The organism is Natronogracilivirga saccharolytica, assembly GCF_017921895.1.
Classification (GTDB): Bacteria; Bacteroidota; Rhodothermia; order Balneolales; family Natronogracilivirgulaceae; genus Natronogracilivirga; species Natronogracilivirga saccharolytica.
The window spans coordinates 115,344-173,014 of the sequence record NZ_JAFIDN010000002.1; the positions used below are offsets into that span (position 1 = coordinate 115,344).

Consider the following 57,671-nt stretch of genomic DNA (forward strand, 5'->3'; position numbering starts at 1 on the left):
ACGGCACCTGATTTCACTCTGAAAGATGCCTATGGTGAAGCCCACTCACTGTCTGATTATGAAGGTGAGTACATCGTGCTGGAGTGGCTGAATCATGAGTGTCCTTTCGTCATAAAGCACTATGACTCCGGAAACATGCAGATGCTTCAGGAGTATTATGGCGATAAGGGAGTCGTCTGGTTCTCCATCATTTCATCAGCACCGGGAAAGCAGGGATACCTTGAACCTGATGAAGCTTCAGAGATCACAAAGCAAAAAGAGGCCAGTCCGAAAGGAGTACTTCTGGATCCCGACGGAGTGGTTGGCCGGGCGTATGATGCCAAGGTCACGCCCCACATGTATATTATCAATCCGGAAGGCGAACTGGTCTACATGGGAGCAATAGACGATAACCCAAGTGCAAATCCGGATGATATTGAGGGAGCCAGAAACTTTGTCAGTGAGGCTCTGGACAATCTCCTTGACGGTCAACCCGTTGAAGTTCAATCACATCAGCCATACGGCTGTACTGTAAAATACTGAAAGGGCAGCTTTAATTACGTTGTCATTACCGCTTGATGTAATACAGCACCCTGCATTTGTGCGTTTAAACATTAAATGTTTAAACATTGTTGTTGCAACATGCATTTTCTGTGGTTATATTGCCTGACAAACCAAAAAGACAACGAAGGCTAAACCGTATCAGCTTTGGAAACTCAAACAGTAAATACACGATACCGCAACGAAAGACACAGGGCAGTCGCCAATTTGCTGTTTACCTACAACAATATCGCATCGCGGCTTCAAAAGATACTGCAGCCGCACAATCTCACTCTTCAACAGTTTAATGTCCTGCGTATCCTGGAACGGTTTCATCCTGAGCCTGTCTGCAACTTTGCCATTCGGGAGCAACTGCTGGATTCACGTTCCGATATCACACGTATTGTTGACCGTCTGATAAAGGAAGATCTTGCCATCCGCAAAATATGCGGTGAGGACCGGCGGAAAGTAAGCATAACAATCACCTCAAAAGGCCTTGAATTACTTGATGAATTGAAACCACTCCATCAGGATATGGATGGTATTATGGACATGCTGGATGGCAACGAGCTGGAGGAGCTGAACAGACTCCTGGAAAAGATCCGCAGCCAACTCACTTGATTTGACCATTTCCGTACAACGTTTTTCGGAGAAAACATGAGCAACAGACTGACAGAAGAGGAAATTAAGAAGCAAGAGGACTTCAATGCGGAAATTATGCCGCATATTGATGCTACATACAATTATGCGCTGCGCCTGACGACGGATCCGAACGATGCTGAAGATCTCCTTCAGGACAGTATTGTAAAGGCATTCCGCTTTTTCAACAGTTTCCAAAAAGGCACCAATGCCCGCGCCTGGCTATATCGCATTGTCAAAAATTCCTACATCAACAACTACCGGAAGGCTTCACGTCAGCCGCCGAAGGTTGATTATGACGAAGTTGCCACTTATTACGAGACCATCCGCAGTGAACAGAGTGATACGACCGACCTCCAGGCCAGGTTTTACCGCAGTGAATATGACGATGATTTTAAAAAAGCACTGGACGAGCTTCCGGAAGATTTCAGAACCCCCCTGCTGCTTTGTGATGTAGAAGATTTCACCTACGAAGAAATTGCAAACATGCTTGATGTCCCCATTGGCACAGTGCGGTCCCGACTCCACCGCGGTCGCAGCCTGTTGAAGGAAAAAATCAAGGATATCGCAAAGAAAAGAGGGTACCTCAAGAATTAGGAAGCACTGATCTTGAATGGTGCATTCTGCTGCCACCATTTCTCCGCTTTGAGCAGCAAAGCTATGCTTTTTCCGTCAGTGATATCACCGGCGTGAACCGCATTGACAGCCTGGTAAAAAGGTACACGCACCGGCGCAAGAAATTCATCGGCATCAACGTGATTTGCCGAAAGCTCCAGGTCCCATGCCAGATAGAGATAAATCACTTCATTGGTATAACCGATACAGGGATGAAATGCTCCCAGCGAAACCCATTGCCCTGCAGAAACGCCGGACTCCTCGTGCAGCTCTCTTCTGGCAGTTACAAACGGATCTTCCCCGCTGTCAATCTTTCCGGCCGGTACCTCCAGAAAATCCTGCTTCAAAGGATAACGGTACTGCCGCACCAGCTGCACATCCCCATTTTGAAAAACTGGTAAAATGGCCGCCGCACCGGGATGATCGATCCACTCCCTGCCAGACTGTTTGCCGTCCGGCAGAAGAACCTGATCCTTGTAGACATGCAGCAACGTTCCGGAAAAAATCTTATCTGACTTGATGGTTTTCTCAAAAAGCGAATTGTCACTTTCTTTCGCGTTCATGCTTTAAATTTATATTTTAGGTTCACGGGTATGTTCGGGGTCAATTAAAGTACGACGATACACCCGATTAAGTAAAGTTTTATTAACTATGTCCTCGATGACGGGATATGCAACGAGCACAGTGAGAAATCCGGAGACAGCGTGACTGAGACCAGAAACATTGACGGGAAAATCATCCCGGTAAAAGATGAAGTTTTTACCATAGCCAACGCTATCTCACTGTCGCGGGCGCTGATCGCCATACCCATACTGTTTCTTCACCATGCCTCCGGTAAAGAAGCAAACTGGCTTATCGTGGCGATTATCGCCTATGCCTTCATTTCGGACTATCTGGACGGTTACTTTGCTCGCAAATTCAACCAGGTGACCGAGTTTGGCAAGGTCGCTGATCCTCTTGCTGACAAGATATGCGGCATCATCCTCTTTTTATACGGTGTGATCATCGATATAATCCCTGTTTTTTTTGTTGTCATTCTTCTTCTACGAGACGGGCTCATCCTGGTCGGGTCACTCATGATCAAGCGAAAAAGAGGCAAGTATGCGATGTCGGTGATGTCTGGAAAGGTGGCCGTCAATGTCCTGGCCATATACTGGATTGTAGCCTTCTTTTTTCCTGAAAGAGAAGAAACCATAGCATTTTTAATGTGGCTGAGTGTTATTTTGCTTATCTACTCTCTGGGCTCCTACGTTCATCGATATGTCATGATTCAGAAAAAAGGAGCCGAGTTTAACTGATTACCGAACAGATTCGGTTCTCCTTCATTTTCACAATTATTCTGATTCAAAATTAATTTACTGATTGACTATGGGCCTGTTTGACAAACTGGGTTTTGGAAAAAAAGAAGAAAAGCTTCAGGAAGGACTGGAAAAAACACGCAGTGGATTCCTTGACAAAATCAGCAAAACACTTGTCGGAAAGGACAAGGTGGATGATGAGGTGCTTGATGATCTTGAAGAGGTTCTGATCACATCTGATGTAGGTGTTAAAACAACTCTTGAGGTAATCCGCCGCATCGAAGAAAGAGTTGCAAGAGACAAATATGTAAGCAGTTCGGAACTCCAGAATATCCTTCGGGAAGAAATAACCGACCTTCTGATTGAAAATGAACCCGGCCGCCCGGCTGAATTTGATGCCGATCTTTCCAATAAACCCCACGTAATTATGGTCGTGGGAGTTAACGGGGTCGGAAAAACGACGACCATCGGAAAGTTGTCACACATGTACAAAGAGGCGGGTAAAAACGTCATGCTCGGTGCAGGTGACACCTTCCGTGCAGGTGCAGTTGAGCAACTGAAGATCTGGAGTGAACGCGCCGGAGTTACCTTGATTCAGCAGGGGCAGGGAGCCGATCCGGCCGCAGTTGCCTTTGACACCGTTGCCTCAGCAAAATCGAAAGGAGCCGATGTTGTTTTGGTGGACACTGCCGGGAGACTCCACAACCGCAAGGCGCTTATGTCCGAACTTGGAAAAATAAAGCGGGTTATGGGCAAGGTGGTGGAAGGTGCTCCGCATGAAGTCCTGCTGGTACTGGATGCATCAACCGGACAAAACGCAATGCAGCAGGCAAAAGCATTTACCGAGGTGGTTGATGTTACCGGACTGGCATTGACAAAACTTGACGGCACGGCAAAAGGCGGAATCGTCATCGGCATTTCCCACGAAATGTCTGTGCCCGTCAAGTATATCGGAGTTGGTGAGAAAATTGAAGACTTGCAGGTTTTTGAGCGTGCCGGTTTCGTCAATGCACTCTTTAGCAGGCAGTCTAAAGATAACTGATGAATCAGCGTGACCTCATGGAAGGTATATCCGGCCTTTCATTTTTCATTCTCGGTATGTCACCGTCTTGTGCCATATTCCGCACAAATTCGTAAATAAATCCCGCCCGTTCATTTAACTGCGTCCAGCTGATCCGTTCAGCAGTATCAGACGGTCTGTGATAATGGTCGTGAAGTCCGGAGAAAAAGAACACAAACGGAATCCCTCTTTCACCAAAAGCCCACTGATCACTTCTTCTGTAAAGCATTTTGGGATGTGAAGGATCATTGTAATGTTCATCCAGTTTGATTTGTTGCTGATCTCCTGACTGATTGGTCTCTTCAAGCATTCTTTGAAGTTCCCGGGATACCATTCCCCCGCCTATAACATAGACATAGGGCTCGTCCGGATTGCCGGCATGGCGCTCATCGACAGCTCCAACCATGTCCACATTAATGCTGGTTATGGTATTATCAAGATCATAAATCGGATTTTCGGCATAATAACGGGCTCCGAACAGCCCCCACTCCTCAGCCGCGGCATGAAGAAAGATCAATGTGCGGTCATGCGGATTGCCTGCGTGTGAAGAAGCCGCTAATGTTCTTGCCAGCTCCATGATTACCGCAGTTCCGCTGGCATTGTCATCTGCGCCGCTGTAAACGATATCATTTCGGTCATCAGGCTCCCCAAGACCGAGATGGTCGTAATGTGCTGAAATAATTACGGCATCATCACTCGCATCCTCATCATGCCCAGGCAGTACAGCAATGATATTCTCCTCTTCGATTTCTCTTCTGTTTATTTCAGGATGATTTCTGAAAATGTGTCCGGTCATCTCAGCTTCGGCGGTTGTTTCTGGTTCTTTCCAGTAAGCTCGGAGACTGTCAAGCTGCTGCCTGTTATCCAGACCGAGAATATCTTTTGCCACCCCCGGGTGTACAGAAACAGCCGTGCCGGCCGGACGCTCTGCATGACGAAATCTTTGCTCCGGTTTTCTGATGGCCAGCGGTCTGGGAAGCTGCTGTTTCATGGTTTCATACAAAACTTCCCATTTTTCAATGCTTTTTTCGGATATAAACATGACACCGGCAGCACCATGACGATTTACCATTTTTGAGACCATATCGGAACGGGACATGAACTCATCAGAGTCATTACGTTTAAGGCCTGACCCGGACGGCTCAAACATCAAAACCCATTTATCCCTGAAACCGGCATCTGAATCATCCGCGATACGATAGGAGTGATCACCGGGACCGAATCCTGCAAATACAACCGGTGATTTTACATTCTCAGAGCCGCCATGCAGCGGGAAAAAAAGCCCCGGTTCATTATTCGATGAGACGCTTTCAGCAATTCGCGATTGATACACAGCCGGAGTGTCCGGGTCTTCATTGATATACAGTGAATATTTCACATCCTCCCACATTTTACTTTCAAGAGTAAACGTTTGGCGGTGAAGCTCAAATCCTTCAAGTCCGGAAAACGTGTCCCTGCTATAGAAGTCAACCAGGTACCGGGATGCCAGTCTGGCGCCTTCCTGAGCTGTACCTCTCCCCTTTAGAGAATCCTGGGCCAGCACATTCAGATGATACTTTAATTGTGAAAGCGAGATGCTATCTTCTGACGATGCGGGTTCGTTGCCGTGCTCCTGCAAGGTGGAAAAAGCCGGATTTTGCAAAAAAAGCAAAAGCAGAATGGATAATAATCCGGTACAGAATCTGCTGCCTGCAGCTGGGTTTACATATGGAAGCATAGCCGTTACACGGTGAAATGAAGGTGACAGGTAATTTTTTCTGTAACTATGAGATTTATAAATGCGAAAAGAGTTTATTTCAGAAACAGAGGAAATTCCAATTGTTATGCGGACCTGGCAGGCCCCTGCAGCTCGTCGGGTGAAGGGAGCTCAAGATAAAACTCCGTCAGGGACTCTGTTATATAAAGCTTAAGCTGGCTTTCCTTAAGGAGTTCAAGTATCGCCAGAAAGGTAACAACAACATAAATCCTGGAAGTCATTCCGGCGCAAAGTTGTTTAAAAGACGATTTCCCATGTTTGCGCAGTTGTGAGATCACATAATCAGATTGTGTTTCAATATCGGTCTCGAACCGCTGTACATCATGATAATGCTCTGTGGTTACCGATTTCATGACGTTTTTAAACGCAGCCATGATGTCAATAAGGGAAACATCACGCAGAGCCTCGCCCTTTTGTTCGGCCTCAACATGGTCAGGTTCCGTAAAGCCGCGGTTATATGAGAATCTGGCTTTTTTGTCCAGATCATACATGTCCTCTGCAACTTCCTTGTAGCGCTTGTATTCGAGAAGTGCCTGGACAAGTTCATAACGTGGATCCTCCTCGCCGAATTCGTCTTCCTCTCCCTCCGGTTCGGGAAGCATCATTTTGGCTTTGATAGCCATCAGTGTACTGGCCATGTATATAAACTCACTTGCGACACCAAGGTCCAGCTCATCAAGAAACCTGATGTAGTCCAGAAACTGCTCGGTAATATAGGATATGGGGATGTCGTATATGTCCAGCTCATCCCGCTTTATAAAAAAAAGAAGCAGATCGAGCGGCCCTTCAAAATTTTGCAGCTGCACACGGTACATAGATACAGGTTTAAATCATCTGATTTTACGGAAAAATGTGCGAAAATTATCCAAAACGTGCTGTCATATTGAATATATTCAGGTATTGATGTTTATTGAATCAGCAGCATCAGAATATCATACTATCGGACGGCCTGATGTTTTCGATGGATTTACAAACGCAGCTATCGGTTATAATTTATGGATTACACAAAACTAGTGACAGCAATAAAAAAAGGATCCGGGGACGAGTTCCGGGTGCTTTATACCGATACGTTCAAAATACTCTGCTCCTACCTCCGAAGCACCATGAGGGCAGATCATCAGGATGCCGAAGACTGTGCACAGCATGCCATAATGAATGCCGTTGAACGCATACAAAGTAACGCCATAAGAGAACCTGACAGTATATACTCTTATATGCTGCAGAGTGCAAGAAACCGATACCTGCGGATTCAATATGAAAACAAGCGCAGTAATTACCAGGATAATATGGAACCATATGTGCCAATTGAAGAACAAATAGACTCCCTTGTGGACAAGGAAGAACAAAAAGCATTGAGCGAATGCCTTGAAAATCTTTCTGAAGAGTCACGCAGCTTTATTGATTACTGGCTTTCCTATCCGGATATCCATGCCGGAGACATAGCTGAAGAAATGGGCATCTCAGTCAATAATGTATGGATCCGAAAACACCGCATCGTGAAGAAGCTTGCCGAATGCGTCAAAAAAAAGATTGGAAAAAAAGTGTAAGGATTTACCGGCTGCGTTGTCTACAGGTAAAATGATTAAGAATAAACTATTATGAATAAAATCCCTCCAGGCGATATTGTTAAACAAATCGACGAATATCTGAAAGGACGTCTTGATAAAAAAGAGACGGACGAACTGTGGGAGTACATGCTTGAAAACCCGGAATTTTACAAATATCTCAAAATTCAGGCCGGTTTGCGGAAAAAACAGATGGACGATAAGAATGATCCCGGTAACAAACCCGGAAAAATGGTCAAAGAAGACAAAAAGCCATGGCTTGTCGCACTGGCTGCGGTAATACTGATTACATTGATGTTTAACTTTTTCCGCAGTGGCAATGATGCTGAAATCAATCCCGTTACGGACAGCATCCCGCTTGCCTACCTGATAACTCCGGAAGTCGAACGTTCTTCCGACGAGGCATTATCAGTTCTGGAGAGCCGGTTAATGGATATCTATTTTGATGCCGTTTCCGGATCTGCCGAACATGCAATTGCCCAATATAAAGAATTGTTACCGCAGGCAGACGATACAGAAAAGCAAACTATTTACTACAATCTTGGTGTCCTGAATTTTAACGCGGGCAATTACACCGCTTCAGCCCATGCTCTGGAAAATGTTGGCTGTGAAGCATCTTTTAATAATGTTCGTGCAGACAGGTGTCTTTGGATAAAGATGAACAGTTTCCTGGCTGTTGATGATCGTAATGAAGCAACGGTTTATGCCCAAAAACTGGCTGAAATCAGCAGCTCATATCAGGAAGATGCGATAAATCTTCTGGGGCAGATCAACAGCCAGACAGAAGAATAGGCAAACGGAAAACGATTGTCAGTAATGATTCAGCTTTGAGAGTGTGCTGCGCTTTGTAACCGGGCATTTTCCATAAAAGTATGCTGAACGCCTTGATCCGCTTGCTCTTCCGGGGGTGCGGCCGGTTTATATTCACCGTTCGGTTTTAGCAGCCATCGTTGCCTTTTGTCATCTAAATAGGTCTGCAGCATTCGCCAAAGATAGTTTTTGATTTTTCCATCGGTAACCGGCAGCAAGACCTCGACTCTGGAATCAAGATTTCTTTTCATCCAGTCGGCAGAACCAATATAGTACAGGGCGTCTCCGCCATTGCTGAAATAGTACACTCTTGAATGCTCCAGAAACCGTCCAATCACCGAATGTACTCTGATATTGTTTCCTGTTCCCTTGATTCCGGTTTTCAGCCGGCAAACACCTCTGACTACCAGGTCAATTTTCACACCGTTTTCTGCAGCTGCATACAATTCTTCAATAATACCCGGGTCTTCCAGGCTGTTCATTTTTGCAATAATTTGGGCCTTAAATCCTTTGGCTGCCAAATTTCTTTCATGTCTGATGCGCTTTGTCATTTCCATCCGCAAATAGTGAGGTGCCACCAGCATCGTGCTGTATGTCTGGCCCGGGGAATAGCCTGTCAGAAAATTGAACAGATTGGTCGCATCTTTACCGACCTGATCATCAGCGGTGAAAAGGCCCAGATCTTCATAAAGCTGAGCTGTTTTGGGGTGATAATTACCCGTTCCAACATGCACATATCTGCGGATAACATCCGCCTCCCGTCTGACAATTACTGTCAGCTTTGAGTGTATTTTCAGCCCGGCAAGTCCATAGGCAACATGAGCACCGGCCTTTTCAAGCTTATGTACCCATTCAATGTTTCTCTGTTCATCAAAACTTGCCTTCAACTCAACCAGAACGGCAACCTGCTTGCCGTTTTCTGCAGCACGTATAAGCGCATGCATGTGTGGTGAATCATCGGATGTCCGGTACAGTGTCTGCTTTATCGACAGTACCTCAGAGTCATCTGCCGCTTCATGGACAAACCGCTCCACCGAGGTTGCAAAGCTATGATAGGGGTGATGTACGAGGATGTCTGACTCTCTTATGGAATCAAAAAATGACGAAGTATCGTTTTCCGCTTCACGGCTGAAAGCAGGATGGGTAACCGGTGTCCAGGGTTCATACCTGAGGTGATCAAATCCTTCGATATCAGCAAGTTCCGTAAACTCCGAAAGCCCTACAAGTCCGTCTGCCTCAAAAATATCATCATCCGAAATATTAAGATTATCAGTGAGCAGGTTTTTTATATGATCCGGTGTCTTTCGCTCAACTTCCAGGCGTACGGGTTGTGCAAACCGCCGTTCCCGCAACTCCTCCTCAATCATTTCAAGGAGATCTTCAGCATCTTCCTTGTTTTTTTCAATATCTGAGTTCCGTGTAACTCTGATTACATGCGATGAAATGATTTCAGCTCCTGTAAAAACTTCCTGAAGGCGGCAGCGTATCAGATCTTCCAAAGGCAAAAGCACCGCCTCTCCTTCCCGGTCCTCTGTTTCCCGTCTCATATTGCCAGGTATACGAATCCAGCGGGAAATATTGTCGGGCACCTTTACTCTTGCAAACAATTGTTCATTTGTAGCCGGGTTTTGAAGCTCAACAATCAAAGAACGGCTTTTGCTGGAAATAAACGGAAACGGGTGAGACTCATCAATAGCCAGCGGCGTCAGCACCGGATAGACTTGCCGGTAAAAAAAATCGTCGGCATACTTTTTTTGTCCGTCATCCAGATCATCAAAAGAAACAATGAAAACACCATTGTCCTGCAGTTTGGGGAGCAACTCTTTTTCGAAAGTTTTTCTTATAACCTTATCCAGGCCCTTAACCTGTTTGCTGATCATCTTCAGCTGACTGGCCGGAGTTTTTCCATCCAGGGATCGTTTATAAACCCCTGCCATCACCTGGCGTTTCAGTCCCCCCACACGCTTCTGATAAAATTCATCCAGATTACTGGAAACAATACCTATAAAGCGAACCCTTTCAAGCAGCGGGTTTCTGCTGTCAAGTGCTTCATTCAAGACCCTTTTGTTAAACTGAAGCAAGCTGAATTCGTAATTATGAAAAAGGTCGGGGTCTCTTTTCAGTCTTTTTTTATTCTTGCCCTTGCCATTTTTTTTAATGACAACTGACTGGCTGCTTTCCGGCAAATTCGTGTCTTCGGCCATATTCCTTCAATACATTTCAGTTTCTTAATTGCAAATTACAATATACCAACAGTATACCAATGGGTGTATCTTTTCGTAATACTGCCCGGCAAACTTGCAGACAGACATTAAACGTTAGTCATAAAAACGAATTATGGCAATTGTACCCCTGCGCTAGTTATTTTACGACCGTCAATCAATAACACCGAAAACCGAAAAAGTGTGGCAAACCCCCTTCTGAATGCAAACGACCGGGATTCCGGTTTCGAACAACAGATACGCCCATCCAGGCTTCAGGATTTCATCGGTCAGAAAAAAATCATTTCCAATCTGGAAGTATTCATCAAGGCCGCCCGGAACCGCGGTGACGCCCTTGACCATGTGATCCTTTCCGGTCCCCCGGGACTCGGCAAGACCACCCTGGCTCATATCATAGCAGAAGAAATGGGGGTTCAGATTAAACCCACAACAGGTCCTGTACTTGAAAAACCGGGTGATCTGGCAGGAATGCTGACCAATCTGGAAAAAGGAGATGTCCTTTTTATCGATGAAATCCACAGGCTGAACCCCATAGTTGAGGAGTACCTGTATTCAGCAATGGAAGACTTTAAGCTGGATATTGTAATAGACTCGGGACCAAGTGCCCGCAGCGTTCAAATCGATCTGATGCCTTTTACACTGATTGGCGCCACTACCCGAAAAGGATTGCTGACATCTCCGTTGCGTGCCCGCTTCGGAATCGATTTAAGGCTGGATTACTACGATACAGAACTGCTTCAGCACATTGCCGTACGATCTGCCGGGATTCTCGGTCTGAACATTACAGACGAAGGCGCCTATGAGCTTGCCAAAAGAAGCAGAGGAACTCCCAGAATTGTAAACCGGTTGCTGCGAAGAACCCGGGATTTTGCCGAAGTAGACGGCAAAAGCAAAATTGATGACAAAATTGCCGACAAAGCATTGAACGCTCTTGATGTTGACCCCCGGGGACTGGACGAAATGGACATCCGGATTCTGAACAGTATCATCGAAAACTACAAAGGCGGGCCTGTGGGACTCGGTACCCTTGCTGTAGCCGTCGGTGAGGACAAGGGTACGATAGAAGAAGTATATGAACCATTTTTGATTCAAGAGGGTTTTCTGCAGCGTACACCAAAAGGGCGGATCACCACTCAAAAAGCCTTTGAATACCTCGGTATTTCCCTGCCCGGCAGAAACGATTTATTCCAGTAACAGGGCCGGCTTCATTAAATGGCGCTTTTTAGAATAGCCGCTCTTTTTTGTATCTTTGGCAGCTAATCAACAATAATCAGCAACCACGTACTTTTTCGATAAAAGCCCATGAAAAAACTTTTTACTTCTGAATCGGTATCCGAGGGACACCCGGACAAAGTTTGCGACCAAATTTCCGATGCCATTCTTGATGCCATGCTTGAGCAGGATCCCGATTCACGAGTGGCGGTTGAAACCCTTGTAACAACCGGTTTGGTGGTGGTGTCCGGCGAAGTTACCACAAAAGCATATGTTGATATACAGGAACTGGTCAGGGATGTCATACGTGAAATCGGTTATACAAAACCGGGGTACCGGTTCGATGCGGAATCTTGCGGCGTGATGGTCACCATTCACCAGCAGAGTCCGGATATTGCCATGGGGGTAGATAAACTTGGCGCCGGTGACCAGGGTATGATGTTCGGTTTTGCCACCAAAGAAACTGACACCTTAATGCCCATGTCGCTCCAGTATTCACACAATCTGGTCCGCGAACTGGCAGAAATCCGGAAAAAAACAGATCTGATGCCCTACCTGCGTCCGGACAGCAAAAGCCAGGTAACAGTCGAGTATGACGAAAATAACCATCCGCTTCGCGTGCATACCATTGTCGTCTCCACTCAGCATGATGATGATATCACCCAGGATAAAATTAAGGAAGACATCAGGAAACACCTTATCCCAAGAGCAATCCCGGGTAATCTTGTGGACGATGAAACCATTATTCATGTGAACCCCACCGGAAATTTTGTCATTGGTGGGCCGCATGGTGATACCGGTCTGACCGGCCGCAAAATTATTGTAGACACTTATGGTGGCCATGGAGCACACGGTGGCGGTGCCTTTTCCGGAAAGGATGCTTCCAAAGTGGACAGAAGTGCCGCATATGCCGCCCGTCACATTGCAAAAAATATTGTTGCAGCTGACCTGGCTGATGAGTGCCTTATTCAGCTCGCTTATGCCATTGGAATTGCCGAACCAGTCTCCATTTCTGTAGATACTTTTGGTACAGGAAAAATCAGTGATGTCAAACTGACAAAACTGATCAGAGATAACTTTGACTGCACACCAGAAGGAATCATTAATCGTTTCGGATTAAAGAGACCCATTTTCAAAAAATCGGCTGCCTACGGTCATTTCGGGCGTGACGAGTTTCCATGGGAGAAACTTGATTACGTCGATAAACTGAAGGCACAGGCAGCTTCCTGATCTGAAACCTTTTTTCATAAATGCTGCAGTACATAAAGGGTTATCCGGTTTACGGTGTTCATGATGACAATACCATCCGGCAATTTCTTGATGTGGCAAGCCGGGCTGAGTATGGTGCATTAATGGCCGATGGTCATGTGGGCTATGTGATGCCCATCGGCGGTGTTGCTGCCTACAAAAACAAGGTCTCACCTGTTGGCGTAGGTTTTGATATCGGTTGCGGCAACCTTGCCGTACGGCTGGACTTGCACGTGAACGATCTCAGCCTCGATCCTTTGCTGGATCGCATCGAGAAGCATATTTCTTTTGGTCTTGGTCAAAAAAACCCGGATGCACCGAAAGATCATCCGCTTTTTGACAGCGATGACTGGAAAGCGTACGGACCGGAATCCCGCATTGCCGATCTCAGGAAACTGGCCAGAGAGCAGCTTGGTACGGTCGGTTCCGGGAACCATTATGTTGATATCTTTTCGGATGAGGACGGCAGGGTATGGATCGGCGTACATTTCGGAAGCCGCGGACTGGGTCACAAAACAGCTACGGGATTCATAAACCTGTCCCAGGACCGCCCCTGGGATGTCAGAGCCGTTGAGAAAGAGGTCCTTCTGGATCTTGACAGCGACCTTGGGGATCGTTACTACCGTGCGATGCGTCTTTCAGGGGAGTACGCCAAAGCGGGGCGGGAATGGGTATGTGATGAAGTTGCAAAGCTCGCTGGCGCGAATATCACTGAAAAGGTGCACAACCACCACAATTATGCATGGAAAGAGAAGCATGCAATAGAAGACAAATCTGACCGCGATAGTAAAATTTCGCCTGTCCACGACCCGGAATCTGATAATCGCACAAACGGAAATCCGAAGCAATTCCGGACAAATATTCAAAAACAAAAATATGTGGTCATCCGAAAAGGAGCAACTCCGGCATTTCCGGGCCAGCAAAGCTTTGTAGGTGGAAGTATGGGCGATCCTTCCGTCATTCTGGAAGGAACGGACAGTGATGAGAGCAGGGGTGCATTGTACTCGACTGTTCACGGAGCCGGACGTGTCATGTCGAGGCGGAAGGCCGCCGGAAAGTACAGAGGCCGAGGTAAAAAGCGAAAACAGGTAAAAGCCGGAGAAGTCACTCCTGCCATGATGAAAGAGTGGTTGTCAAAAAAAGGCGTAAAACTGAGGGGCGGCGGACTCGACGAGTCACCGCATGTGTATCGCAGATTGACCGATGTGCTCAATTACCATCAGAATACCATTCAGATCAAACACTGGCTCAAACCACTTGGGGTTGTTATGGCCGGTCCCGATGTTTACGACCCGTTTCGTGACTGATCAATTTTCTCTTGATTAACAGCATTTATTGTTTTACCAATTACCTTCGGGATTCACAGGTCATATTTCACCACCTTAACTACGTAACTGTGTTCAATTACGTATTTGCACAACGTGTTGAAAACGGTGTCAACTCCATCAAAACATGTCCGTTTTAGCCATTGTTGCCGGTACCGCTGCCATTTTATTAAGTGCATACAGGTTTTACGGTGCATTCATATCCCGCAAGCTCGGGATTGACAACAAAAACACCACACCCGCTCACAAACAAAAGGATGGCGTTGACTATGTACCAAGCAACCGTTTTGTGGTACTTGGACATCATTTCGCTTCAATTGCCGGTGCAGGACCCATCGTTGGTCCCGTAATAGCTGTTTCATTCGGCTGGATGCCGGCACTGATCTGGATTATTATCGGGGGGATATTTTTTGGTGCCGTCCATGACATCACCTCCATGGTTGCATCACTGCGTCACCGGGGCAAATCAATCGGTGAAATTATCCAGGAATACATCGGCGATACAGGCAAAAAACTATTCCTCGTCTTTGCATTTGCGACTCTGCTTCTGATAATCGCCGTATTCATGGATATCGTTGCCCGGACCTTTGTTACCGTACCCGGCGCAGCCTCAGCATCCGTCTTTTTTATATTACTGGCACTTCTGTTTGGAATAGTAATCAACAAAACAGGCGTCCCGTTGTGGATGAGTACGGGAATCGGTGTCGGGCTTCTCTATTTTTTCGTATATCTTGGCGAAGTCGTTCCCCTTGAAATCGGTTACGGATACTGGATTGCCATTCTTGTGGCCTATATTTTTCTCGCTGCAGTCACCCCGGTCTCCATTCTTCTCCAGCCTCGTGATTTTCTGAATTCCTTTCTGCTTTACGGGATGATACTTTTCGGGGCGGCCGGAATCCTGGTTGGCAATCCGAGAATTGAAATGGGTGCTTCCGTACACTTCCAGGTAGATCAGCTTGGTTACCTGTTTCCCGTTTTATTTGTGACCATCGCCTGTGGTGCTATCTCCGGTTTTCACTCGCTGGTTGCATCCGGAACCACATCCAAACAAATAAACAGGGAAGAAGATGCCAGAATGATCGGTTTCGGTGGTATGCTCATTGAAACCCTTCTTGCTGTCATAGCAGTCATGGCTGTTGCCGTCATGACAAGGGCGGATTTCATAACCAGGCTTGCCGATGTGGGTCCGGTTACTTTGTTTTCTGAAGGGCTTGGAGGATTCATCTCATCGCTCGGAATACCGGCAGAAGTTGCCATCGCTTTTGTTGCATTAACCGTATCAGCATTTGCTCTTACAACACTTGACACCTGCACACGGCTGGCTCGTTTCGTGATTCAGGAGTATGCTGAAGATCTGAATGAATCCACAGTCCGGCACTTTTTCATGAATCGGTTTTTTGTCACTTTTCTGGTAGTTATAATGAGCGGCATGCTCCTTTTCAGCGGTCAGTTTGAGCAGCTTTGGCCCATATTCGGCTCTGCCAATCAGCTGCTGGCCGCCCTTGCCCTGCTGGCCGGTACCGTATGGCTTGCAAAGATGAACGTCAATCCAATTTTCACGGTCATACCAATGATATTCATGTTCCTGGTCACCCTGCTTTCGCTCCTGGTTTTTGCCTGGAATCAGTATCAGCAGCAAAGCTGGTTCCTGAGTGTGCTGTCCATCGCTTTGTTTGTCCTCGCTATCGTCCTGGTAATCATGGCACGAAACAGTCTCAGACAATTCTACCGGCAGGAGCGTCATGATGAAACCAAAGCAGGTGTTAAAACCGTTTCAAATAAGTAGATTTATTCATTCATCATTTTTTTTAATTCGCAGATGAACACAATAGCAAAAATATTCAGCAAAGTCCGGGAACCGGCCAATGCCTATACGCACCTGGCCGGGGTTTTGCTTTCCATACTGGGTCTGGTACTGTTGCTGCACAGATCGGTCATGTACGGACATCCTGTTCACGTCATATCGTTTACCATATTCGGAAGCAGTATGATTCTGTTGTATCTGGCAAGCACCCTCTATCACATGCTTCCACTATCTGACAGGGGAATCCGTTTCATGCGCCGGATTGATCATATTATGATCTATGTCATGATTGCAGGAACCTACACACCAATAACACTGATAGTTCTGGAAGGTTATCTTGGCTGGGCGCTGTTTACCATCATATGGGCTGTAGCCGTACTTGGCATACTCTTTAAACTGGTTTGGTTCAACGCCCCGAAATGGATATCCCTGCTTATTTACCTGTCGATGGGATGGCTCGCACTTGCCGTATTTCCCGCACTATGGGATGTATTCTCCCTCAGTGCCATTTTGTGGATTTTCCTGGGAGGACTGGCTTACACCATCGGAGCCGTTATCTATGGATTCAAATGGCCTAACCCGTCACCTGTTCATTTCAACTTTCACGCTATCTGGCACATTATGGTGATGATCGGCAGCTTCTGCTTTTTCTGGCTGATGTATCAATATGTCGTATATTACTGAATGAAAGCTGCTGATTTTCCTTCCATGACCGCTGTTTTATCATAATTTCTCATGCGGTTTCAAAAATTGTACTTCATACCCGTTATTATCACCATTTTGCTGGTTGGTGATATCGCATCCGGCCAGGTATATGATAATTTTTACCGCCCGTCCCGGCCCGCCTGGCAGCAGCTTGAAACCGATCATTTTCGGATACTCTATCAGAAGGGTGAAGAATCCGCAGCCATACAGACAGCTAATATCCTGGAAGATCAATATTCCGTGGTGCAGTCACTGGTCGGCGGCTCACTTTCAGACATGCCGGTTGTTCTTAACAGTCAGAATGAGCGTTCAAATGGATATGTGACCACTTTGAATTTCAGAATAGAGGTTGAAATACCCAGACTGAAAGGAAAGACCATGAATCCGCGTGACGGCAACTGGCTTCTGACCGTAATGCCCCACGAACTTGTCCATGCCCTCCATTTGAATGTTATTCCAACGGCGGGGGTTTCCGGTTTCATCCGCCCATTTTCCCCTGATGCCGCCAGGACCATGCATATGGCCGCCCCTCTTGGTATGATTGAGGGAATTGCCGTTTTTCACGAATCACACCGCCATTTCGGAGTGAGCGGCCGTGGAAATCACCCCTATTTCAAGCGGCAGTTTCACTCCATTTTTGACAGCCGCAAAAGATGGTCTCTGGATCAGATGATGATGAATCCGGCCCGGACTTTTCCATTTGACCGTCACTACAGCGGCGGACATGAGTTTATCCGGTGGCTGCAATATGAGTACGGCATGGAGACAACCAAAAACACGATTCGTTTTGTATCGCGCTGGCCATTTCTCGGTTACGGGACAGCATTATGGTACCATACCCGAAAGCGGCCTTCCACGCTTTACAAAGAATTTGAGGAAGACCGGAGCAAATATTACAAACCGGATCCACAGAAGAATAAAACCATATTTGAATCCCCGGATGCGGTTAAAATGAAACAAATAAGAAGGCCCTTCTGGATTTCCGATGATGTACTGGTTTTCCATGCGCGATCATATGGCGACAGGCAGGGGTTTTACAGTTACAATTTTAAAAATGACCGGACTTCCCTTTTTTATGAGACCGGAACAGTGGAAGATCATGTCATATCATCACACCCTGATGGTAAAAGCTTCCTGTATTCAAGGTATCACCGCCACCCCTACTACAATAATTACGAGAGAATGAGGGTGCATGAAATTACACATGACGGAAGCTCTTTTCTATCCGCCCGCCCTGTTTCAAAAAAAACTGACCGCCTGCACGCTCCTTCCTATGCTTCAAGTAACAAAGTTTGGGGACTTCAGACACATCACGAGAGAAACCAGCTCATACAATTGAGTGATGAACAGACCGATACACTGTTTGTACCTGAAAAAGGACATATGGTGGAAGTGGCTTTCCATCCCGGCTCTCCCGATTCCCTGGCACTCCTTGCCAATCGAAACGGGATACAGGGCTTGTGGCTTCTCCACCGGGACCAAATTCACAAATGGCAGTCAGAAAAAGCCGATATTTCTTTTAATAATGCTTCTGTTTACGATCCGGTCTGGCATCCGGATGGTGACCGATTGTTATTCACTTCTGATTTCAAAGGAATATTGAACCTGTATGAATACGACATCCGGAAAAACAGACTGCACCGGCTTACTAATCACAAATACGGCATTATGGAGGGCCGTTTCGACCCGGACGGAAACAGAATAGCAGCTGTTCAGTTTCTGGAAAACCGGTTTGAGCTGGTAATTCTGGGAAGAAAAGATATTGATCCGGTACCGGTGGATGATAAGGAATGGAAACGGGTTGACCGGACTGAGCCATCGCCACCTGCCTCTGCGGATCCTGATTCCATGCCTGAAAACTGGACCATGTCTTCTTACCGAACCGGTTTGGGATGGCTTCGTCCAAGGGCTTTTTTTCCGTACTGGGAAAACGAAACACGCGACATTGGGCATCGCTTCGGTTTGACAATGTCGAGTGGTGATGTCCTCCGGAAAAACAGCTATTTCGCAGAAGTGAGTACGTCGAACAGCCGGTTATGGTATGATCTGGAGTATCAGTACAGCGGATTTTTTCCAGGATTTCGCCTGAAGGGATATCAGCGGCCGGTTCAGACCACGGCCGGCCTGATCGACAGACAGGGATTCGGGGTGGACATTCCGATACGGCTTCAGATTGACCAGAATACAAGATTTTCGGCTTTTACAGTCATTCCCGGAGTGGATCATCTGCGCCAAAGGCAAATTGATACAGACGGACAGGCACTGGGTCCCTGGTTCGACAGAACCACAGCCGGATTATTCGCCTCGTACCAGCACCGTATTCAGCAAAATATCGGGGATGTTCAACCCAATACCGGATGGCTTCTGTTCGGTGAATACGAGCAGGATATACAAACAGATCTGACGCAGCAACTTTCAGCACTTAGGGCCGGATTGTATAAATTCACCACACTCAGCACCAGAAGCAACCAGTCACTGCGTATAGGGACAGAGTGGGTGACTCAGAATCTGCCTTACTTTGACATCAGCGGATTCTTTTCAAGAGGGTTTGATGACAATATCCTTGATGGCGTAAATAATTCATCCCGGTTTCATACCCGTTATACCATTCCGCTGCATCGCGGTGACCGGGGAAATGTGCTCTTCCCGGTATTTTACGATATTATGTATGCAACATTATTCAGCGACACCATTATACCGCTTACCGGCAGCAACACATCTGAGCTCATCGGGAACTCACGTACACTATATGGAGTCGGAATCCGGTTTCAAATGCGCTTGTTTAACATTCCGGTCGACATGGGAGTAGCCTTTGCATATGAACCAACCAGGGAAAATGCATCCATGCTGCTGGGGTCATTCTGAACGTCAGGTAACATATCCTATTTCAAAAAGATCGAACTCCTTCACCGGATGATCATCAATAAGCTGTTTTGCCGTGTCAGGAGAAACAATAACCGTCAGTCCCACACCAAGATTAAATGCCTGCTTCATATCTTCATCCGGAACCTTTCCGAGTCTTTGTATAAGCTTGAAAATGGGAGGCCATTTCCAGCTGTTCCATGCTATATCGGGCTTTAGTCCTTCCGGGACAATCCGGTTGGTATTTCCTGCAATGCCGCCACCTGTAATATGCGCAAACCCGCGGATGCCTACTTTGCTTTTCAGATTCCTTATCACATCAAGATAGGACGGATGCACACGAAGAAGGCTTTCAGACACAGACATACCAAGCTCATCCACATGATCATGAATGTCAAAGTGTTCGAACAGTACCTTCCTGGCAAGGGAATATCCGTTTGTGTGCAGACCAGTACCCGTGATCCCCAGGATGACATCCCCCTTTTGAGTCTTTGAACCGTCCAGAATGTGCTCCCTGTCCACTACTCCGACAACCGTTCCGGCCAGATCGAATTCACCATCTGCATAAATATCCGGCATTTCAGCTGTCTCGCCTCCGATCAGGGCACAACCATTTTGCCTGCAGGCAATGGAAAAACCTTTGACAACATCGTAACCAACATGCTGCTCAAGGCGTCCTGTTGAAAAATAATCAAGAAAAAAAAGTGGTTCAGCTCCGCAAACGGCGATATCATTGACGCAGTGATTGACAAGATCCTGTCCAACCGTATCGTAAACCTTTGCTTTAAAAGCCACTTTCAGCTTGGTCCCCACACCATCCACGCTGCTAACCAGCACAGGCTGTTTCATTCCGGAAAAGTCCGGCTGAAACAATCCACCGAAACCTCCGATTGAATCAATGACTTCCGGCCGGTGGGTCTCAGCTACCAGTTTACCTATGGAAGAGACGAAGGTGTTCCCGGCATCAACATCAACACCAGCTGATTTGTATGTTTTTTTTTCTGTCATCGTGATGGAATCAATTATCTGAAAAATGTGTATCGGAAAGAGAAGCACGAATCCGGTTTGAGCACTTCAAATTTTGAAACATTGGGAATGAAAACCAAACAGTGAATCCTTTTTTTTTCCACAGGGTTTTTCTGTTAATAGTTAGTTTTTATATAAAATTCGTTTTAGCATTAGTACCTGTGGATATGTGGAAAAGAAAGTTTTCAAATTTAAAAGGCCTGGCACGGGAGTATTGTTGGTAAAAATGTTGATATCATTCCGATGAATAACAATTACATAAGATTTTTTTTTGTGATTTGTCAACGCAATATATAAATCACACATTATTCACCTCACAAGATTCCAACAGGAAAGATTGATGGCAAGGAATGTTAATTCGGGAAGCCGGAAGGTGTGCAATTCCTTATTTTCTCAACATTCAAAAAAAACGGTACCTGTTTGAACATGGTATCCGGGGGTTATCCCCATACTTGTGAACAAAAAAAAGTGTTATGAAAGCAGTAGTTCAACGTGTTTCAGAAGCAAAAGTAGAAGTGGACGGCTCGGTAACGGGAGAAATTGACAAGGGATTGCTGGTCCTTGCAGCTGTTCATGAAGATGACAGTATGAACGAGGTGACATGGGTTGCTGACAAATGCCGCAAACTCCGCATTTTTGAAGATGAAAAAGGGAAAATGAATAAAAGTGTCGAGGATGTGGGCGGGGAAATTCTGCTGGTTTCACAGTTTACACTTTACGGCGAAGTTAAAAAGGGAACCAGGCCGAGTTTTATTGCATCAGCGGGACCGGAGAAAGCAGAATCGTTGTATAATGAGATGAAATCTTACCTGAATACACATTTGCCGGGAAAAATCCAGTCCGGAGTTTTTGCAGCAAAAATGAATGTTTCACTGGTAAATGACGGCCCTGTTACCATTATAATCGAACGCTGATGTCCCTTATTTTTCTTTTTGTAGATGGAATAGGACTTGGTGAGGATGGACAAAGCAATCCATTTACATTGAACCGCTTGCCTGCATTTGAATGGCTGACGGGTGATCAGCCGTTCACGGCTTCATCGCGTCCGTTTGAAAAAGAGGAGCATGTGTTTACTTCGCTTGACGCCTGTCTTGGAATGGATGGTTTGCCGCAAAGCGGGACCGGTCAGGTTACCCTGTTCACGGGAGTAAATGCGGCTGCAGAACTGGGAAAACATTTCGGCCCATTTCCCCACTCGAAAATCCGGCATCTGCTCAACGGCAAAAGTATTTTTAACCGGCTTCATGAAAAAAAAGCTTCATGTTACTTCATGAATGCTTTTCCTCAGGTCTTTTTTGATTACGCCGAGCAGAAAAACAGGTGGTCAACAACGACTCTTATGACCAGAAATGCCGGATTACAATTGAATTCCATCAATGAGATACTCCGGGAAAAGGCTGTCACCGCTGAAATAACCCAGGAAGCCTGGCGGGACCGTTTATCACTGGATGTCCCGGTCATTTCAGAAGAAACTGCAGCAGATAGAGTTATAAATGCTGCGGATAAATATGACTTTGTTCTTCTGGAATACTATTTAACTGACAAAGCCGGCCATGACAGGAAACCTGATTTTGCTTCTGAGGTGCTTGATAAACTGGACCGTTTGCTGCTTTCACTGATTAAGAGTGCTGGGCCGAAAGGACATACCTTGCTGCTTACCAGTGATCACGGAAATCTGGAGGATTTATCAACCCGCAGTCATACCCGGAACAGAGTTCCGTTTTTCGTTACAGGAAAAGGGTCAGCAATATTCAGTAAAGCCGAAACTATTCAGGACGTGACACCGCTCTGCATGGAATGGTTAGAATTATTTTGAAGGCAACGCAGAGAGCGCCCGTTCAAATATTTCATCTATTGTACCGGTCCCGTCGATAGACCGAAACATCCCGGCCTGCTGGTAGTGGTCCATTACCGGTGCAGTTTCTTTTTTATAGACGTCGAGTCGGGTTCTGATTTTTTCCTCTGTATCATCACTTCTTCCCTCACCTCTTGCAAGAAGTCTCTTTACCAGCTCTTCATCGGGAACATGCAATGACAAAAAAGCATCGATGGATTCATTGCGACGCTCAAGCAAATTGTCAAAAGCGACAGCCTGTTCAACGGTTCTGGGAAAACCATCAATTATATAACCACCGTTATATTCTTCTTTATCGATTGTTTCCTCAACAAGATCAACTACGGTCTGGTCTGGTACCAAATGACCTTGATCTATGATGGATTCAACAAGTTTTCCGAGTTCCGTACCCTGGCTTATGGCTTCCCGGAACATGTTTCCGGTTGAGAGATGGCTGATATTGAAATGCGCTGCAATTTTTTTTGCCTGGGTCCCTTTGCCTGATCCGGGCGGGCCAAATATAATAATTCTCATTTTTTGAATGATATTGCTTTATTGTCCGGCTTGATTGATTTAATGAAAGCATAAATATATCAGTTACAAAAATAAAGGCAAACCAAATGAACATTTTGGATGTTTAATCCGTATAATTTAACGCACCGCGTAATAAAATATAATGCGGAGCGTTATCACGGTTAAAAATCACAGAATTTCAATTAACCTACATTCCGGGCCTATGGAAGAGCGATTAATTAAGCGGTACGCCAATCGCAAGATGTACGATGTGAAAGAGAGCAGGTATGTCTCGCTTGGTGAGCTTGCTGAAATTGTCAGATCCGGCGCTACAATCCGTGTGACAAATAAAAATGAAGATGAAGATTACACGGCTCAGATTCTGCGCCAGATCATACTTGAACAAAGCAGGCAGGCGGATGAATCCTCTATTCCTACTTTGCATGAATGGGTGAGAATGGGTGGAAATTTTATCGACCGGCAGTGGGATGATATCCGGAAAGGAATGGAAGGATGGATTAAGAACAGTACCGACCGGTTACTTAAAGGTATGAAAAGGGAAGATTTTGCTGCACTCAAGAAGAAAATTGAGTTGCTGGAAAAGAGGATTGAAGATTTTGAAAACAAGCAGGTAAACAATAAAAAATGAGGATAACTATGAGTGAAAAGAAAAAGCAGGAAAAAAAGAAACAACCGGAGTGGAATGAAAAAGCCAAGGAAATCTGGCTGGCGGGACTCGGAGCGCTGTCAGCAGTAGAAGAAGAGGGAAGCAAATTATTTCGCAGCCTGGTTGACAGGGGAAGTGAATTTGAAAATAAGCGCAAGGAGCAGATAGATGAATTGTGGGAGGATATATCCGAGCGTTACAAAACAGCTGAAAATCGTTTTGGCGACAAATTTGATGAAGTAGAAGAGACAGTTGAATCAAACGTAAAATCAATTGTCTCAAGGATGGGCATACCCAGCCGTTCAGAAGTTGAGAAACTATCGAAAAAGGTGGACGCTTTGAACGAAAAACTGGAGAAACTTGAAAAACAGCAAAAACCATCCGGTTCGGCCAAGGGTGGTAAAACGAAATCGTGAAATAGCGGAACCGTCAGATTGATTTCTGAAACAAGAACGAATGGCTTTGTAAGACAAAGGGACAGAAAGCGGTGTATCAGTCGTTTTCTGTCCCTTTAGCCACCGACCAGATGTATTTTCCTTCTTTTTTGATTTTCTGATCTTTTGACAACCCCCTGCTGCCATAAGGGTGCTTCCTGAGCTTGCGCACAATGGCCAGAAATATCCATCCCAGTGGCAGGTAATAACCAATAATATCCCAATCGCGCAACCATCGGCTGTTGGTTCTGCGGCTATTTGCCGAATCATAATAGTCACGATAGTGTCGGGTAAACAACAAGGGCCATCCAAAGGGGCTCATCAACCACCTTTTGCCCCGGTTTATTTTAAAAGACCTGATCAGTGTCGAAACATCATAAGGTTTTTGCCCGTATTTCCCGACCAGGCGATCCAGTTCCCCCTGCATATTTTTTTGTATTTCAGATGCCGCTTTTTCAGATTCCTCCCTCCCTGGATCTTCCGGACGGGCACAACCACCGGACTGCAGCAGTTTTCGCACATCAATCGGTGATCCGGCAACAAATTTCATATTGCAGGGGAATCCGAAGTAAAAGAAAAAGGGAAAGAGTAGCGCCAGCAAGGCAAGCGGCAGAGGAATAAAAGGTATTCCGAGTAACCGGGAAAAAATCCGGTCCATCCATCTGAAAGTGAGACTTGCAGGATTAATCCATTCTGCATTTATACCATAAACAGGTACGACAGGAACATCATAACGGGCTGAAAGTTTTATGAAACTGGGCTGAAAAGGCTGAAGCCGGTACTTTCTGTTGAAGCCCTTTCCAATGCCCGGAATGCCTTCCGGATAGTATATTACACGTTTTCCGCGGGCCAGTACCCGGTCGAAATTGATATATGTCTGATCGATAGCTCCGAATAACCGCCACCAGTTATCAAGTCCAAACGGGCGCATCCACCAGTTCACGGCAAGCTTTGGCGAATAAAGCGGCCGGATTTTTGAATCTTTCGGAAAATTTCCGCTTCTCCAAAGCAGCTGATCCAGTACAAAAGAATCATGAGGAAAGGCATTCCCGCTGTGGTTGGATGCGATTACTACCGGGCCCTTTTCGGGAATGTTTTCAAAACCGTGCAGCTCTGCCCTGTAATAATTGTCAATAATCAGAGAGGATACACTCTTGTAGAGGCTATCCAAATATCCAAAATCAACAGGATCATCACCTGCTGTAACATTTGTATATCTGTGACTAGTGATCATTATTTGCTGTTGAATGCATAAAAGAGAACGCCAAGGGCAAAGAGACCGGCCCACAACGGCCATGGCCCTCCCTGCACAACAGCAAGGGTCCCTCCGAGAACGCAGGAACCACTGAGAATGCTGCTGTTCAGTCCCTGAATAGGATCGGGCTTCGGACTGCGGTCTGTAACGGTTTCTTCAAGGTAGTTGAGCGTGTCTGAAGTTATGCGGGGTAATCGCATCAGTGCATCAACAAGTTCCGGTGTCCCCCTCCAGATTTCCCGGGCAATGCTGGCAGGATGAAACTGATCCTGAAAGATGTTTATGGCATGTTTTCTGGACACGGACGGAATGTCAATCCTGGGATCCAGCATTTTTCCAACACCTTCATAAGTAACAAGCGCTTTGGTCATTAAAGTCATTTCCACAGGAAAGAAAACACGGTGACGCGCACCAACCGCCAGTGAATTGATAATAAGCTCACCAATACTGAAATCACCAATTGAAGAGTGCTGATAGAATTTTCTAAGCAGGTCGGACACGGATCTTCGAAAGCCGTGAGGATCGCCGTTTTTTCCAATCCGGGCCATGGCTGTCAGATTGCGGGTTGCGCCCTCAATGTCACCTGAAACCAGGGCATGAAAGTAATACAGCATACGTCTTCGGGTGGTTTCCTCGAATCTGCCGACCATACCGAGATCTATAAAGCCGATCTTGTCATTTTTCATAATGAGCAAATTGCCCGGATGCAAATCAGCGTGAAAAAAACCATCCTTATACAGCATACGGATAATTGCTTCAGCTCCCCGGTCAATGATCTTGCTTTTGCGTTCGGCTTTGATATCACGGGAAGCAAACATGTCCGGTTTTTCACCATCCATAAATTCCATGCACAGTACATCCCTGCTGCTATAGTCGCGGAAAATTTTCGGAAACAGAATATGCGGATGGTCATGAAAGTTTGCACTGAACACTTCGGCATTGTCCGCTTCATTCTCCAGATCCACCTCCCTGATGGTATAGGAACAAAACTCGTTAATCAGCCTTTTGGGCTGGTATTGCGGGATTGTCCAGTGAAGAAAATGACCGAGCCATTTCAGCAGGATAATATCCGTTTCAACGGTGTCACGGATGCCGGGCTTTATCACTTTCAGCGCGACGACTTTGCCATCCAAAGTCACAGCCCTGTGGGTTTGGCCTATAGATGCCGAACCCAGGGGTTTTTCATCGACAGTTATAAAAATGCTGTTTATATCATCCCCAAGATTCTTCTCAATGATTTCACGGATATTTTGAAACGGGACTTCGGGCAGGTTGTAAAGCAGTTTTTTCAGCTCATTGGTAATAATCCTGGGAAGAATATCCTCCCTGAGAGAAAGAATCTGGCCAAGTTTGATGTAGGTAGGTCCAAGAAGTTCAAGTCTTCGGCGCAGCTGCAGCGGAAACGGCAGATTTCGTAATTCCCGTTTTACGAAAGGCCTGACCAAAAAGGCAAGGAACCGGGAGGGAAAGGAACGAAGCCCTTTTTTTCTTTCACGGGACAGCGAAGCCACATAGGCGATGATTCCCCCCATAAACAGTCCCGTAACATGGCGGTGAATTTGAAAAAAACGGCGCACTACTCCCTTGTAGGGAGCCAGCGGATCAAAATTTTTTGTGCGCCTTGCTTCCTTCGTTACTGTCTCTTCCGGTTCGGAAAGCGGATCGGTTCTTGAATTGTCCCGGGAATCGTCAGTGGTCATCCGGATATCATCATTTCTGGAGTATTGGGAAGTAAGATACGCCGAACTCAGCAAATACAAACTAAAGATCAAAATATTTCAGGCTCTTTTGACATGCAATTGCCTGCAAGGCGGTTATTGACGGACAGATAATCAGAGTCACAAAAAGAGTCAGCACATAAGGAATGGATGATAATGCTCTGTGAAAATAATAGGCGCAGAATATTGACTTAGATGGCTACTATCATCAATTTAGATCACAGCATCACATACCTTATTCAATTTATCCTCCAATTTATCTGAAAAATGTCTGTCAAAAGAGAAGCTGAACAGACCAACCCTCAGCGGTATGCTCTCTGGCTGAAGCCGGAAAACGAGGTGTACGGCGTTCTGAAACGTATAATTGACGATCTTGCAAGCGAATACAACGCCCCGGCTTTTGAACCTCATATCACGGTGGCCGGAAGCATAGACCGGCCGGAAGCGGAGCTGAAAGATCTTGTAACAGATCTGGCCAGAGAGAGTGAACCAATGACACTGCACCTGAAAGAGACGGATTTCCGGGATTCACTGTACCGTGCCCTTTTTGTGCACATTGCTCCGAATGATACCCTTCTCTCCCTTCGGGAACGATGTCTTACCCGTCTGAAGAAAGAACATGAGCCGTACATGCCCCATGTCAGTCTGATGTATAAAGAGATGGAGGCCGACCGGAAAAAAGAGATTATTGAACGCGTGGGAGAACGTTTTGATCTGGTGTTTATCCCGGACAAATTGTATCTGGTTCGGACTGTCGGCGGGCCCGGAACCTGGAAGGAAATTATGCATGCTTCATTGAAGAGTTGAGTTTTATATGATTTTTATAATTATTGATAAATAATGTTACATTGAAGTGGTTGGCTCACAAATAATTCCTTTTTTACTTATTCATTAAATTATTGATAAACTATTGGTTATGGCCCCATTTAAATTTTTCAAACAGGTAAACAAGAATTTTGACAAAGCGGCTGAATTTTTGAGTGTTGACAAGGGGATGCTCAATCAGATCAAGGCTTGCAACAGTACTTATCATGTGACGTTCCCGCTTCGCCGGGATGACGGCACCGTGGAGGTGATTCACGCCTGGAGGTCGGCACACAGCTCCCATAAAGCACCGACAAAAGGAGGTATCCGTTACGCCATGGAGGTTAACGAGGATGAGGTTAACGCCCTGGCAGCCCTTATGACCTACAAATGTGCCGTTGTTTCGGTGCCCTTCGGCGGAGCCAAGGGTGGTGTGAAAATTGACCGGTCGAAGTACTCTGAAGCGGAAATAGAGCGCATCACGCGCCGGTTTACCTTTGAGTTGATAAAAAAGAACTTTCTCGGTCCCGGTGTTGATGTACCTGCTCCTGACTACGGCACCAGCGAACGGGAGATGGCCTGGATTCTGGACACTTATCGAAGTATGGTCAGTTCTTTGGACAGTGATGGTTGTGTTACGGGAAAACCGATTCACCAAAGCGGTATCAGCGGACGAACCGAAGCAACCGGACGGGGAGTATTTTTCGGATTGCGGGAGGCCTGCAACGTTAAGGGAGACATGGATAAACTTGGACTTTCAACCGGCCTGGAGGGCAAGCGGGTAATTGTCCAGGGTCTTGGCAATGTCGGATATTATGCGGCAAAATTTTTGCGACAGGAAGGAGCTCTGATAACCGGTGTGGCCGAGGCACATGGCGGCATCCTGGATGAAAAGGGTATCGACATTGAAAAGCTCAAAAACCATATCACCGAGACCGGATCCATAGCCAATTATCCGGAGGGCACCTTTATTGACCAGTCCCATAAACTTCTTGAAGAGCATTGTGATATTCTGATACCGGCCGCGCTTGAAAATCAGATCAATTCCGGAAATGCGGCTAATATAAAGGCAAAAATTATCGGTGAGGCGGCAAACGGCCCGCTAACCAGCGATGCCGATCAGATTCTTCAACAAAAATCCGTGCTGATTGTCCCCGATATCTATCTCAATGCCGGGGGTGTGACGGTATCCTATTTTGAGTGGATCAAAAACCTATCGCATATCCGGTTTGGCCGGATGGACCGCAGGTACGAAGAAAACGCCATGGGCAGACTACTCAATGCCATTGAGGGACTGACAGGGACAGCATTCAAACCTGAGGATGTGAAGAAAATCGGGAAAGGACCGGAAGAATGGGATATTGTTGACTCCGGTCTGGAAGACACGATGGTCCTGGCATATCATATGCTGCACCAAAATGCGCGTTCATATGACACGGATCTGAGAACAGCGGCATATATCAGCGCAATTAAGAAGATTGCCCTGTCCTATCAGCAGCTCGGTATCTTTCCTTAAGCGGACAGATCAGCCGATAAACGGCTCGATGTCCATGATGTACCGTGCAAATGCCGTCAGGCCTTTTTCCGTGACAGAATATCTTGACTCCGTCTTGTTACCCTCAGTAATTTTTTCTACCTGAATGTACCCGGCTTCTTCAAGTCTGGACAGATGCGTACTCAGGTTGCCATCGGTTGCGTTGACAGATTTCTTGAGTTCGTTGAAACTCAGGTCATCAACCCGGGTAAGTACGGACATCAGGGCAAGGCGTATCCTCGAATGGATCAGATTGTCCAGTTTGCGGTAATCCAGGTATATCGGTTCTGATGCCATTACCAGTGGATTTTTATGATGATCAGCTTATGTTGGTTTTATGCAGACCGGAATCCTATATTCTGCATTTATGACAGTATAAACAATTTGCCAAAATTCTGTTGTACGTTGGAGTTAAAAATTCAAAGTAATCGAAAACCGGAGTGAAATCACAAAAAGAAGCAAGCGGACGGAAAGCCGCCAAATCCGGCAAAAAACCGCCTCTGCCCCGGAAAACACCGGATCAGAAAAAAAGAGCACAGAAACTGCTGTCTGAACTGTATCAGCACTATCCAAATCCGCATTGTGCACTGAATTTTACCAGCCCCTTTGAGTTGCTTGTAGCGACTATTTTGAGTGCACAGTGCACCGATGTACGTGTTAACATAGTCACGGAAGATCTTTTCAGGATGTGGCCTGAACCGAAGGATATAGCCGAAGCGCCGATTCAGGAAATCGAGGAAGCCATCCGGACCACCGGATTTTACAGAAACAAAGCTAAATCAATCAAGGAATCAGCAAAAAAGATAGTCGAAGAGTTCGGGGGCGATGTTCCGCAAACCATGGATGAGCTGCTTTCGCTGAGGGGGGCCGCCCGCAAAACGGCAAATGTTGTTCTCGGCAATGCATTTGGCATTAACGAAGGAGTTGTCGTGGATACGCATGTGAAGCGTCTTGCCAACCGGTTCGGACTAACCCGCCATCAGGATCCGGTCAAAATTGAGCGCGATTTGATGGCTTTGTTTCCAAAAGAGGAATGGACAAATTTATCTCACCTGCTGATTGCACACGGAAGAGCTGTATGCAAGGCACGCTTTGCAGAAAATCCGGATCATCCCGTATGCAATACTTATGGCATTAACTGTATTTGTAATAAATAACCCTGAAACGGATGGATAACCAAAACCTGGATTCCCGACAGAAAGAGCTTCTTGTATCCCGGACAGATATGAATCTTCCTCCTATACGATCCGATGTGGAAATGATTCCGGTTACACATGAGAACAATGAGCTGATTTATTTCCATGACCCGCAGGGATATATGGTAAATCCATTTGTACTGGACCGTCAGATAGCCGCACTGCTTCCCCTTCTCAATGGCAACTATTCGATTGATGAGATCCTCACCGAGCTTAAACGCTACGGAAGCGATGTTGACAAGGATCAGCTGCTTGCTTTTATAAGGCAGCTGGATGAGGCGAGGCTGCTGCTCTCGCCCTGGTTCCGGTTTTACAAAACCGAAACGGAAAAAAAGTTTGAACAGGCGGATGTCAGACCTGCGGTTTGCACCGGAAATTCCTATCCGGCCGGAGAGGAAGAACTTAAAGATTTTTTGAAGAACGCATTTGAAAAATTCTCAAAAACCGAATTACAAAGAGGCGGCAACGGCGAAGATACCGGAAGCAATGAGAACAGGATCAAGGCATTATTTGCGCCGCACATAGATCCGAGGGTGGGGATGATGTCTTATGTTCCTGCCTTTGAGCCACTTAAGGAAATTTCACCACGCCGTATTGTGATGCTTGCCACCTCTCATTATGCCGGAATGCACTATCCGCTTTATGACGGAAAGCCCTTTATAGCAACAAGAAAAGCGTTCGAAACACCTCTGGGCAGGGTTGATGCAGATAACGAGGCCATGGACATTCTTGAAAAGCACTCCGAGGCAACCGGATGTTCGTTCAGTGACCGGGCTCACAGAAATGAGCACAGCATAGAGCTCCATCTGATTTTCCTGCAATACCTTTGGTCACATTCTTTTGAGATTGTCCCGCTGCTGGTGGACTCCTTTGAAGAGCTTTACTATAAGCCGGATGGCGATACGGGCAAAAAAGTTGACAATATGGCGGCGCTTCTGGCAGAACAATTTGACGATGATGACACATTGTTTCTGATATCCGGAGACTTGTCACATATCGGCAAGAAATTCGGAGACAGCGAACCGGCCTCAGGGCTGTTCGACAAGGTCAGGCAATTTGACAGGCATTTTCTGGACCATGCCTGCAATGCCGAAAAAGAGAAACTGCTCAGGCTGGTTGGCGAAGACTATGATCCGTACCGTATTTGCGGTTTTCCTCCATTATACACCGCACTATCGTCACTTCAGGGAATAAAGGGGGAAAAAACGAGCTATGAACTATGGGATGAACGGGAGCGTGACAGTGCAGTTACATTCGGGTCAGTGTTGTACCGGTAGTCTTCCGGCTTCACGCATGCATCAGGTGACTTCTGCAAGAGCCGAAACAAGGGTTTTTTTGCGGACAGGTTTACGGAAATAACCGTTCACCTTGTCATCTATGCCGAACCCGGCAAACTGCTGCTCATCAAGTCCGCTTACTACGAACACCGGTACGGAACTGCAATCGGGCAGCTGCTTTATTTTCTGAACCAGTGTTGCTCCGTCTCCGTCGCCTTCAAGGTTCAGATCCAGTAGAATGACATCAACCTGCTCCGATTCCAGAAACCGCAATGCTTCTTCAGCTGAATACGCCGGAATGAGTTCATATGGTTCATTTTTCAGAAATAATTTGAACAACGTCTGGTTAGACGGATCATCTTCTATGATCAGCACTTTTTTACTGTCCATACCGCAAAAAAATAATTTTTAATGAGACCGGAGTTGGTTAAAAGGTATCAGGAGTCCGGTTTTTCTGCAATATCCATTTTTTCTGCGAAATAGGCGCAGAAATCTCGCATGTCACCGGCAATTCTTTCGTCGTCGATCGACCGCTCCAGTGTATCGGCCATTGTTTTGAGTGTTTCGTAAAAGAAAATCTTCATTTCATCCCTGCTCATGTCTTTGGTCCAGAGATCCAGGCGCAAAGTGTCTTTATTATTGTGATCCCACAAGCCCATCAGCAGTGCCCGTACCGGCATGTCACGGATATTGGAATCATCGGCATTCCAGATAATTTTTTCAGGGACATTCTTGTCATCCAAAGATACGTTGATTTTGATTTCTTTTTCCATAATTCTGGTACAACTGGCTTTTATGAGTGTTTTGACGATCTTTTCAGGATTATTAACAGCAGGAAAAATCTGTTTGAAGCGATGGTTTATTATAAAAAGTTATGAGCAATATTGATCAAGCTTTTCAATGACATTTCGCATGTCATCCGGTATTTCCGACTCAAACTGAAACCAGTCGCCGGATGCCGGATGCTCAAATCCGAGCGAACGTGCGTGAAGGCACTGCCGTCCCAGAACAGAGAAAATGTTCTGGAACATGGATTTCCGGCTGCCGGTATTCGGACCGTACCGAACAGCGTTTCCGCCGTAAACAGGATCTCCAAGCACAGGATGACCCATCCAGGAAAAATGAACCCGGATCTGATGGGTTCTGCCTGTTTCAAGAGCCACGTCGAGCATGGCCAGGTGATCGTACCGCTTCAGAACTTTGTAGTGGGTCACTGCGTTTTTGCCCTTGCCTTCCGCTACAACCGCCATTTTCTTTCTGTCTGAAGGGTCTCTTCCCAGAGGCTGGTCAATAACACCGGTATCCTTCTGAGGCAAACCCCAGACGACAGTCTGGTAGGTTCTTTCGACGGTCTTTTCGGCAAACTGTTTTGAAAGCTTGTGATGGGCGATGTCATTTTTGGCAACGACCAGCAAACCACTGGTATCCTTATCCAGGCGATGTACGATTCCGGGCCGCAGCTCACTATCCTCAGTGGTTTTGGAAAGCTTGCCGGCATGATGCATCAGTGCATTGACAAGTGTTCCGGTCCAGTTTCCGTAGGACGGATGGACAACCATTCCTGCCGCTTTGTCGACAACAATCAGATCGTCATCTTCATGCACGATGGTAATTGGAATATCTTCTCCGGCAACTTCGGGAGGCGGGCTTTTTGGAATGATGATGACGATTTCATCTCCGGGCTGAACGCGGTATGAGGCTTTTTCCAGCAATCCGTTTACACGGACCCAGCCCTGCCTTATCCCTTCCTGAACCTTGTTTCGGGTAGCATTCTGTATAAACTGGGTTATGTATTTATCAAGCCGGAGCTGCTCATGGTGTCCTTCCGGAACCAGCAGGTCATATCTTGTAAAATCATTCCGCTCTTCTTCTTCCAGAAAAGCCGGTTCTGTTTCGGTTGTCATTTCCTGTTTTGTTCTGGTACTGTTGATGCCTGGATAAGTAACGGCTTCAGACGTGATAAATGCATGTTGTCATGATATTTCACTTCGTGACCTTCGGTTCATTTGTCATTTTAAATCGGAAATTCTAAAAAAGATGAAAAAAAAGTGTAAGGATTATCCGGCATCGTACTCTTATACACAACTATTACTGAGAGAATAACCCGGAATAGCAGTATATGTCCGACATATTCAGCTGTCAGTATTCAAGAACCGGGCATTGGCAACATAAACGATGCCGGAGTGAGGATTCATTTCCTCATTCTCCGGCCGTTTTTTTCCTGCCGGCAGCAGCGGTGGTGTTACCTGTATCCTTCTGACCATCAAAACCCGGAAAAACAGATGACCGGAAAACAAAAGGAAACGACTCCGAAATATGGTCTATGCCGGTGATTTTCAACCCTTCGGTAACCTTGGACGGTATTTCCTCAAGGTCGGGAAGGTTTTCTTTGGGTATGATCACGCGGGATAAATTTTTTCGCCTGGCCGCAAGCAGCTTCTCGTTAAGTCCGCCAACGGCATACACCTCACCGCGCAACGTGATCTCGCCGGTTACAGCAACATCATGCCGCACAGAGGTGTCTGTAAGAAGTGATATCATGGCCAGTGCAATTCCCATGCCCGCACTTGGACCGTCTTTCGGAATGGCTCCTTCCGGAATATGGACATGCAGCTCATTTTTTTCGAAAAAGTCTTCTGACAGACCCAGATCACTGGTGTGGGAACGGACATAGGTCAATGCCGCCTGCGCAGACTCCTTCATGACATCCCCCAGTTTGCCGGTCAGGATCAGCTTGTTTTTCCCGAACATCCGGGCGACATCAAGCTGCAGGATACTGCCGCCGGTACTGGTCCAGGCAAGACCGTTTACACTGCCCACTTTGTCCTTTTTTTCCAGCGACCGGTCCTTGTATTTGGGAACTCCCAGGAATTCACGGACCCGTTTTTCGTTGATCGTTATCTGTGACGGCTTTTTCCCATCCTTTTTCTGCTTTACCGTCAATTTAGCCACTTTGCGACACAAAGAGGCGAGGTTTTGCTCAAGAACACGGACACCCGCCTCGGCAGTATAAGATCGGATAACGGTTCGAATGGCATCATCTTTGAACTTTACGCGGGATGGTGTGAGTCCGTGCGATGAGAGAAGCCGTGGAATCAGATGGCGTTTCGCAATTTCCACCTTGTCGTGTTCCAGGTAGCCATGGAGAGAAATGACCTCCATTCTGTCGAGCAGCGCCGGCTGGATGTGACCGGCAACATTGGCCGTGGTAATGAACATGACCTGGGACAGATCAAAATCCAGATCCATGTAATGGTCGTTGAACGTGTCATTCTGTTCCGGGTCGAGTACTTCAAGAACAGCCGATGACGGATCGCCGCGCATATCCTTCCCGAGCTTGTCAATCTCATCCAGAATAATGACGGGATTCATAGTGCCGGCTTTTTTGATGGCCTGAATAATCCGGCCGGGCATCGATCCGATGTATGTTTTACGGTGGCCCCTGATTTCCGCCTCGTCACTCACCCCACCAAGCGAGATTCGTACCATCTGGCGGTTCATGGCGTCAGCGATGGATTTGGCGAGGCTGGTTTTGCCCGTGCCCGGGGGGCCTTCAAAGCAGAGTATCTGACCTTTGATTTTGTTGACCAGGTTCAGGACGGCGATGTACTCAAGTATCCGTTCCTTTGGTTTTTCAAGTCCGAAATGGTCCTTTTCAAGAGCTCCGTGAACAGCGGTGATGTCAAGCCGGTCTTCCGAATATTTTCCCCATGGCAGGGCAAGTATCCAGTCCAGATAGTTGCGCGAAACACTGTAGTCTGGAGACATGGCCGGAGTTTTCTTAAGCCGCTCCAGTTCTTCATTCGCCTTGGCGCGGGCCGCATCCGGAAGGGCCAGCTTGTCCAGCTCTTCCTTGATGCGGGCAAGCTCTGGATCGGAATATCCGTCCTCATCGAGTTCATCCTGAAGGATTTTAATCTGCTCCTGGATGTAGAATTTTCGTTGTGTTTCCTGAATTTCGTCCTGGACCTTCTCGTTGATTTCGTTTGAAACGGCAAGCAGCTCCAGCTCACCGGTGAGATGCGTGAGGACCTTCCGGTATTTGTTCTCAATGTCCGGATCTTCCAGAATCTGCTGCTTTTCATCAATATCCAGGTCCAGATAAGATGCCATGAAGTAAAGCAGGTTCTCCGGATTGTAGTTCTGTTCGAAGCCCAGCAGCACTTCTTCAGGCAGATTCTGGTTCAGGATGACGAGCCGCTCAAAACCCTCCTTGGTTTTCCTGATCAGCGCTTTGAGCCGCGCTGTCATGGTAACGGACTTTGCTTCCTGAAGACTGATTTTTGCAGTCAGGTAGGACTCCTGCTCGTCGAATGAATCGGCTTCTGCAATCCGGATGCCGCTGATCAGGACTTTAAGCAGGTCGTTCGGCAGATGGAGTACCTGAATGATCTGCGCGAGTGTACCTTTTCTGTGGAGGCTGTCGGGTCCGGGATGTTCCTCTTCCGGATCTGTTTGAGCGCATAGCAGAACATATTTGTTGCCTTCAACAGCAGTGTTAACTGCTTCAATGGTTGCTTTGCGGCCGACGAGGATCGGAAACATCGTGTTCGGAAAAATTACAGTGTCCCGCAGCGGAATCACGGGAACCTGTTCCGGCGCATCGGGAATCTGCTGATCCCGGGGGGATTTTTTTTGCTTATGTTTTTTCATTGCAACAAAATAGCCATTTTTCATCCAAATCGGCACTGTAAGCCCCGGTAATTTCTGTTGTCTTGTCATTGAACACAAGACTCCACAAGTATGAAAAATAGTTCTATCTTTGCAGTAAGAAAAAACGGTGCCAACACTTCAAAAAACGAAGATCGTGGAGCAGTGATTAAGAGTCTTTACATCAAAAATTATGCGTTGATTGATGAGCTGGAAGTGTCTTTCGGTGCCGGGCTTAATATTCTTACAGGTCAGACTGGTGCCGGGAAATCGATAATAATCGGGGCGCTGAATGTTGTTCTGGGTGACCGGGCCGACACGGATACGGTACGCGAGGGCACCCGCAAGGCTGTGGTTGAAGCGGTGATTGGAACCGGCGGCAGACCGGATCAGGTTGTGGGCCGGCTGATGGATGAAAACGAAATAGACCGGAATGAGAGTGAATTTATTCTCAGACGGGAGATCCGTCCGACCGGAAGCCGCGCTTTTGTGAATGACACACCGGTGAACTTGTCTGCCCTGCGAATCATCGGGGACCGGCTTGTCGATCTTCATGGCCAGCACGATCATCAGCTGCTTCTGAAGCAGGACCATCACCGTGAGGTTATTGATGACCTGCCGGCGGTTCGGCCGGCTGCTTTGACTTACAAAAAACAGTTTGAAAAGGTCAAAAATCTGCGTTCAGAGCTGAATCGGCTTCAAAGACGCGAGCGCGAGCTGCAGGAAAAAATGGAACTGTACCGTTTTCAGCTTCAGGAGCTCGAGGCTGCTGATCTGGATCCTGATGCATTTGAGGAGCTTGAATCTGAAATGAAGCGGCTGGATCATGCCGAAGAACTGGATGAAAAAGCGGCACTGGTAAACTATCTGGGCTCCGAAAGCGAACACAGTCTGATGGACCTGATGACCCGCATTGAAGAAGCTATTCAGGACATGGCCGGTATGGATGAGGAGTTCGGGACATACCTGAATGAGTTGCAGACGGCAAAAGTAAGTGTGCAGGAGCTTCTTTCCTACGCTGAGCAGTACCGGTCCAGAATTGAGTTCAACCCGGACCGGCTGGAAGAGCTGAGAAGGAAACAGGCGGAAATAAGGCGTCTGGAGAAAAAGTATGGCCTGGAATTGTCTGCTCTTGCAAAATACCGGGAAGAGATAAGGGAGTCGGTAAATCTGGCTGAAAACTTTGATCTTGAACTTGAAAAGAAACAAAAGGAAGCTGCTGAAGCTGCCGGTGTGCTCAGAGATTGTGCCGAAAAACTGCACGGGGCCAGACTCGAAGAAGGTGCTGAACTGGGAAAAAGAATTTCCGACACACTTCGACAGCTTGGAATTCCGAATAACCGGTTTGAGACAAAAGTTGCATGGCGGCACGACAATGAAGGATGGATCGAGATTGATGGCCGGCCGGTAGCCTGTGGCAGTGACGGTCCGGACGATGTGATTTTTTACATCAGTACAAACAAGGGGGAATCGCCCAAACCCCTGGCCAGTATTGCCTCCGGTGGTGAAATATCGCGTGTGATGCTGGCCATGAAATCCGTTATTGCCAGAGAGCAGCATCTGCCGGTTATGATATTTGATGAAATTGACACCGGAATTGGCGGTGCGGTTGCCGAACAGGTTGGCAAAACCATGCATGACCTGTCGAAACACTGTCAGATCATCGCCATTACCCATCAGGCCCAGATCGCCGGTCAGGCAGATCACCACTTCAGCGTGGAAAAGCGGGAATCTGATGACAGAACCGTAACCAGGATTATTGAGCTGGATGATGAAGCACATATCCGGGAGGTTGCGTCACTGATGAGCGGAAGCGAAATCAGCGAATATGCGCTGGCAAGTGCCAGGGAGCTGGTGGACAGGGCAAAAGGACGATAAATGCGCATCTGGTAAAAACAATGACTGCTTTGTTTTTCAGAGCGGAGCTAAAAACAGCCTGAAATCAATAGTTTAGGTAAAAAGATTAAACAGAATAATTCGGTGACAGAAGAAGGCAAATCCGTATTTACGTATCGGGATATCCCGGTGACCTATTACAAAGTTGGCCAGGGACGGCCACTGCTTTTGCTGCATGGCTGGGGAAGCAGGGCCAGCGTCATGATGCCGCTGGCCGGGGCACTTGGTGATATCAGGACCTGCTATATTCCGGACCTTCCAGGATTCGGAGACACCCCTGCCCCCGGCAGGCCCTGGAATGTTGACGATTATGCCGATATGGTTACTGCCTTTGCATCACTTGCCGGAGCCGGCGCTATAGATGTTCTCGCACATTCATTCGGTGGACGAATTACACTGAAGTGGGCTGCAAGAGAACATGCGGACATTGCTCCGAAAAAGGTGATTATCACCGGCGGGGCCGGAATGAAGCCCCGGCGTACGTTCTCATTTTACCGCCGCCGGGCCCTTGCAATGATACTGAAGCTCCCTTTTCAGTTACTGCCGCAAGGTTTAAAAAGCAAAGCGCTCTCCTGGTTGCGTGAAACCCGTATATGGAAGTCTCTGGGGTCATCCGACTATCGCGAACTTGACGGTGTGATGCGGGAGACATTTGTAAAAACAGTGTCGGAACATCTGGAAAGCTGTCTGTCACACATAAATCAGGAAGTACTTCTGCTTTGGGGCAAGGATGATCCCTATACGCCCTGGTATCAGGCCGGCCGAATGGAAAAAGGCTTGAAAAACGGTGTGCTTGTGGGAATCGATAATGCCGGACACTATGCTTTTCTGGATCAGCCGGGTCGTTTCACGAGGATATCAAAGGCATTTCTGGAACCGGATGGCAGCTGACCTGTAAGATCCGCTCACCTAAGAATGTGTTTTAATTTGTCAGAATCTCCATCATTTTCATAAGGCTCTATGCTCAGCAACTGGCACATTAATTCATAAATATGAACCAGTTCAAAAGCGCGGATGGTCTTTCCGGTTTTGAAATCGGGGCCATGTGCAAGAAAAAAAGCCTGCATTTCATAGGCCAGGTTATCATATCCATGAGTACCGGAAGTAATGCCGAATGATTCCATTCTATCTCTGCTGGTGATTGTATATCCGACATCGGCGATAACAATAATTTCCGGAACTCTGTGGTGGTTTTTGAAGTGAAATCTGTCAGGAATATTCTCTTTTCTGAATACCTTGTAATTTTCCTGGCTGTTTTTTAGAGCACGATAAATCTGTTCCGTACTGTTTTGAAGCGGTTGAATCATGGCTACGGGGTCCCAGTCCCGGACTTCCGCATCACCAAGTGATATAATATCATCAAGCATGATAACACGATCTTCAGATGTGGCAGCCATACCATGATCGGAAACGATTATGATATTTGAAGATTCACGAAGGCCATGTTTGTCAAGTTCACTGATTAAATAGTCAAGTGTACTGTCTGTTTTCTCCAGAGCTGCAGTAACGGAATCAGAATCCGGGCCAAACCAATGACCATAACTGTCAACAATGCTGAAATAAAGTGTATTCAACAGGGAATACTCATTATCAGGAAGTGTCATCCAGTGAATTAATGAGTCAACGCGATCCTGATGAGGCATATCCTGATTATAGGAAAGCCAGTATGTAGCCTGAGTATCCTTGATCGGAGCCTCTGATCCTGGCCAAAAAATAGTAGCAGAAGTGATTCCCTGGATTTCGGCAGTAACCCATACAGGTTCTCCCCCGTACCAGTCAGGGTTAGTTACCGCATTTCTGTCGCTCAGGCTGAAGCTGGCATCAAGTACAGGGTCATACATATTATTTGCAATAATACCTGTATTTTCTGAATACCGGCCGGTGGCAATAGAATAATGATTCGGAAAGGTTTTTGTAGGAAATATCGGAATCAGATTTTCTGCAATGACTCCTCCGGAAGCAAGACTGTCCAGCACGGGTGTATGTGCGCGGGAAAGATAGTCAGGATGCAGGCCATCGATAGATATCAGAATAAGCCTGTTGGGTTCTGGAAACGTATTATCTGATAATTCAAATAATCTGCTTTTTATCCCTAAAGCAGCTATAACAAGAAATGCGATAAGTGCGGCAGAAAAAAACTTCATTGAATTTGCAATCAGCGTTATAAAAACGAAAAAGGCTCCGGTCAAGAGCCTTTTTCGTGTTAGGTTGTGGGTTCAGGTGTGTTGCTCAAGCGGCCTGCTGGAATAGAACTCTTTGTGTTTTAGCAATCAGTTAAAAAGATACCGGACTCCGAACAGCATACGCCATCTGGAACTGCCGCCGTCAATATCATACCGGTCAACACCGGTTTCGCCATCCCTGAATGTAAACTCAGGAGTGGTGCCATCTTCTGCATATCCTTCAAAATTATACAGATAGTAATTGTTGAAATCTCCGGGGATGGCATAATTCGTACCCCATTCGCTGTTCAGCAGATTACCAACATTTTGAATATCGGCGGAAACCTGGAAACGATGCATCTGGCCGCCCATCAACAAACCGAACTCCTGCCGGATGCCAACATCAAATAAGGCAGTAAACGGTCCCCATGCGCCATTTTTTTCAGCATATTGACCACGGTTGTTTCTGAGATACCGGTCATCTTCGATCAGGTTGTCCAGTCGTTCCCACTGCTCCGCTGCGGTAATTGTCTGTCCGTTTGATTCGTAATCAACAAGGTTAATGTCGCCAAAAGACCCAGGAATGTAGGCCAGTGAACGATTTCGGCCCGTGCTTCCGGTTTCATTATTCAGGTTTCTCGCATCAAATCCACCTATGACATAAGAGTGGGGAATTCCGGACTGGGCATTCATAAACAAAGAGAATGTAGTGCTCATACTTCCGGAATTGGTCCACTGGTGCCTGTATGAAAGAGCACTGATAAAGCGATGCCCGGCAGCAAAATCCGATCTGCCGTAATCAGGATTATTCCGCCCGTCTACATTAACCTGCCCTCGCCACTGGGATGAATTCTGTGATGATGTTCCTTCTGACAGTGCTCTGGCATCACCGTAAGAGTAAGCCAGGGTGGCATTCAGTCCGAAGTCAAAATTTTTGGCGAAGGAAGCAGACAAGTTGTATGTATATCCTTTTGAGGTGTTGCTTGCAAGATATACCGCGTTATAAGTCGGATCTATGCTTTCGCCGACATAAACAGGCCTGTTATCTGCACTTCCGGTCCAGTTGAAGTCAACAGTTGGATCAGAGTTGACATTTGTGTAGGTGATATTGTTGATGGTTTTGGTATAAATAGCCTCGAGCGTTGTTGTTATATCACCTGGAAGAGTAAAGTCGGTTGCCAGATTGGTTCTGAAAATCTGGGGATACTTGAAATCTTCGACAAAGAGATCCATCTGACCCGACGGAGTGACAAACTGTGGGTTGGTCGGCTGACCGTCGGGATCGGCAATGAATCGGAAATCATCATCAAGATCACTCAAACTCACTCCCCCTGCAGTCAGTCCATTATTTGTGAACATGGCTCCGGGCCAGACAAACGGGATTCTGCTGGTAAACAGTCCCAGGCCACCGCGAATGACGTTGTCAAATCTGCTTCCGGTTGCATACTGGAAGCCCAGTCGTGGTGAAAACATAAGCTGCCCGTCAGGGGCGCTGCCGGCACGGGTGTTTTCGGCGATATCATAGGCCTCCTGAATTGCGGGAAGCGCAGTGTTGTTGAAGTAACTGTCTTCAACGGGATCATCAAGAATGTAAGGCAGGTCAAGTCTCAGCCCGGCGGTAAGTGTCAGGTTGTCGTTTACCATCCATTCGTTCTGTGCATACAGACCAAACTGAATGGCATTAAAGTCTGCTGCGCCGTCACCGTCCAGTGCGTAAGTCCGGGTATAGAAGCTGGGAGCTTCATTATTAATGAAATCATCGATGCTGTCAAACTCATAATACCCGAAGTTTTGTCTGAGGAACAAATTGTAAATGCTGTAAAACTCATTATGAGTGCCAAGGGTTATCGTATGGTTGCCCCGGAAAATCTGGAAATTGTTGGTCAGGGTGAATATGTCCTGATCCAGTTGGTTGGCGGTGGAAAATTGTTCAGAGCCAAATTCAATTGAACCTCCTCCGCCGTCAGCGATACTGACATACGGAAAACGGTCTCCAAGTGTGCCGCGGTCGTCTCTTACTCTTACATAGCTCAAAGTCAGATTGTTTGAGTGATTTTGGCCGAAAATGGAATTAAGTTCAATGGCCGAAGAATTGGTTACACTCGGGAAGTAAACACCGTTATTAGAAAAGTTGATTCTGGAGCTGCTGCCGGCTCTGCGGCTGAATTGTTCAGCCTTGGTATACTGATGGCGCAGAGTCAGAAAGTGGTTCGGACTGATGTTAAAGTCCAGCTTACCGAAAAACTTAAGTCCGTCCAGGTCTCTGGAAGTGTTTCCGAATGTTCCCGGATCGTAGTCATAGGTATTTAAAAGATGTTCTCTGAGACGATCAAGATCACCTGTACTGGCGCGTTCATCATGAGAGGTGTATTCCTGAACATTGAATGGTGCCGGCGTAGCATCCCTCTGGACTTCTACGTTTGTAAAGAAAAATAACCGGTCCTCAATGATCGGACCACTGGCAGAGACTCCGAACTGCCTTTCGGTGAAGTCTTCAACCTGTTCAGGGTCAACGCCAAGCCGGTCAGCCTGTACCCGGTTGGTTTTGCCGACCAGATTTTCATTTCGAACATAATTGTAGGCGGATGCCGAAAATGTATTCGTACCCGATTTCGTAACGGCATTAATTCCTCCACCGGCAAAGCCTCCCATAGAGACATCATAAGGAGAAATTACGGTCTGAACCTGCTCTACAATGTCCAGGCTGAATGGGGAAATCCCGGTTTGTCCTCCGTGGGTTCCGGAGGCAGCAAGTCCGAAAACATCATTATTCACGGCCCCGTCAATATAGAGTGCATTATATCGGTTATTCATGCCGGCAAAAGTGATTCCGCTGCCACCGTAAGCACTTGATTGTGGAGTAAGTCGCAGGAAGTCGTTCAAGCCCCGGTCCAGGGTGGGCAGATCTTCAAGATTGCGAGATGAAATTTGGGTGCTGGTCCCGGAGTTTTGCCCGGCTGACCCGGCAGTAGCCGTTACAGTAATGGCATCCATATCAATAATTTGTTCTGAAAGCTCAAAGTTGCGGCGTTCTGTTTCACCGAGCCTTAAGGACAGGTTTTCCAGTTCGTATGAGCTGTATCCGGTATAGGAAACACGAACGTTATAGGGACCGCCGACACGCATGCCGGGAATTCGGAAATGCCCGTTGCGGTCTGTAGCTGCTCCATATTGTGTTCCTGATGGGATATGTGTGGCAAGGACTGTTGCTCCAATTAAAGGTTCCTGATTGTCATCAGTTACTGTCCCCGACATAGCGGAGGTAGTTACTCCCTGTGCCAACAGATAGCACGGAATAAATGTTAAAAAGAAGACTGTAAGTAGAATGTGTTTCATGGTTGTGTCTTTATTTTTGATTAACCGTTATCGATTCCTGACCGGAAATGATACACTTGTGTTTACCGGTTTAAACTTCATGCGGGTTTTACTGCATCAGGTTTTACTGCATGCTAGGTTTTACTGCATGCTGGCTAATGAAAGCTACCCGATTGTATATTTCCGAACAGTTACCAATAGGTCATCAAAATGTTACCATGAAATTCCCATGACAGGCCGCCATTTCTGACATGCAGGCGCATGTTTAAAAATGCCATAGTCTTACGTCTGTCATTATGGAGAAGAGATTTTTAAAGACGCAATACCCTCTTGCCGCGGATCATGTGATCAAGGCCTTCTGAAGTGTATCAGAAAAAGGCAGCCCTGAAATCACTCCATGTGAAATCGCTGCCGTCGGAGGCATCTTCCCAGGAAATAATCTCCCAGATGCCGTCTTCTTCCCGGCTGATCTGCAATCTCATGGTTCCCCGGGCCTCAGTGGGCAGGCCCTGCCGGTTGTGTTCGACAGTAAGGGTGTAATCCGCCTGAAACTCCTCAATATCCGAGTCGACCCGGACCTGAGACCTGTTTTGAAGCTCAATATCGTGACCGCTTAATCCCTCGGCTTCGGACCTCATGTTGTTGAAGTAGGTCTCTTCTTCTGAAAAACCCCACCCATGCCAAAGGTCGGGATTGCTGCTTTGGGCCTCGGATGATGGTTCATATTGAAACAGCTCCTGAGAAAGACTTCGTCTGTAATTGTCCAGATTCATTGCCCGGATAGCATTTTCAAGATTTTGAACAACATCCTGCGGCCGGTCCGGCTGTATGAATACCGGTACCGTAGTCGATCCGGGTTCATCCGGCTCACGCGTATCAAAAATACTGCATGAACTCATCATCGATGCAATAAAAACCAGGCCTATGACATTGCGTAGAATCATATTGAAACTTACTGCTATCCGGCCGTAAAGGCAAAATTGTGAGCAGATGAGTTGCTGAACCGAAGGTGATAAATCCTGGGAGCAACGTTATGCATTCAGGTTTTGCATCCAGGCTGCATTTGGGTTAAAAATGTAAACCATCGGGCCGGGAGAAAAAGTCAAATAGATTGCAGTCCAGGGATAAATCCGGAAAGTGAAGTCTGTAATGAAGCAACGAAATACCGGTGTTCTGGATTGCGTCTGCTGAGTTCTCTCCGTGATTATTTTGCGCTGAGCAGGGTCCGGATGAATTTTCAGGGTTGCTGATGCCGGTTCCGAATCCGTAAACGGGGTCGTCCGCAACCGGATGTCCCCACTCACGAAGGTGGAGCCGTATCTGATGCGTACGTCCGGTCACCGGCGTACATTTTACAATGGATGTACTGGCGCCGCGTTTGAGTACTTCAAAATGAGTTTGTGAAGGCTTTCCGTCCGCCGAAATTTTAAACCGGAATCCGTGGCTTCTTCGCACCGGCCTGTCAATGGTTATCCGGTCCTGATCCGGATTGCCGGAGACAACACAGAGATAGGATTTGGTTACAGTGCCGAAAGCAAAAGCAGACTGAATGTTCCTTGCAAAGGTGTTATTCAGTCCGAAAAGGATGATGCCGGATGTGACCGCATCAAGCCGGTGCAATATTTTCGTCCGGCTTTTTTGATACCCGAACCCTTCAAGTATGGAAGTGAGTGTATTTCTGTTATAACGGCCGCCAGGATGCACCGGCATCGGGGCCGGTTTGTACACAAGCAGATAGTCCTTTGATTCTTCGAGTACAACTGTTTCATCCGGGACGGATGGTTCTGTATATGACGGCGAGAAAAAAGTCAGATGGGGATTGGCGGCAATCTGGTCGCCGGGCCGCAGTATGCGTCTGCCCTGGGAAACCGAATCGCTGAGCAGCCTCTCAATCCACTGGTCGCGGGATCGAAAAGGAAACCTGAGTCTGAGAAAGCGGATAATTTCAAGACCCGCCTCATGGCTTTTTACACGACAGGTCATATAGCGGCGATAGGGAGCTGCTATTCTCACTTTGCGAAACAAACCGTCAGTGAATGGAATGATTCCGTTCTCACTGTCCATCAGCTCTGCTCTTGAACGACCTGTCGAAATAGTGATACCACCGGCGAAACGGGGCATATGCTTTTTCGGGATCGAAAGGCCGCTTATGCGGATGCCGGCGGCAAGCTTCACTGCAGCATCCTTCCATCAGCGCGGCGCCCTTCTCAGAGCAGATGAACAGCCTGTTACACTCCATGTTGGCGCAGTTGATGTACATATCGCAGGGCTCGCCGGTAATATCGCAGTAGCTTACGGGATCCTGCTCCTCCGGATTCACGGGCACAACGAGACGGTCGTCAAAAACAAAGCACTTTCCGCGAAAATGTTTTCCTCCCTCTTTTCGGGCATAATTGAGGATTCCGCCATGCAGCTGATTCACGTCGCTGTACCCATTCTTTTTCATCAGGACCGAAAACTTCTCACAGCGAATCCCGCCGGTACAGTACATCAGGATTTTTTTATCCTTTTCGATGCCGGATTCATCCAGCCATTTCGGAAAATCATAAAACTGGTCGACTTTTGGTTTCAAAGTGCCTTCAAAATGACCTATTCTTGATTCATATTGATTCCGGACATCAATCATCACATACTCTTCGCCGGATTCCATCAATCGCCGCCACTCTTCCGGCTGCAGGTGATTGCCTCCGTCAGTAACCGGATCCAGCTCTGTGCCGGCATGCAATGAGACGATTTCCGGACGATATTTGACACTCAGCCGCGCAAAGGGTATGTGGTCACATTCATCTTCCTTAAACACGGTATCTTCAAATCCTTTTTTAGACCAGAGAAAATGTTTATAGGCAGAGATATGCTCCGTTGTTCCGCCAAGTGTACCGTTGATCCCCTCTTCGGAGATATAAACCCGTCCCTTAAGGCCATGATCACGGCACCACTCCCTGTGCTCAGCCACCCAGTGCTCCGGCTCAGCGAGGCTGGCAAATTTGTAATACAGTATAACCCGATATTGCTGCTGCATTGTTCCGAGGTGCGTTGGTTCGAAAAAAGTTTGAAAGTATACAAGGTCGTAAGAAGTGGAAAGATAACGCATTACAAATCAGATTGGTACAAGGGGAAAAATGTCATAATTGCCGGTAAATTTAGTAATTTAAGTTCCATCTCTACTGTTAATTCATCGCTTTCCTCATGCTTTCATTCATATCGGGTTTAGTTTTGCTGGTTTTGTCCGGAGGATGGAGCAGCGACCACGTACGCCAGGAACAACAGTCCGCCCGGAAAAGCCCTCAGATCGGTCCCGGAAAGGAAATAAGTGCGGAGCCGGTGAAATGCATGACACCTTATATCCTGCTTCAGGAGGAAGATCCCGGACGAACTGATCCTGCATTGAGCGAGGAGCCCGGCAAAACGGTTCCGGCAGATATGCTGCAGGATCTTGAGCTTTATTACTCAAAGTCGGGCAGGTTCCGGATTGAATACCTGACAAGCGGCTTCAGTGCGGTCCCGGCGGAGGATCTTACAGGAACGGGAGTTCCGGATTTTGTGGAATGGACGGCCGATTACGCCGACTATGCTTTTGAGCGCCAGGTGGTGGATATGGGCTTTGTTGACCCCACTCGCAACCACGGCGAAGAGTGCGGCAACCGGTCCGGCGCCTGGCAGGACACCGTTATCACCATCAGGTACCGAAGTTTCAACGCCTATGGCGAATTCAATCCAAATACGCCTTTTCAGTTTACCGTTCACAACAACTTTGAGGGGTTTCCGGAAAATACGGATCCGGACGGCAACGTGAAGGGCGCCCTGAAAGCGACAGTTGCACATGAGCTCAAGCATGTCATTCAGTATGCGACCAATTGCCTGCAGGGAGATGCCGGCAGTTTTGACTGGGTGGAAATGGATGCCACGATGATGGAAAACGTCGTATTTCCTGAGGTGAATGATTACTACAACTATATTGGCGGAACATCCGGCATATTCGGCAATCCGCGGCGGTCGACGCCCGTCGCCTACAGCCACGTCACCTGGTCGCTTTTTTATGCGGAAGAGCTCGGCATTGATTTCTGGGTCGATACCTGGGAAATCATCCGGGATGAACCCCTGAGCCCCATGATACGGGCAATGCGCATGGCGATGGCGGATGATAGTTACAATAATAACCGTGCACAGGACATGCCGGTCCGCACAGAAAGCGGCGATTTCCTTACCCTGTTTATCAGAAATCATCTCTGGCACGCGGCGTCAGGGGCCCGGACATCGCCTGACTACGGTTTTTCAGAGTCCGTCGATTATCCGGATGCTTCTGTAACAGAAAACCGGGGACCTGTCCCTGAGCCGTACACCGGCACAGGCAGTCTTGATCGCCTGTCCGCAACATACAGCATGTTCTATCCGGCATCGTCACAAACAGGTAACCTGCAGATCACGGCGGAACACGGCAGTGGGAATATGGGGGTGGGAGTACTGGCCTACAAGGAAGACGGCAGTACTGCAGAATGGCTGATTCCGTCAGGTTCAGAAACCACAACCGGGGCTGTTTCGCCATTTCTGGCATCCAACACGGATTCGTTTTTAGTGGCGCTGGTTAATGCCGATCCGGAACAGGCTTTGAATTATGAAGTTGAGCTGAGTATCAAAACCGTCCCCGAAGAATTTGCTCTGGAATCAAATTATCCCAATCCGTTTTCGACTTCGGGCAATCCGGGGACAAACATTGTATTTCTTCTTCCCGAACGGGAGCATGTAACCATAACCGTTTATGATGCCGCCGGCCGGAAGGTAGCTGTTCTTTTTGATGATGAAGCGGATCCGGGGCGGCATGTTGTTTCCTTTGAGCCGCGCAATCTTGCAAGCGGCGTTTACATATACAGGGTGCATGCCGGTCCGGTCAGAAAAAGCGGCAAAATGACGTTTATTCGCTGAGACTGACCTTATTTGTTTGTATTTTCAGATTTAACGACCATTTGCAACTCCCGTTGCAGACTGGTACAGCCACCAGACACCCGCGTCGGTATCCATATGCGGTAACCTGCCAGATGAAAATCTTTATCGCAATCATAATCGTCACTTTTCTCTCCGGAATCACGGTATCACCGGTATCAGGCCAGGATGTTGTCCGTTGTCTTACACCGGTTTTTCTGGACGAAGCAGATCAGAAGCCGGATCATGCAGCCATGTCTGCATCCTTTCGGCATGAAACCATGGCCGGACTGAAGGAGATGCAGTCCCGCATGGCTGCATTTGACGATCATGTCTACGAGTCGGAGTCCGGCATCTTCCGGCTTCATTACCAGACGGAAGGCGCCGACAGTGTCTGGAGTGATGAAACCGGCATCGGTCCGGAGGGGGTGCCCGACTATATTGTAAAAGCTGCCCAGTACGCCGATTCCTCTTACCGGTATCAGGTGGAGCAACTCGGTTATGCAGATCCGCTCGATCAGTCCGTATGCGGAGACTCGATTTTGCCCCGGATGCATCTTCGTTTTGGTGATATCAGAGACGGATCGGGAAACAAAGTGTTTGGTTACTTCAACCCGTCATCGCCGGACACGCTGTTCATCAACAGCACCTTTGACGATCCCGGATTCCAGAATAACGACAACGAGGAATCATCATATAAGGGCACGATCAAGAATGAAATACTGGGCGCCCTGAAGGTTACCATCGCGCACGAACTCAAGCATGCCATCCAGTACGCCACAAACTGCCTGAGCGGTGACGCCGGATCCTTTGAATGGACGGAAATGGACGCAACCATGATGGAGGATGTCGTATTTCCGAATGTCAATGACTACCGCAACTACATTCAGGGCTCAGCGGGAATTTTCGGTAATCCGCAGACCAAGTTTCCTGTCGAATACAGCCATGTCACTTTCATGCTCCACTATCATGAGTATTTTGGACCCGGCTTCTGGGTGGATGTCTGGGATGTGATCGGCCGGGCCTATCCGGGAAAAAACATCGCCATGACGTCAGCCATGAGTGAGGTTATTGAAGCTCATAATAACGGTTTTGGCGACGGGCAGACCAGCCTCGAATCCACCCTGATCAGAAACTACCTGTGGCACATGGCATCCGGCAACCGTGCCGCAGAGAGCGGAGGGTACGGATTTGCCGCCTCCGCTGAGTATCCCGATCCTGTATTTTTCGGCAGTTTTGACTCCATCCCGCATATGCCCTATAACCAGGCTACGGTTCCGCATCATGCCGGACGCTTTTTCGAATTTCATGCCGGTGAATTGCATGTTGCCGGACAAGTTGCCCTGGCGCTGTTCAACAGTGACACTCCGCTCGGAATCGGGCTGCTCGCAAAAAAGAAGTCCGGCGAAATTACCGAGCATATTGTGACTCCGGAGGATTCCACCCTGCAAAAACTGGCACTGCCTTTTCACTGGCAGGATCTTGAATGGCTGGGCATGGCAGTGATCAATCTGAACAGTTCGGCACCGCTGAACCGTTTTGAGCTGCTTGCCGGAACGGATCCGGATGGAAGCGGCCCGGTCATCGAGCGCCTCATATACGGCGATCTTTCCGGCGACGGCGAGCTGACGGATGAAGATGCCCTGCTGATGCTTGAAAATGCGTTGCATCCGGCCGACCTGCCGGTTTCCGCCTATTTCCAGAACGATCTTTCCAGAAGCGGCCGCATCGGCCATTATGATGCGGGCAAGGTTTTCCGCTTGCTTGACAACCGGATTCGTGGATTTCCGATGGATGAAAACCGCAACGGATTGGGTCCGGAGTGGTCCCGGTTCACTCAGCACGAACCCGGCGATAATGATCTTGTCACGGCTGGCCGGGAAATAAAGGCGCTTACAGAAGATACCATCACCGCTGCGTTGAATATTGATACGGACCTCCTGTTTCTGGACCTGGAGGCGGATATGGTTTTATCCGTTTCCGGAGCCCGTGACGAGGCGATACACTCGCTCTATCTGGAGCTGGCTATCGATTATCCGCCCGAAGGAGGAGGTACGGGAAAAGGTGATCCGATACAGCTTGATATTGTGGATATATTCGGAAACAGCCTGTCTGGCGGACGTGATGGCTGGAGGTATGAATGGAATGAAGAAAAGCTGCGGCTGGCTTATGCCTCATCGGAACCCCTGGAAGACCCTCTTAACCCGGGAGATATTCTCAACATCAGGTTTGTGCCCGAAAATGAGGGTTACATTCATTTTCGCATTGATGAGCTTCGTATTGATGAGCATCAGTATGCTATTAATCACGAGGGAATGGATACCATCAGAGTACTGGACCCGGTGGGCTCGGAAACAGAAGACCAGCTGCCTTCCCGGGTTGTCCTGCATCAAAACTACCCCAATCCGTTTAATCCGGAGACAAAAATTGAGTTTGACCTCCCGGAATCCATGCCGGTGAGGCTCCGGGTTTATGACGTTACCGGCCGCCTGCTGACTACCCTTGTGGATGACTATTTGCAGGCCGGAAGGCACAGAACACGGTTGGACATACGCGATCATCCCGGTCTTGGAAGCGGAGTCTATTTATATCACCTTCAGGCAGGAAGCAAAACCATTACCCGCAAAATGACACTGGTGAAATGATCGATAGGGGCGGCTTTCCGGTAATGATGGTGTTCATTCTGCTTTTTTCGGTGGCCATGAGTTCCCTGGCTCTGGATCATCAGTCTGCCTATGACGGAGTAGCGGGTGAAAGGTCTGATCGGCAAAGTCATGGTGAACATGCTCACGGGCATCACGGGCTTGATGAACCGGCCCATGGTCAATATGATGGTGCCCGACAGAATCAAAATGTCCGGATAAACGAATTCATGTCATCCAACAATCTGACCGCCAGTGATGAGGACGGCGATTTTGAGGACTGGATTGAACTGGTTAATACCGGCAGCGAACCCGTTTCAACAGAACATCTGGCACTTTCTGATGACCCGGAAGACCCGTGGCGATGGATGCTTCCGGACACGACCATTGCTCCGGGAGATTTTCTGCTGATCTGGGCGTCGGGGAAAGACCGCACCGAACCGGGCAGGCCGTTGCATGCCAATTTTGCGATTAACCGTCTTGGAGAGCCGCTGCTTCTCAGCCATGTGATTACCGGTGAGCGGATCGATTCCATCCCGCCGGTACATCTGAACAGCGATCACTCCTTCGGCCGCAAGCCGGACGGAACCGGCGAATGGTATTTTTTCCGCGAGGCAACACCGGGCGCCCCCAATACCACCGAAGCCTACCGCGACCGGCTGGGTCCACCGTCGTTTTCACACCCTCAAGGGTTTCACACGAGCGCTTTTAAACTTGAAGTGGCGCATAATGATCCTGAGGCCACTATTTACTACACTTTGAATGGGGACAGTCCGGACAGCTCGTCGAAGAAGCTGGAGCCCGGCCAGGAAATCCCCATACGTGACCGGTCTGATGATCCCAATGCATTTTCCACTATCCGCACGACCGAGATGGACGGTCATAACCTTCATTTCACAAAGCCGGATCATCCTGTTGCCAAGGGGACCGTGCTGCGGTTCCTTGTCACTCGACCCGGTTACCTGCCAGAAGAAATCACAAAGACCTATTTCGTATTTGACGAAGGCGCAGAAAGGTACTCCTTTCCGGTAGTTTCGGTGGTATCGGACAGTATGAATTTTTTCGGGCATGAGGAGGGCATTTATGTCCCGGGCATTCACTATGAAAAAGATCCCCGTCCGGGCCACGGCAATTACCGGATGAGGGGGCGCGACTGGGAGGCCCCATCGCATGTCACCATGTTTGAAGGAGACGGCAGTGTCGCATTTGATCAGGGCGCGGGCATCCGCATTCACGGCGGATTTTCCCGCCAGGGCCCGCAAAAAAGCCTGCGCCTTTACGCCAGGACGGAATACGGCGACGACCGTTTTCACTATCCGGTATTTCCGGATCAGGATTATTATTCATACAACCGGCTGCTGTTGCGCAACTCCGGCAATGACTGGGTTGAAACCATGTTTCGCGATGCCGCTTCCCAGACTGTGGTGCGCCACATGAATTTCAAGACCCAGGCCTACCGGCCGGCACTTGTATTTATCAACGGAGAATACTGGGGCATCCAGAACTTCCGCGAAAGGTACGACCGGCACCTGATCGGCAGGGTTGCCGGCGTGGATGAAGAAAATATTGACCTGCTTGACGACCATATGCGGCCCAAGGAGGGCGACAGCCTGCATTACCGTGAAACCAGGGATATTTTTGTAAAAGAGGATATGTCGGATCCCGAACAGTACCAGAGGATTCTGAAGCGGATTGATATGGATAACCTGCTGGACTATTACACGGCTCAGGTCTGGTTCGGAAACGACGACTGGCCTCACAACAACATCGATTTCTGGCGGCTCAGAACGGAGTACCGGCCTGATGCGCCGGCAGGTCATGACGGCCGCTGGCGATGGATGCTTGTTGATACCGACCGGTCCATGGCTCTGTTCAACTATTTTGCCCTTCCGAACTACGATCTTCTTGACTGGCTCCTGCGAGAGGTCAATCCCCGTACGGGGGAAGCCTGGCCCAACGAACTGCTTCGCAATCTTCTTGACAGCCCTGAATTTCACAGGAAATTTGTCAACCGCATGGCCGGACATCTGAACACAACCTTCCGTCCGGAAAGAGTAAAAGAGATAGTCAGCAGTATGGCCGATGTGGTCAGACCTGAAATCGAAGAGCATATCGGGCGGTGGGAACGGCCACAAAGCAAAGAAAGCTGGCAGGGAGCTGTTGGGAATATGCTTTCTTTTGCAGATTTGCGCCCGGACCACGTTCGCAATCACATCAAGGAGCATCTCGGAACCGGCCCCACTGTAACCCTTACGGTGGATGTGAGCGATGCCGGCAGCGGCTATGTGCAGGTTGAAAGCATTGATCTTTTGCCGGAGACACCGGGGGTTGTACCGCCATCCAACCAGTCGGCAGGAGCCGGCAATGAGCAACTTTATGATACAAAGCGCCAGCGCAGGCTGCCTGTGGATGATGTTGGTTCCGAAGCAGATGTATATCCGTGGGATGGCGTATATTTTGAAGAGGTTCCTGTGAAACTCGTTGCCAGGGCCTGGCCCGGGCACCAGTTCTCCCACTGGGAGAAAAAAGAAAATTCCGGAGATTATACAGAACCGCAGCATACTGACACGCTGATGCTTTCTCTTTCAGGTGATGCTGTGACGGAGGGCGAGGTGCATGTAAAGGCGGTGTTCGAGCCCGATAATGATCAGGTTATTGAGCCGAAACCCCATGTTCTTGCCTCGGGGGAATACCGGTTTGAGGAATGGCCTGCCGATACAACCGCAGGCGCACATCCACCCTCCCTGGCGTTTGTATACATGGATCACAAAGAGCCCCGGCTGGATGCTGAGATTGAGGGTGAGACATCCGGTTTGTTTCATTTGCAATCACGGACAAGGGTGACCGGTCACGGATCGGAGGGCTTCGCGTTCATAAACACCTCTCATCCGGACGGAAATGAAGGCTACCCCGGCAGACGCCTGGGAGGCGCGTTGCTTAATCTGGATACGCGCGATGTGGAGGAAAACACCGTGTCGGTGTCCTGGACCGGCCTGACTCATGCGGAAAATTCGAGAAGATACCACCTCAGGCTTCAGTACCGCATCGGCGATTCCGGGCCGTTTCATGATGTCACTGACGCGGAGGGCGATCCTGTGACTTACAAACCGCAGGCTGACGGCGAATCCGCAAAGATGGGTCCTCATTATCTTCCCGGACATCTCATCGACAAACCGCTTGTACAATTATTCTGGCGCTATTATTACTCGGGGAAGCGGACGGATCCGGTTGACGGGTCACGGTCATGGCTGGGTGTGTCAGACATATCGGTACAGCCCGACAGACTTACGGGGGCGGATCCTGATGGGAAAGATCCCGAAGGACCGGATTCAGAAATTCCGTCCCGGGTAGAGCTTAAGCAAAACTATCCCAACCCATTCAATCCGGTAACGGTCATTTCTTACCGTCTGCCCGAGGAAACAAATGTCCGGCTTTCCGTCTACGACTCCATCGGCCGCCGGGTTGTCACGCTGGTTGACGGCAAGCAGACCGCAGGGAGTCATGACGTTACTTTTGACGGAACGGGGCTGGCAAGCGGGGTTTATATTTATCACCTCGAGGCCGGGGATGTTGTCAGGTCCGGAACCATGACACTTCTGAAATAGTATCATTATGAAAGCAGTCTGAGTGTAATGCTGTCGGCAACAGCAAATCCGCTGTCAGTAAGACGCAGCGTGTTTCCCGGCTCCATCAGGCCTTTTTCACGAAATTGTCCGATGCATTCCCACTGCGCTTCCGACAGGTCATAGCCGTATCTGTCATACAAAGTCCCGGGCTCCACACCGTCAGTAGTTCGCAACCCGACCATAATACGCTCCTCTGCAAGTTTTTCGCCGGAGAGCTTTTCACATTCGGCCGGCTGCCTCCAGTTGTGAATATCCGGGGGGTGCTGCCAGCGGAGTGCTTCATCCTGCCAGCCGGGCAGGAAAAACGAGTGAGCGGACGGACCCAGTCCGAGGTAATTTTCGTGACTCCAGTAGGATGAATTATGGACGGCCCTGTGGCCGGACGCTGCGAAATTACTGATTTCGTACCGGTGTATGTTCCGGTCGGCAAGAGCGGATGTGATAAACCGATACTGTTCATGGACGTCATCGCCTTCGGCAGGCTGCAGCCGGCCCAGTTCGTACTGTTTTCCGAGCCGCGTTTTCGGTTCGATGGTAAGCGAGTATGCCGATATGTGAGGCGGCTCGTGACGAAACAGCTGATTCAGGTCTTCTTCAAGCTGCCGTCGTGTTTGTCCCGGACTTCCATATATGAGGTCTGCGCTGAACGAATCGAAGTTTGCTTCGGCAATCAATTCCAGCGCACGGTGCGCTTGCTCTGAAGAGTGCGCCCGGTGCATGAACTCCAGCAACTCAGGCCGGAAAGACTGAATACCGACACTTAGCCGCGTGACCCCCGCCTGCCTGGCCCCCTCAAGCCAGTCACGGTCAATGTCCTCCGGATTGACCTCAATGGTAAACTCCTGCAGCGCAGACAGGTCGAAACGGTCCCGGACGGCATCCACTATGCGCTCAAATGAAGCTGTGTCAAGCCGGGAAGGAGTGCCGCCGCCAAAGTAGAGCGTTTTCACCGGGGTGGAAAACCAGTAATCGCGGATGATATCAGAGAGATTCTTTGAGGAAGCACCGGTTTCCGGGACTGAGGGATGGCGGATTTCATCAACAAGTTCATCGACAAAAGCAGGGATCAGCCGGTCCCGCGTCACAAAAAAGAAATCACAATACGAACAGGCCTGCCGGCAAAAAGGTATGTGGATGTAGATTCCGGACATCGGCAATCAGTCGGGGATGGGTCGCCACAGGGATCGTGCGACATGGGCGGCATTTCCAACAACAAAGAGAAACGCCTCTCCGAACAGAAACCAGAGCCGCGATGCCAGGGCGATGGTGGTGGCTTCGGCAACGCTGATGCCAAGCTGGTTCAGATAGATTACGATCATGGTTTCCCGGATGCCGATACCGCCGGGGGCGAAAAAAGCCAGCACCCCGATGTTGGCGGCCAGCGGAAAACAGAGTCCCGTAAGCAGCGGAACATCATGCGGAACCAGGGCCTGAACGAGGAAATAAAACCCGATCCCCCAGATACTCCAGTTGAGCAGGCTGTAGGGAATAACCCGCCGGATCATGTGCCAGTCAAGCGGAGTAATATTCACCTCCCGCTTCATGACTCTGGTCATGACCTTATTTACGATATCAGGCAGATAGGAGCTGAAAATCAAGGGGGTGATCCCAAGCAGCACGAGCATGCCGGTTATGCCCCCGGCTGAAAAGTTGCCGGCCAGATTGTATCCGATCAGCCCGAGGAGAAATCCGACCCAAATGCTGATGATTTGCTCTTTGAATGACAGCAGTGACAGCTTGCCCAGTTTGTGGTCACTGTGCTTTTCTATATAGGCAGAACGGCCCAGCAGCACCCAGAGCCTTCCGGGAATATATTTGCCGAAAATGGTGAGGCCGGCGCTGGCCATAACGGTGCGGTTGCGGATATCCGTCACTTCTGATCCGAGCACCTTGCCCCAGCAGACGCTGTAAATCAGAAATCCGGCCCAGAGGAAAAGCACCGAGTAGAAAAGGAACAGGTAATCATGCACCTTCGGCTTGATCAGGTAATCTGCATAATAGAGTCCGACCAACAAAAAGATCAGAGAACCATAGATTATAATCTTGCTCAGGTGTTTTGAAAAAAAAGAGCGCACAGTGTATTGTGTTGGTGGAAAACGGGAGAGAAATTAATTTTTCGAAAGCCGCAAAATAAAGATTACCCAACGAATGGTAATATAAGAAAGTTGCACTACCTGTACATCAGAGGACCGTATGCGGCCTGTCAGGAGGTGCAGCCAGAATACTATCTGCTGTAAAACGGATTGGATTCGTACTGGTCTTTTTGCTGATATGCACGCATATAGGTGACATAGTTGTCGGCGTGCCGGATCAGTGAGCTGCGTTCGCTGTCTGTAAGTTTCCTGACAGGTTTTGCCGGAGAGCCAAGACACAGATAACCGGAAGGCATGGTTTTTCCAGGTGTGACCAGGCTGCCGGCACCGATCATGCAGTCCGGCTCGATGACAGCATCGTCCAGAATTACAGAGCGAATACCCACCAGCACTCGGTCGTGAATGGTGCAGCCGTGAATTACGGCGCTGTGTCCTATCGTAACCTGATTTCCGATGATGGTGGGTGCGGTCT

General features: G+C 48.0%; 47 protein-coding genes (2 of these 47 cut by a window edge). 26 read left to right on the plus strand and 21 right to left on the minus strand.

The window, feature by feature from the left end; genetic code table 11:
- The 3 genes from NATSA_RS02795 to NATSA_RS02805 form a co-directional block, all read left to right on the plus strand.
- A protein-coding gene (locus NATSA_RS02795) for a thioredoxin family protein (RefSeq protein WP_210510219.1) crosses the window boundary here: on the plus strand, nt 1–522 show its 3' portion. Its footprint begins 99 nt before the window's first position; only the last 522 of its 621 coding nucleotides appear in the window; its start codon lies beyond the left edge, outside the window; the stop codon is at nt 520–522.
- Between the two features lie 165 nt (nt 523–687).
- Entirely contained in the window at nt 688–1,140 is a 453-nt protein-coding gene (locus NATSA_RS02800; RefSeq protein WP_210510220.1) for a MarR family winged helix-turn-helix transcriptional regulator, read from the plus strand.
- A gap of 36 nt (nt 1,141–1,176) precedes the next feature.
- The gene (locus NATSA_RS02805; protein ID WP_210510222.1) at nt 1,177–1,755 is read left to right on the plus strand and encodes a sigma-70 family RNA polymerase sigma factor; all 579 of its coding nucleotides are present in this window, start codon (nt 1,177–1,179) and stop codon (nt 1,753–1,755) included.
- On the opposite strand, the gene NATSA_RS02810 is transcribed toward NATSA_RS02805, so the two are convergent.
- Nucleotides 1,752–2,336, minus strand: coding sequence for an NUDIX domain-containing protein (locus tag NATSA_RS02810; protein WP_210510223.1), 585 nt, complete (start codon nt 2,334–2,336; stop codon nt 1,752–1,754). The genes NATSA_RS02805 and NATSA_RS02810 overlap by 4 nt on opposite strands.
- A gap of 141 nt (nt 2,337–2,477) precedes the next feature.
- On the opposite strand from NATSA_RS02810, the gene NATSA_RS02815 reads away from it, so the two are divergent.
- Together NATSA_RS02815 and ftsY are read left to right on the plus strand one after the other, a co-directional pair.
- Complete coding sequence (locus tag NATSA_RS02815; protein WP_210510225.1) at nt 2,478–3,071, plus strand: CDP-alcohol phosphatidyltransferase family protein; 594 nt, start codon at nt 2,478–2,480, stop codon at nt 3,069–3,071.
- 70 nt (nt 3,072–3,141) lie between these two features.
- Nucleotides 3,142–4,113, plus strand: coding sequence for a signal recognition particle-docking protein FtsY (ftsY, locus tag NATSA_RS02820; RefSeq protein WP_210510227.1), 972 nt, complete (start codon nt 3,142–3,144; stop codon nt 4,111–4,113).
- A gap of 4 nt (nt 4,114–4,117) precedes the next feature.
- Here the strand turns inward: ftsY and NATSA_RS02825 are convergent, their stop codons facing one another.
- Nucleotides 4,118–5,782: a M28 family peptidase gene (locus NATSA_RS02825; protein ID WP_210510229.1), complete on the minus strand. Its 1,665-nt coding sequence runs from the start codon at nt 5,780–5,782 to the stop codon at nt 4,118–4,120.
- Between the two features lie 170 nt (nt 5,783–5,952).
- On the minus strand, nt 5,953–6,702 hold the full coding sequence (locus tag NATSA_RS02830; RefSeq protein WP_210510231.1) for a segregation and condensation protein A: 750 nt from the start codon (nt 6,700–6,702) through the stop codon (nt 5,953–5,955).
- Between the two features lie 180 nt (nt 6,703–6,882).
- Here NATSA_RS02830 and NATSA_RS02835 point away from each other — a divergent pair, with 180 nt between their 5' ends.
- Together NATSA_RS02835 and NATSA_RS02840 are read left to right on the plus strand one after the other, a co-directional pair.
- Entirely contained in the window at nt 6,883–7,434 is a 552-nt protein-coding gene (locus tag NATSA_RS02835; RefSeq protein ID WP_210510233.1) for an RNA polymerase sigma factor, read from the plus strand.
- Between the two features lie 51 nt (nt 7,435–7,485).
- Nucleotides 7,486–8,244 carry a hypothetical protein gene (locus NATSA_RS02840; protein ID WP_210510235.1) on the plus strand — a complete coding sequence of 253 codons (759 nt, stop codon included), beginning with the start codon at nt 7,486–7,488 and terminating at the stop codon, nt 8,242–8,244.
- A 29-nt stretch (nt 8,245–8,273) separates the two neighbouring features.
- On the opposite strand, the gene ppk1 is transcribed toward NATSA_RS02840, so the two are convergent.
- Complete coding sequence (gene ppk1, locus NATSA_RS02845; RefSeq protein ID WP_210510236.1) at nt 8,274–10,466, minus strand: polyphosphate kinase 1; 2,193 nt, start codon at nt 10,464–10,466, stop codon at nt 8,274–8,276.
- Between the two features lie 201 nt (nt 10,467–10,667).
- On the opposite strand from ppk1, the gene ruvB reads away from it, so the two are divergent.
- The 6 genes from ruvB to NATSA_RS02875 all read left to right on the plus strand — a co-directional run bounded on the left by ruvB (nt 10,668) and on the right by NATSA_RS02875 (nt 19,643).
- Entirely contained in the window at nt 10,668–11,678 is a 1,011-nt protein-coding gene (ruvB, locus tag NATSA_RS02850) for a Holliday junction branch migration DNA helicase RuvB (protein ID WP_210510238.1), read from the plus strand.
- Between the two features lie 108 nt (nt 11,679–11,786).
- Nucleotides 11,787–12,926 (plus strand): methionine adenosyltransferase, encoded by a 1,140-nt coding sequence (gene metK, locus NATSA_RS02855; RefSeq protein ID WP_210510240.1) that lies wholly within the window; start codon nt 11,787–11,789, stop codon nt 12,924–12,926.
- A 20-nt stretch (nt 12,927–12,946) separates the two neighbouring features.
- Nucleotides 12,947–14,251, plus strand: a complete 1,305-nt coding sequence (locus NATSA_RS02860) for an RtcB family protein (protein WP_210510242.1) — start codon at nt 12,947–12,949, stop codon at nt 14,249–14,251.
- A 145-nt stretch (nt 14,252–14,396) separates the two neighbouring features.
- On the plus strand, nt 14,397–16,055 hold the full coding sequence (locus tag NATSA_RS02865) for a carbon starvation CstA family protein (protein ID WP_210510244.1): 1,659 nt from the start codon (nt 14,397–14,399) through the stop codon (nt 16,053–16,055).
- A 51-nt stretch (nt 16,056–16,106) separates the two neighbouring features.
- Nucleotides 16,107–16,757, plus strand: a complete 651-nt coding sequence (trhA, locus tag NATSA_RS02870) for a PAQR family membrane homeostasis protein TrhA (RefSeq protein WP_419539831.1) — start codon at nt 16,107–16,109, stop codon at nt 16,755–16,757.
- Nucleotides 16,758–16,808: 51 nt separating this feature from the next.
- On the plus strand, nt 16,809–19,643 hold the full coding sequence (locus NATSA_RS02875; protein WP_210510248.1) for a PD40 domain-containing protein: 2,835 nt from the start codon (nt 16,809–16,811) through the stop codon (nt 19,641–19,643).
- A gap of 3 nt (nt 19,644–19,646) precedes the next feature.
- Here NATSA_RS02875 and purM read toward each other — a convergent pair whose 3' ends face one another.
- The gene (gene purM, locus NATSA_RS02880; RefSeq protein WP_210510250.1) at nt 19,647–20,648 is read right to left on the minus strand and encodes a phosphoribosylformylglycinamidine cyclo-ligase; all 1,002 of its coding nucleotides are present in this window, start codon (nt 20,646–20,648) and stop codon (nt 19,647–19,649) included.
- A gap of 491 nt (nt 20,649–21,139) precedes the next feature.
- On the opposite strand from purM, the gene dtd reads away from it, so the two are divergent.
- Both dtd and NATSA_RS02890 read left to right on the plus strand, forming a co-directional pair.
- Nucleotides 21,140–21,580 carry a D-aminoacyl-tRNA deacylase gene (gene dtd / locus NATSA_RS02885; protein ID WP_210510252.1) on the plus strand — a complete coding sequence of 147 codons (441 nt, stop codon included), beginning with the start codon at nt 21,140–21,142 and terminating at the stop codon, nt 21,578–21,580.
- Complete coding sequence (locus NATSA_RS02890) at nt 21,580–22,482, plus strand: alkaline phosphatase family protein (RefSeq protein ID WP_210510254.1); 903 nt, start codon at nt 21,580–21,582, stop codon at nt 22,480–22,482. The genes dtd and NATSA_RS02890 overlap by 1 nt, the downstream gene beginning before the upstream one ends.
- Here the strand turns inward: NATSA_RS02890 and NATSA_RS02895 are convergent.
- Nucleotides 22,474–23,034: an adenylate kinase gene (locus NATSA_RS02895; protein WP_210510256.1), complete on the minus strand. Its 561-nt coding sequence runs from the start codon at nt 23,032–23,034 to the stop codon at nt 22,474–22,476. The genes NATSA_RS02890 and NATSA_RS02895 overlap by 9 nt on opposite strands.
- A 202-nt stretch (nt 23,035–23,236) precedes the next feature.
- Here NATSA_RS02895 and NATSA_RS02900 point away from each other — a divergent pair, with 202 nt between their 5' ends.
- Both NATSA_RS02900 and NATSA_RS02905 read left to right on the plus strand, forming a co-directional pair.
- Nucleotides 23,237–23,662 (plus strand): polyhydroxyalkanoate synthesis regulator DNA-binding domain-containing protein, encoded by a 426-nt coding sequence (locus tag NATSA_RS02900; RefSeq protein WP_210510258.1) that lies wholly within the window; start codon nt 23,237–23,239, stop codon nt 23,660–23,662.
- An 8-nt stretch (nt 23,663–23,670) separates the two neighbouring features.
- The gene (locus NATSA_RS02905) at nt 23,671–24,096 is read left to right on the plus strand and encodes a phasin family protein (protein WP_210510260.1); all 426 of its coding nucleotides are present in this window, start codon (nt 23,671–23,673) and stop codon (nt 24,094–24,096) included.
- 76 nt (nt 24,097–24,172) lie between these two features.
- Here NATSA_RS02905 and NATSA_RS02910 read toward each other — a convergent pair whose 3' ends face one another.
- Nucleotides 24,173–25,285, minus strand: a complete 1,113-nt coding sequence (locus tag NATSA_RS02910; protein WP_210510262.1) for a 1-acyl-sn-glycerol-3-phosphate acyltransferase — start codon at nt 25,283–25,285, stop codon at nt 24,173–24,175.
- Nucleotides 25,286–25,347: 62 nt separating this feature from the next.
- On the minus strand, nt 25,348–27,141 hold the full coding sequence (locus NATSA_RS02915) for an ABC1 kinase family protein (RefSeq protein ID WP_210510264.1): 1,794 nt from the start codon (nt 27,139–27,141) through the stop codon (nt 25,348–25,350).
- A 213-nt stretch (nt 27,142–27,354) separates the two neighbouring features.
- Here NATSA_RS02915 and NATSA_RS02920 point away from each other — a divergent pair, with 213 nt between their 5' ends.
- The gene (locus NATSA_RS02920) at nt 27,355–27,894 is read left to right on the plus strand and encodes a 2'-5' RNA ligase family protein (RefSeq protein ID WP_210510265.1); all 540 of its coding nucleotides are present in this window, start codon (nt 27,355–27,357) and stop codon (nt 27,892–27,894) included.
- Nucleotides 27,895–28,003: 109 nt separating this feature from the next.
- The gene (locus NATSA_RS02925; RefSeq protein ID WP_210510267.1) at nt 28,004–29,407 is read left to right on the plus strand and encodes a Glu/Leu/Phe/Val family dehydrogenase; all 1,404 of its coding nucleotides are present in this window, start codon (nt 28,004–28,006) and stop codon (nt 29,405–29,407) included.
- 9 nt (nt 29,408–29,416) lie between these two features.
- Here NATSA_RS02925 and NATSA_RS02930 read toward each other — a convergent pair whose 3' ends face one another.
- Nucleotides 29,417–29,722 carry a transcriptional regulator gene (locus NATSA_RS02930; protein ID WP_210510269.1) on the minus strand — a complete coding sequence of 102 codons (306 nt, stop codon included), beginning with the start codon at nt 29,720–29,722 and terminating at the stop codon, nt 29,417–29,419.
- A 203-nt stretch (nt 29,723–29,925) separates the two neighbouring features.
- Between NATSA_RS02930 and nth the strand changes: the two genes are divergently transcribed.
- Both nth and amrB read left to right on the plus strand, forming a co-directional pair.
- Complete coding sequence (gene nth, locus NATSA_RS02935; RefSeq protein WP_246481673.1) at nt 29,926–30,582, plus strand: endonuclease III; 657 nt, start codon at nt 29,926–29,928, stop codon at nt 30,580–30,582.
- An 11-nt stretch (nt 30,583–30,593) separates the two neighbouring features.
- Nucleotides 30,594–31,898 (plus strand): AmmeMemoRadiSam system protein B, encoded by a 1,305-nt coding sequence (amrB, locus tag NATSA_RS02940; RefSeq protein WP_210510272.1) that lies wholly within the window; start codon nt 30,594–30,596, stop codon nt 31,896–31,898.
- 21 nt (nt 31,899–31,919) lie between these two features.
- On the opposite strand, the gene NATSA_RS02945 is transcribed toward amrB, so the two are convergent.
- From NATSA_RS02945 to lon, 4 genes are all read right to left on the minus strand, one after another.
- Nucleotides 31,920–32,288 (minus strand): response regulator, encoded by a 369-nt coding sequence (locus NATSA_RS02945; protein WP_210510274.1) that lies wholly within the window; start codon nt 32,286–32,288, stop codon nt 31,920–31,922.
- A 47-nt stretch (nt 32,289–32,335) separates the two neighbouring features.
- Nucleotides 32,336–32,671, minus strand: a complete 336-nt coding sequence (gene gldC / locus NATSA_RS02950) for a gliding motility protein GldC (RefSeq protein WP_210510275.1) — start codon at nt 32,669–32,671, stop codon at nt 32,336–32,338.
- Between the two features lie 99 nt (nt 32,672–32,770).
- Nucleotides 32,771–33,802: an RluA family pseudouridine synthase gene (locus NATSA_RS02955; RefSeq protein ID WP_210510277.1), complete on the minus strand. Its 1,032-nt coding sequence runs from the start codon at nt 33,800–33,802 to the stop codon at nt 32,771–32,773.
- A 295-nt stretch (nt 33,803–34,097) separates the two neighbouring features.
- Nucleotides 34,098–36,551: an endopeptidase La gene (gene lon / locus NATSA_RS02960; protein ID WP_210510279.1), complete on the minus strand. Its 2,454-nt coding sequence runs from the start codon at nt 36,549–36,551 to the stop codon at nt 34,098–34,100.
- Between the two features lie 90 nt (nt 36,552–36,641).
- Here lon and recN point away from each other — a divergent pair, with 90 nt between their 5' ends.
- Together recN and NATSA_RS02970 are read left to right on the plus strand one after the other, a co-directional pair.
- Nucleotides 36,642–38,426 carry a DNA repair protein RecN gene (recN, locus tag NATSA_RS02965; RefSeq protein ID WP_246481651.1) on the plus strand — a complete coding sequence of 595 codons (1,785 nt, stop codon included), beginning with the start codon at nt 36,642–36,644 and terminating at the stop codon, nt 38,424–38,426.
- A 102-nt stretch (nt 38,427–38,528) separates the two neighbouring features.
- Complete coding sequence (locus NATSA_RS02970) at nt 38,529–39,335, plus strand: alpha/beta fold hydrolase (protein WP_210510281.1); 807 nt, start codon at nt 38,529–38,531, stop codon at nt 39,333–39,335.
- A gap of 14 nt (nt 39,336–39,349) precedes the next feature.
- Here NATSA_RS02970 and NATSA_RS02975 read toward each other — a convergent pair whose 3' ends face one another.
- The 5 genes from NATSA_RS02975 to trhO all read right to left on the minus strand — a co-directional run bounded on the left by NATSA_RS02975 (nt 39,350) and on the right by trhO (nt 47,012).
- The gene (locus NATSA_RS02975) at nt 39,350–40,588 is read right to left on the minus strand and encodes an alkaline phosphatase family protein (RefSeq protein ID WP_210510282.1); all 1,239 of its coding nucleotides are present in this window, start codon (nt 40,586–40,588) and stop codon (nt 39,350–39,352) included.
- Between the two features lie 126 nt (nt 40,589–40,714).
- A complete protein-coding gene (locus NATSA_RS02980) occupies nt 40,715–43,861 on the minus strand; it encodes a TonB-dependent receptor (RefSeq protein ID WP_246481653.1) in 3,147 nt (1,048 codons plus the stop codon).
- Nucleotides 43,862–44,289: 428 nt separating this feature from the next.
- Nucleotides 44,290–44,865 carry a hypothetical protein gene (locus NATSA_RS02985; RefSeq protein ID WP_210510285.1) on the minus strand — a complete coding sequence of 192 codons (576 nt, stop codon included), beginning with the start codon at nt 44,863–44,865 and terminating at the stop codon, nt 44,290–44,292.
- A 124-nt stretch (nt 44,866–44,989) separates the two neighbouring features.
- Nucleotides 44,990–46,042 (minus strand): pseudouridine synthase, encoded by a 1,053-nt coding sequence (locus NATSA_RS02990; RefSeq protein ID WP_210510287.1) that lies wholly within the window; start codon nt 46,040–46,042, stop codon nt 44,990–44,992.
- Nucleotides 45,975–47,012: an oxygen-dependent tRNA uridine(34) hydroxylase TrhO gene (gene trhO, locus NATSA_RS02995; protein WP_246481655.1), complete on the minus strand. Its 1,038-nt coding sequence runs from the start codon at nt 47,010–47,012 to the stop codon at nt 45,975–45,977. The genes NATSA_RS02990 and trhO overlap by 68 nt, the downstream gene beginning before the upstream one ends.
- Before the next feature lie 95 nt (nt 47,013–47,107).
- Between trhO and NATSA_RS03000 the strand changes: the two genes are divergently transcribed.
- The 3 genes from NATSA_RS03000 (at nt 47,108) to NATSA_RS03010 (ending at nt 55,085) form a co-directional block, all read left to right on the plus strand.
- Nucleotides 47,108–48,841, plus strand: coding sequence for a T9SS type A sorting domain-containing protein (locus NATSA_RS03000; RefSeq protein ID WP_210510288.1), 1,734 nt, complete (start codon nt 47,108–47,110; stop codon nt 48,839–48,841).
- A 113-nt stretch (nt 48,842–48,954) separates the two neighbouring features.
- Nucleotides 48,955–51,483, plus strand: coding sequence for a T9SS type A sorting domain-containing protein (locus NATSA_RS03005; protein ID WP_210510290.1), 2,529 nt, complete (start codon nt 48,955–48,957; stop codon nt 51,481–51,483).
- Nucleotides 51,480–55,085: a CotH kinase family protein gene (locus tag NATSA_RS03010; RefSeq protein WP_210510292.1), complete on the plus strand. Its 3,606-nt coding sequence runs from the start codon at nt 51,480–51,482 to the stop codon at nt 55,083–55,085. The genes NATSA_RS03005 and NATSA_RS03010 overlap by 4 nt, the downstream gene beginning before the upstream one ends.
- 5 nt (nt 55,086–55,090) lie before the next feature.
- Here NATSA_RS03010 and hemW read toward each other — a convergent pair whose 3' ends face one another.
- The 3 genes from hemW to NATSA_RS03025 form a co-directional block, all read right to left on the minus strand.
- The gene (hemW, locus tag NATSA_RS03015; protein ID WP_210510293.1) at nt 55,091–56,257 is read right to left on the minus strand and encodes a radical SAM family heme chaperone HemW; all 1,167 of its coding nucleotides are present in this window, start codon (nt 56,255–56,257) and stop codon (nt 55,091–55,093) included.
- 6 nt (nt 56,258–56,263) lie between these two features.
- Nucleotides 56,264–57,181, minus strand: a complete 918-nt coding sequence (locus NATSA_RS03020; RefSeq protein ID WP_210510295.1) for a lysylphosphatidylglycerol synthase domain-containing protein — start codon at nt 57,179–57,181, stop codon at nt 56,264–56,266.
- Nucleotides 57,182–57,330: 149 nt separating this feature from the next.
- On the minus strand, nt 57,331–57,671 hold the 3' portion of the coding sequence (locus NATSA_RS03025) for a gamma carbonic anhydrase family protein (RefSeq protein ID WP_210510297.1). It continues 202 nt past the right edge of the window; 341 of the gene's 543 nt are visible here — the last part of the coding sequence; its start codon lies beyond the right edge, outside the window; the stop codon is at nt 57,331–57,333.

What these genes read in the sequence shown, in the direction of transcription:
- NATSA_RS02805 (WP_210510222.1), top strand. Translation starts at nt 1,177, where the DNA reads ATGAGCAACAGACTGACAGAAGAGGAAATTAAGAAGCAAGAGGACTTC.
- NATSA_RS02810 (WP_210510223.1), bottom strand. Translation starts at nt 2,336, where the DNA reads ATGAACGCGAAAGAAAGTGACAATTCGCTTTTTGAGAAAACCATCAAG.
- ftsY (WP_210510227.1), top strand. Translation starts at nt 3,142, where the DNA reads ATGGGCCTGTTTGACAAACTGGGTTTTGGAAAAAAAGAAGAAAAGCTT.
- NATSA_RS02830 (WP_210510231.1), bottom strand. Translation starts at nt 6,702, where the DNA reads ATGTACCGTGTGCAGCTGCAAAATTTTGAAGGGCCGCTCGATCTGCTT.
- NATSA_RS02835 (WP_210510233.1), top strand. Translation starts at nt 6,883, where the DNA reads ATGGATTACACAAAACTAGTGACAGCAATAAAAAAAGGATCCGGGGAC.
- NATSA_RS02840 (WP_210510235.1), top strand. Translation starts at nt 7,486, where the DNA reads ATGAATAAAATCCCTCCAGGCGATATTGTTAAACAAATCGACGAATAT.
- ppk1 (WP_210510236.1), bottom strand. Translation starts at nt 10,466, where the DNA reads ATGGCCGAAGACACGAATTTGCCGGAAAGCAGCCAGTCAGTTGTCATT.
- metK (WP_210510240.1), top strand. Translation starts at nt 11,787, where the DNA reads ATGAAAAAACTTTTTACTTCTGAATCGGTATCCGAGGGACACCCGGAC.
- NATSA_RS02860 (WP_210510242.1), top strand. Translation starts at nt 12,947, where the DNA reads ATGCTGCAGTACATAAAGGGTTATCCGGTTTACGGTGTTCATGATGAC.
- NATSA_RS02865 (WP_210510244.1), top strand. Translation starts at nt 14,397, where the DNA reads ATGTCCGTTTTAGCCATTGTTGCCGGTACCGCTGCCATTTTATTAAGT.
- NATSA_RS02875 (WP_210510248.1), top strand. Translation starts at nt 16,809, where the DNA reads ATGCGGTTTCAAAAATTGTACTTCATACCCGTTATTATCACCATTTTG.
- purM (WP_210510250.1), bottom strand. Translation starts at nt 20,648, where the DNA reads ATGACAGAAAAAAAAACATACAAATCAGCTGGTGTTGATGTTGATGCC.
- dtd (WP_210510252.1), top strand. Translation starts at nt 21,140, where the DNA reads ATGAAAGCAGTAGTTCAACGTGTTTCAGAAGCAAAAGTAGAAGTGGAC.
- NATSA_RS02890 (WP_210510254.1), top strand. Translation starts at nt 21,580, where the DNA reads ATGTCCCTTATTTTTCTTTTTGTAGATGGAATAGGACTTGGTGAGGAT.
- NATSA_RS02895 (WP_210510256.1), bottom strand. Translation starts at nt 23,034, where the DNA reads ATGAGAATTATTATATTTGGCCCGCCCGGATCAGGCAAAGGGACCCAG.
- NATSA_RS02900 (WP_210510258.1), top strand. Translation starts at nt 23,237, where the DNA reads ATGGAAGAGCGATTAATTAAGCGGTACGCCAATCGCAAGATGTACGAT.
- NATSA_RS02905 (WP_210510260.1), top strand. Translation starts at nt 23,671, where the DNA reads ATGAGTGAAAAGAAAAAGCAGGAAAAAAAGAAACAACCGGAGTGGAAT.
- NATSA_RS02920 (WP_210510265.1), top strand. Translation starts at nt 27,355, where the DNA reads ATGTCTGTCAAAAGAGAAGCTGAACAGACCAACCCTCAGCGGTATGCT.
- NATSA_RS02925 (WP_210510267.1), top strand. Translation starts at nt 28,004, where the DNA reads ATGGCCCCATTTAAATTTTTCAAACAGGTAAACAAGAATTTTGACAAA.
- NATSA_RS02930 (WP_210510269.1), bottom strand. Translation starts at nt 29,722, where the DNA reads ATGGCATCAGAACCGATATACCTGGATTACCGCAAACTGGACAATCTG.
- amrB (WP_210510272.1), top strand. Translation starts at nt 30,594, where the DNA reads ATGGATAACCAAAACCTGGATTCCCGACAGAAAGAGCTTCTTGTATCC.
- NATSA_RS02945 (WP_210510274.1), bottom strand. Translation starts at nt 32,288, where the DNA reads ATGGACAGTAAAAAAGTGCTGATCATAGAAGATGATCCGTCTAACCAG.
- gldC (WP_210510275.1), bottom strand. Translation starts at nt 32,671, where the DNA reads ATGGAAAAAGAAATCAAAATCAACGTATCTTTGGATGACAAGAATGTC.
- NATSA_RS02955 (WP_210510277.1), bottom strand. Translation starts at nt 33,802, where the DNA reads ATGACAACCGAAACAGAACCGGCTTTTCTGGAAGAAGAAGAGCGGAAT.
- lon (WP_210510279.1), bottom strand. Translation starts at nt 36,551, where the DNA reads ATGAAAAAACATAAGCAAAAAAAATCCCCCCGGGATCAGCAGATTCCC.
- recN (WP_246481651.1), top strand. Translation starts at nt 36,642, where the DNA reads ATGAAAAATAGTTCTATCTTTGCAGTAAGAAAAAACGGTGCCAACACT.
- NATSA_RS02975 (WP_210510282.1), bottom strand. Translation starts at nt 40,588, where the DNA reads ATGAAGTTTTTTTCTGCCGCACTTATCGCATTTCTTGTTATAGCTGCT.
- NATSA_RS02980 (WP_246481653.1), bottom strand. Translation starts at nt 43,861, where the DNA reads ATGTCGGGGACAGTAACTGATGACAATCAGGAACCTTTAATTGGAGCA.
- NATSA_RS02985 (WP_210510285.1), bottom strand. Translation starts at nt 44,865, where the DNA reads ATGATTCTACGCAATGTCATAGGCCTGGTTTTTATTGCATCGATGATG.
- NATSA_RS02990 (WP_210510287.1), bottom strand. Translation starts at nt 46,042, where the DNA reads ATGCCCCGTTTCGCCGGTGGTATCACTATTTCGACAGGTCGTTCAAGA.
- trhO (WP_246481655.1), bottom strand. Translation starts at nt 47,012, where the DNA reads ATGCGTTATCTTTCCACTTCTTACGACCTTGTATACTTTCAAACTTTT.
- NATSA_RS03000 (WP_210510288.1), top strand. Translation starts at nt 47,108, where the DNA reads ATGCTTTCATTCATATCGGGTTTAGTTTTGCTGGTTTTGTCCGGAGGA.
- NATSA_RS03005 (WP_210510290.1), top strand. Translation starts at nt 48,955, where the DNA reads ATGAAAATCTTTATCGCAATCATAATCGTCACTTTTCTCTCCGGAATC.
- NATSA_RS03010 (WP_210510292.1), top strand. Translation starts at nt 51,480, where the DNA reads ATGATCGATAGGGGCGGCTTTCCGGTAATGATGGTGTTCATTCTGCTT.
- hemW (WP_210510293.1), bottom strand. Translation starts at nt 56,257, where the DNA reads ATGTCCGGAATCTACATCCACATACCTTTTTGCCGGCAGGCCTGTTCG.